We start from the raw sequence: 57,671 nt of genomic DNA, 5'->3' as shown, positions 1-57,671 counted from the left end.
TACCAGTCCATGAGGTCGGGACCGGAGGTGTTCTTCTTGAGGATGTGCTCGTAACGGTTTTCGGCCAGGAGCATGTGCAGGCGTTCCAGGTGCTGTTCCTGAAGCCAGGCGCCCAGACCCGCGAGCGGGATGTTCTCGGCTTCCACCTCGGCCACGTCGAACTTGGTCTGCTGGTAGGTGTCGGGCACGACGGAAGCCGATACGATGCCGGCGATGCACACGAGACCACGGATGATCTTGGAATTGGATACGCCCTGCCCGCAGAATCCGACCTTCTTGCCGAACTTCTGCCCGGTGAAGATGGTGGTCAGGATGGCCCAGACTACGGCCGGGTCTTCCTCGTCGTAGATGTGGCGCAGCCGCGCGTTGTCGCGGTCCGTGCCGAGGACCAGCTGGGTCATGTCGTTGGAGCCGATGGAAAAGCCGTCGAATTCCTTGATGAATTCCTTGGCCAGCACGGCATTGCTCGGGATCTCGGACATGAGGATGATCTTCAGGCCGTTGTCGCCGGAGTGAATGTTGTGCACCTGACCCAGATAACGCTTCATGGAGCGTGCTTCTTCAAGGGTGCGCACGAAGGGCAGCATCAGATGCAAATTGGCGCCGCCGAATGCGCCACGCGCCAGCTTGAAGGCCTCCAGCTCCCAGTCATGGATGTTGCGGGACACGCCGCGATATCCGAGCATGGGATTGTCTTCATGGCCCTCGAAGAGCAACCCGCCGAGCAGATTGCGATATTCGTTGGTCTTGTAGTCAGTGGTGCGGTAGACGATGGTCTTGCCGTGGAAGGCCATGGAGAAGAGGGCCAGACCCTGGGCCAGGCTCTGGATGTAGAGCTCCTTGCCGCTGCGATAGCCGCGAGACTTGAGGATCTCCTGGATTTTCTCGGGCAGGGTGCGGACGTTGTCCATCTCCTGCTGCAGGCCGACTTTCTTGGCCACGTCTTCGCGCATGGCCGAGATTTTTTCCAGGGTGCTGACGATGACCGGATCGCGTTCGATGCGAGCCACGTCCTTGGCGATGGAGTCCTGAATTTCCAGGCGCCGGCGCTGGGAATGGGGATCGGCGCCAAGCAGTTCCAGCTCATCGGCATAGCCCATGATGACCGAGACATGATCCCTTAGATTGTGCGACGTCTTGAGCACTTCGAAACGCTGGGTCGCGAACTCCAGGTGCTCGTCAAGCTTCTTGTCCAACTCGCGCAGCTGGCGATGGATGGCCAGCACCTCATCGGTGCCCTTGGCCCCTTCCCTCTCGGTCAATTCTTCCATCTTGCGGGCCAGCCCCGTGACGATGCCCACGTAACTGCGCAACTTGATGTCCAGCGAGATGATGCCCGCGGCCATCTGCTCGAAGACGATCTTGGTCAGGTCGTTCTCGAGAAATTCGACCTTGGTGCCGACCACGGACTCCAGGGTGCCCAGGTCGTAGGCTTCAAGGGCCAGGGGATGCACGCCGATGTTGCCGAGCATGAACTCAGCACGCAGCAGGCCCACTTCGAAATCGGGCACATCGCGCAGCCGGGACAGGAACAGGGACTGCCCCACGTCGGCCAGAATGAGACCGACCTTGGTCTTGGTGGCCGGCAGCTTGCTCACGTCTATCTCGCCGCCCACGTCGACAAGCGGCAGCAGACCACGGTAAACCTTGCCCCGGGAGCCGTCCACGGTCACTTCGTGGTTGTCCAGGGTGCGCAGTTTCTCAAGACGCTTGATGCCAATGACCGCCGGGATGCCAAGCTCGCGCGAGGTGATGGCGGCATGGCTGGTGTCGCCGCCCGCGTCGGCCATGATGGCCGCCGCGATGCGCATGCCGGGCACCATGTCCGGGTCGGTGCGTTCGGCGGCCAGGATGTTGCCCTTGTTGATCTTGTTCAGTTCCAGGGCGGAACGCAGGTAGCGTACCAAGCCCTGGCCGGCGCCACGGGAAGCTCCGTTGCCTTCGAGGAGCACTTCAGCTTCCTTGGCGGCATCGGGATCGACTTCCTTGCGACGCATGAAAATGGTGTGGGGATGGTGCTCAAGGTCTTCGTTCCAGCGGGTCTCGGGACGGGCCTGCACGAACCAGAGGCGATCCCACTGATCGATGCAGAACTCCGAATCCATGATCATGCCGCCGTAACCCTTACTGATGCAGCGCACTCCCTTGGCCACGGACTCGGCCTGAGCCAGGGACAGGGACCAACGGTAGGCCATGTCCTCGGCCACGGCCTCGACCTTGGTGCCGCGTCCGGATTCCTTGTAGATGATGCGCTTGTCCTTGCAGCCCATGTAGCGGATGACGATTTCCTGACCGTCCTCACGCTGGAAAACGTAAAACTTGTCGGGCGTGACCAGACCGCTGACCACCGCTTCGCCAAGACCGTAGCTGGCGTCGATGGAAACGAGATCCTGACGCGTTGTGCCCCGGCATCCGGTGGAGGTGTCGGCGGAAAAGGCAGTTCCGGAAATGACGGGGTTGATCATGCGCATGATGCACACGGACAGGGAAGTGTTCTCGATGGCCCACTCCTGCTTGGCCTTGACGCCGATGGAGTCGTCGCCGGTCTGCTCGGCCTTGGCCACGGCATCGAGGATGGCTTCGCGCCGGTAGGTCATGGAGCGCAGGTTGTAGGCGGAAGCGCAGTCCCAGTGGTAGGCCTGCACGACATAGTTCTCGCCGACAATGTTCAGGTAGGTGTCCTGCAATCCGGCAAAGGCCTTCTTGCGGCTGTCCTCGCCGGCTGCCGAAGAGCGCACGGCGACAGGCTCGTTCTCAAGGCCCGCCTCCTTGCAGATCTCAAGGTAGGCTCCGCGCACGGCGTCAGCCACGTCCTTGGGCAGGTCCACGGACAGGATTGCGGCCTGCACGAGCACGGATCTCTTGCGCAGCTGATCGATACCCTCGGGTGAAACGGCGAAGCCTTCCACCACGTTGTTGATGAAGGTGCGCAGCCGGATCAGGGTGCCCTCCTGCTTCTTGGCGGCCTCCTTCACGTCCAGGGCGATCTTGCGAACGAACTTCTGCAGAAATTCCGAATCCTTGTTGATCTCGGCATCGGTCCAGTCCATGGAATCGTAGGCCTTGTCCACCGAGGTGCGGACCAGGGCGGCGTTGACCTTTGTCTCATCGAGAAGTTTATGGAAGGCGATGGAGGAGACGGCCCGAAATTGCGGAGCCCGGATGCCTTCTATAGTGCTGATGATTGCGGTGTTGTAATTCTTGCCGCCGACCAGAAGCTCGGCATCTTCGCCAATCGTCGCGATATCCTTGCCGGTCAGGATGAGCTGCTTTTGAATCTGCTCTATCACTGCGGGAGGCGTGGCGACCTCCGTGGACGTATCGGCTTTCTTCTTGGAACTCTTCTTGTCGCTCTCAGCCATCTTCTCCTCCTCTTTCGTGCGCAAATCGAAAACAAGTGTGATCGCCCGGAAAAAAACTGGGCTTGGGGTACATGCCGACGCGTCTGTACGTCAACAAACCTGAACCTTCATGACACGAAAATAATATATGCAAAAGTTCTTGACATAAAAGAACAGGCCCCGTGGCCTGTCTAAACCTTCTGACCGCAAGACGGACAGAACTTGAAGTCATCCCGGGTCACCGGAGCCGAACAGGTCGGACATTTCCGGGGAGCAGGCACAAGCTCTACCAGAAGCTCCCCTTCCTTGACCGGTACCATTTTCTTGTCTTCCTGGTAATCGGCAAATTTGAGCACGCGCCCGACCATGCCGTCCACCGGAGCAAGAATGGATTTTTCCTGCTTCATGATTGATATATTGAAGAGTTCCTCTCCTTTCTTGACCATGTCGCCGGGCTTGACGTGCACGACCCACAAGTCACCGCTGGACGGCGAACCCACATGATACGGATTGCGGGAATCGGCCATTTCCAGACCGGAGTCATCCTTGCCCGAGGCCTCGGCCACCTTGACCTGCATGGAGAAGGATTCGGAGTCCAGGGAATAGGAAACAAGGCTCATGCCATGGTCGTCCGGACGCGAGATATGCTGCAGGGTCAGGACATGATGCTTGCCCTGGCTGTCCTTGAACATGACTTCGTCCCCGGCCTTGAGGCCTTCAAACCAGACATGCAGGGGCAGACGGTTGCAGTCTCCGTATTTGCCCACGAATTTTATGGTGTTCAGGGCGTCGCCCGGATGGTTCAGGTACATGACCAGCTCCTCGTCCGTGGGAATCCGCCCGATGTGCTCGGCCAGGCTCTGCTGCTCCTTGGGCACGTCGATGTCCAGCAGAGTCGTCAGCGGAGAGGACTCGGTGCGCCGGGAAATGGCGTCACGGTATTCGGGACCGAAGGCGGACTCATAGACCCAGTCCGGCGGAAAGCCCAGGGGCAGGCGTCCGAACTTGCCCAGAAGCAAATCACGGAACGCGTCGTTGGCATCCTGATAGATCTTCAGGCGCTCGGCGCGGGCTTCATCCGTCAGCATTTCCTCGGGCACGGTCACCACCTGATCGAGCACGGCCAGAAGCCTGCGCACTCCACGGCGTCCGCCGCGCTTGTATGCGCCGGTCACGGCCAGAAACGCGGTGTTCCAGGTGATCTGCGAACCGGGCGTGACATCATGGTAGCGCACGATCTTGCGGATTCCGGCCAGGAACTTGAGCATGAACGGCAGCAGATGGATGTAGCCCTGCTTCATGGCCCCTTCCTGGGACGAGGACGTCGCGCCGCCGGGCATGCCGTGCTCGATGACGTCGTAGTCGATGCCCTGGAAGTGCGGAGCCGTGTAGCGGTCGTAGTAGGGCATGATCTGCTTGAGCACGAAACCCGTGGTGCGGATCATGTCCTTGTTGAGATTTGTCTTCAGCCCCAGTTCCTCGATGTAGGCCGCCGTGGAGAGAACCTCGCCCTGACCGTACCAGCGCACGGCCGCGCCGATGGCCGCGTCCACGATATGCGCGCCGGCCTTGGCCGCCGCCGCCATCGCGGGCACGAAGAGGCCGTCGGTGTAGTGGCGATGCGAATGGATGACCAATTCGGGATAGCTCTTGCGGATGGCCGAAACCAGCTCGGTCATGAATATTGGGGGACAGACACCGGCCATGTCCTTGAGGCCCAGGATGATCAGCCGTTCGGCCTTCTTCTTGGAACAGCCCGCCACCTGGGCGGTCATGTCGATGATCTCCTGCACCACGCCCAGATAATGGGGCACGTCAAAACCCTTGGCAAAGGACAGGGAGATGGCCGGTTCCCAGATGTTTTTCCTGGAATTCAGGGCCACCTCGGCGAAGGGGCGCATATTTTCGATATGATTGAGAAAATCGAAACAGCGAATGACATCGTAGTGCTCGCAGATCATCTCACCGGTGCGACGCATGATGTTGCGCGGCTGCGGTTTGTAACCGAGCACGTTGGTGGAACGGATGAGGATCTGCTTCAGGGTCTTGGGCGCGAACTCGTTCCATTCACGGGCTTCGCTGAAGGGGTAGGTCATGTTGGCGAGCATGGCGACATGAAAATGCGCCCCGCCGCCGTTCTCCAGCGAAAAGAAACCGCAGTTGTCGAGATAGGGGCCGATGATGCGATCTTCGGCCAGTCGGAAACGGTTGCCCGAGTTGGACTGGGTGATGTCGCGGGTGGTCGTGTCCGAGAAATGGACGTGATCGGAATCACGGATGTAGGCAAGGGTCGCGTCCCTGTCACCACGCGGATAGGGATATTCGTAATATTCCGGCTCGATGCCCGGCAGCGAAGGCTTGAAGGCGTCCATGCGCTTGCCGTCCTTGGTCCGGTATTCCCCGAGCTTGACGTGCGGGTTGTACCCGTGCGCGGAAATCTCGGCCACCAGGCGTGAAAGGCGCACGGCCTCGGACTCCTTGTCCATGTAGATCATGAGCTCCGGAGCGCTGGCCACGAACTTGGTGTCGTACTCTCCGGCGCGGAAGCGCGGATGCGCGATGATCTGGCGATGAAAGTGGATGGTGGTCTTGATTCCGCCGATGATGTACTCGTCCAGGGCCCTCTCCATGATCCCAAGCACCTTGCCCCACTGCGGGCCGTAGGCGATGAGCAGGGAAGCAGCCGAGTCGTACTGGGAGGGAAACTCGTACCCGCCGCAGACGCATGAATCCACGCGCACGCCGGGACCGCCCGGAGACATGTACCGGGTGATGCGTCCGGCGTTGGGCGAGAAATCGTTCTGTGGATCCTCGCAGTTGACGCGGACCTGGATGGCGTGGCTCTTGGGCGTGCAGTTCTCCTGGTTCAGGCGCAGCTCAGCGCCGAAAGCCACGGCGATCTGCTCTTCCACCAGATCGATGCCATAGCGGCACTCGGTGATGCCGTGCTCGACCTGCAGGCGGGTGTTGACCTCGATGAGATAGGCGCGGCCCTCGGAATCGACCAGAAACTCCACGGTGCACAGGGAATGGTATCCCACCGCGCGTACCAGCTGGCGCGAGTAATCCTTGAGCTTTTCACGCAGCTCCTCGGTCATGCCCGGCCAGGGAGAGGGAGTGATCTCGACCAGCTTCTGGTGGTTGCGCTGCACGGTGCAGTCGCGTTCGTCGAAGGCGAAGACATTGCCGTACTTGTCGGCGATGACCTGAATCTCGATATGTCTGATGGAGGTCAGCAGGCGCTCCACGTACAGGCGCGGATTGCCGAAAGAGGCCTGGGCCAGGGTCGAAGCCTTGATGAAGGCGTCGGCCAATTGATCCTGGCTGAAAACTTCGTAAATCCCTCGTCCGCCGCCGCCGCCCTCGGCCTTGAGCATGACCGGCAACCCTATTTCGGCGGCCACCGTCTTGGCTTCTTCAACGGAAACGGCGCCCTCGGAACCCGGCACCACGGGGATGCCCAGCTTCTGGGCCAGGGTGCGGACCTGAACCTTGTTGCCCAGCAGACGCATGGCCTCCGAGGTGGGTCCGATGAAAATGATTCCGGCATCGGCGCATTTGGAAGGAAAGGAGTCGTCCTCGGAGGCAAAGCCCCATCCGGGATGGATGGCCGCGACGCCCCGGGCCTTGGCCAGGGCGATTATCTTGTCGATGTCGAGGTACGCACGCGAGTTCTCCCCGAGATGAAGGAGTGCGTGGGCGCCGGAGGTAAAGGGGGCTGTCTTGTCCACATCCGTGGCCGTGATCATGGGCACGCCCTGAAAAACTTCCTTGATGGAACGAACGATTCTTCTGGCGGGAATGCCGCGATTGGCGACAAGAATCTTTTTGCCCCGGATCTCCCGGGCCACTTCTTCAAAACTGCGGGGAGTCTGCGAACACATATATTTCTCCGTATGCGTTATATTTGACCTTCCGACCAGCCCTCGGGACGCAGCGAACCGGAATGCAAGACCCGCCTTTCGCCGTCGGCGAGAAGGACGATGCCGCCATCCGGGCTTACCCCCGCATACGTTCCGCAAACCGATGATCGATTGTCAGAAACGCGCACCAAGGCCCCAAGATAGGCTAGAACAGGCTCGATTAACTGGGAAAACTCCAGAGGGGTCGAATCAGAAAGTTCAGTACTGTAACGGAGCCGACCAAAATTCACAAGCCGTAACCACAGGCCAAAAATGGACACTCCCCGCAAAAGCCCGCCCAGATTTGCCGCAACGCAGGCATGATCCCGGCGCAGGTCGGCGTCCTCAGGGCATGACGCGATGTTGAGCCCTATCCCGGCCAGGAGCACATCGCCCCTCTCCTCGATCAGGATTCCGCCGATCTTGCGCCCATGCAACAGAATATCGTTCGGCCACTTGAGCGTCACCGGCACCCCAAGCTCGCCCAGTCCCCGACACATGACCCAGCCGACCAGCACGGAGAGCATGTTCTGCCAGGAACTCGGGGGCATGGGCAGCCGCCAGGCCGCGAACAGGTTGCCGGGCTGGGAAATCCAGGTCCTGCGCATTTGCCCTCGGCCAGCCCACTGACGGGTGGCCAGGACCGAATCCCATGGGTCAAGGCAGCCCTGCCCGGCCAGGTATCCGGCCACGTCAAGGGCCGAGGAGCATGGTCCGCAAAGATAAACGCGCTCGTCCGGCCGGTCGGCGCAAGGCTCGCCCGGACCGAGAATGGCGGACGCGTCGGCGTGGTCGGCGGAAAATGCGTCCGTGACGCCCTCGATATCAGGAGTCCAGAGGATGGGCATGAGCTTTTACCGGCAAAACGTGGATCAGGATTTGCTCTTCTGCTTCTTTTGCATCAGCAGGCGCTTGAGATCGGACTTGTCTCCCGCGCGATAAACCTGCGCGGGCTGGGACCGGACCGGAGCGGGACGAGGCGCCACAGTGCGCGGAGCCTCTTCGGGGGGAGAAACCTGCTCGACAGCGACGGCGATGGGCGCGGGTTCCGGTTCGACCGGCCGCACGGGAGGCGCGGGAGTGGGCGGAACGGCCGCAGCCGGACGTGGCGGGACAGCGGATGGCGCGGCAGTGGCGGGCACGGCGCGTGGAGCCGGACGCGGCGGAGACGCCGGAGCGGCCACGGGCGTGGGACGCGGAACCGGGAGGGGCGGCCGGACGACGGAGGCCGACGCCGTTGTCCCGGCAAATCCCGGAGCGGGCGTCTGGGCGTAGCTGAAGCCCGTGGGCGTCAGCGGCGAAGAACCGGCGACAGGCTGATAGAAAATGGAGCGCATGTAGCGCTTCGGCTCGAACATGCCCGTCACTCCGGTCAGGGACTCGGTGGACCCGATCACCAGGGAACCGTCGGGCTCAAGGACGGAGGCAATTTTCTCGAAAACCATCTTCTTGTCGGCTGGAGTGAAATATATCGCAACGTTGCGGCAAAAAACTATGTCGAACTTGCCAAGCCCCGCAAACGGCTTCATCAGATTGAACTTCTTGAAGACAGCCATGGCCCGGATCTCGTCCTTGATCTTCCACCCGTCGCCCATGAGCGTGAAGTACTTGTTCAACGTCTGCTGCGGCAGGCCGCGCTCTATCTCGAACTTGTTGTATTTTCCGTAGCTCGCCTTGGTCACGGCGTCATCGGAGATGTCGGTACCGAGGATGGAAATCTGGAAATTGCTCAGGTTGCCAAGGGCCTCGCGCAGGGCGATGGCGATGCTGTAGACTTCCTGTCCGGTGGAGCAGGCGGCGCTCCAGATGCGGATGGGAATGTTGCGTCCTGAAGCCGATTTCGAGCGGGTGTCGATGAGATCCGGCAGGATCTTGTGCTTGAAGACTTCAAAGGGGGAAGCGTCGCGGAAAAAAAGGGTCTCGTTGGTGGTGATGGCGTTGACGATCTCTTTTTCCATGTTGCCGCCGCGATCGGCCTTGGCCTTGGCGTGCAGGTCCAGATAGGAAGCGCAGCCATACTGCTGCATCATGGATTTGAGCCGCGTCTCGACCAGATAGGTCTTGGTCGAGTCCAGGGCCACCCCGCAAATGGAGTAGATGTATTTGGAGAGGACGCTGAATTCGTCCGCGGTGATGCTCGTCATAGTGCCGCCACTGTTGGAATTGGCATGGCTAACGCACCGTGCGGATGATCTCGGAGGCGATCATCGGCAAAGGTGAGACAACATCCACGACACCCGCCTCGACCGCGATCTTGGGCATGCCGTAAACCACGCAGGACTCCTCGTCCTGGCCTATGGTCACGGCCCCGAAGCTCTTGAGCACCTTCAGGCCCAGGGTCCCGTCGCCGCCCATGCCGGTCATGATCACGCCGGTGGACAAGGCTCCATATTCCCGCGCCACGGAGCGGAACATGTAGTCCGCAGCCGGTTTGCAGTTGTTTTCAGGCGGATCGTCGGTGATCTGGATGATCTTTGCTCCGCCCGTGCCCGAGGCCACGCGCATGTGCTTGCCGCCGGGGGCGATGTAGATCACGTCGGGGCGCACGACCTCGTTGTTCTCGGCTTCACGAACCTCGTACTGGCACTTGGCGTCCAGGCTCTCGGCCAGGGACTTGGTAAAGACGGGCGGCATGTGCTGGACCACGAAGATGGGTACCCCGAGCTTTGGGAGCTGCGGCAGCATTTTGGTCAGGGCATTGGGCCCGCCTGTGGAGATGCCGATGGCCACGACCTTGGACTTGCCCGTGCGCCGGGACGAAGCCAGTATTGACGGAGCCGCGGGAGCCGGCGCGGGAGCGCCGACGGGCCTGTGCCTCTGTTTGAGCAGGGACCGAAGCTCCAGCCGCTTCGCGAAGGCCTTCACCCTCGGCTGAATGGCGCTCCGAAGGAGCTGCACATTTTCCTGCATGCCCTCGGCGTCCGGCTTGGCGATAAAATCGAAAGCCCCGAGTTCCAGCGCGCGCATGGTGATGTCGCTGCCGCGCTTGGTCAGTGTGGAAAGCATGATCACGCCCACATCGGGAAAACTCTTCTGGATCTCCTGCAGGGTCTCGAGTCCGTTCATGATCGGCATTTCCACATCCAGCGTGATCAGGTCCGGTTTCAGGGACGCAATGCGCGTCAAGGCGATCTTCCCGTTATTGGCGGTGCCGACCACTTCGATCCCCGATATCTCGGCGAGAATGTCGCCCACCACCTTGCGATACATTATTGTATCGTCCACAACCAGAACACGCAGATTCATCCAGACTCCTAGATATAAATTGACTTAATCGTCGGCCAGCACTTCACCGACATCGAGCACGGCGATGAGATCCCGGGAGGACTTGAGCACGCCCTGGAAATACTTGCCCTTGAGCCCCTTGATGTTGGAGGGGGTCGGTTCCATGTCTTCCCATTTGGATGTGACCACGTCGGTGATGCGGTCGACCAGCAGGCCGATGTTCTCATCGCGGGAATTGACGATGATGATGCGGCTGGTTTCCGTGGTTTTCGAAGGCGCCAGGCCCAGCTTGCGGCCCAGGTCGATAATGGTCACGATCCTGCCGCGCAGGTTCATGATGCCAAGCACATAGGACGGCGCCTGCGGCACCTTGGTCATTTCCATCTGCCGGTTCATTTCCTGAATGAGATTGATGTCAATCCCGCACAGGGCCGAACCTACGTAAAAGCAGGACAGCTGCAGGGCACCCGTCTTTTCTTTGGCCTGCTGTTTCATGCAATTCTCCTTGAAAGAGCTCTAGGCATCACTCATGCACCGCACACGCTTTTTTAAGATTGAAGCCGTCTCGTGGATTGCGGGATTCCCCCGCATCCACGGCCGTCAGGAGGCGTAACGCTTCAACCACTCGTAAATGGACTGCAGGAGGCGCTCCTTGTCCAGCTTTACCTGATAATCGTCAATACCCACGGCCTTGCCGCGCGCCACGTCTTCATCTCCGGCCAGGGAAGTCAGGGCCACGATAGGCATCATGGAGAAACGCCTGTCCTGGCGGATGCGCCGGGAAAGTTCGAATCCATCCATATTGGGCATCTCGATGTCCGTGACCACGAGGTCGAATTTTTCCGGATCCGCGTCGAGCATGTTCCAGGCCACCACGCCATCCTCGGCCACATCGACCATGTATCCGTCATCCTCGATGAACTTCCTGACCTGGTTGCGGAAGAAATCCGAGTCCTCGACCAGGAGCAGATGCGGAACCCCGACCTCGCCCGCATCATCGGCGATCTCGATGCTGCCGCGCACCGCGAACCAATCGGGCTGTACCGTCTGGATGAGTTCGTAAATGTCCACGATGAGGGTGGTTTTGTCGCCGATGACCGCCGATCCGCTGATGCCGGGCTGCTTCAGGGTGAAGCTGTCGAGAGCGACCTGCGCCTCGATGGCGTCCACCGGCGGCTTGGCCAGAAGGCCTATCTCGTGACCGGCCATGAGGAAGACGATGACGATGAGTTCACCGGAGATGTCAAGCAAGCCCACATTGGTCGCCTGATCGAGGGAGAAGACCGGCAGGGTTCCACCACGGTACTTGATGACCCGCCGTCCGCCGACCTCTTCGATCTCGGCGGCATCGATGAGTTCCACCCGGGCCACGAGGTCAAGAGGCACGGCGCAGTATTCCTGCGGCGTGTTGCGGAAGACAAAGAGGGAGAGTTTTTCCTGGCCGGTGGCCGCCTCGGCTTCCTTGGGAGTCTGCACGGCTTCCCGGGCCACGCTCAGGCTGAGGTCGCCCAGGCGTCCCAGGCCCGCCACATCGAGGATGAGCGCGACATGCCCGTCGCCCATGATGGTCGCGCCCGCATACCCTTGGCATTCTTTAAAATGCCGGCCCAGCGGCTTGACCACGATCTCGACCGAGTCGTGGAGCTGATCGACGACCAAGCCGTACCGGAACTGTCCGGCCGAAACCACGACAAGGTTGACATCGGCCGAGGCGCACCCGGATTCGCGGATGTCGCCGAGACTCTTCTCGCCGCGCAGGATCTCGCCCACCATCTTGGAGGCTTCGCAAGAGTCGGCGTTGAGGCCCAGCACATTGGAAAGATACAGCAGCGGTATGAGCTCGCCGCGCAGCAGGAGCACTTCGGCGTCGCCAACCAGCTCCACGCGCTCCGTGATCTGATCGACGGGAATGCGCAGCAGTTCGTCGACGTTGACCTGCGGAATGGCGTAACGTTCCTGGCCCACGGATACGAGCAGGCTGGGGATGATGGCCAGAGTCAGCGGCAGCTTGATGCGGATGGTCGTGCCTTTGCCCCGCTCGGTTTCGATATCGACCTGTCCGCCGAGCTGATCCAGGTTGGACTTGACCACATCCATGCCCACGCCGCGTCCGGAAACATCCGTGACCTGCTCGGCCGTGGACAGGCCGGGCAGGAAAATCAGGTTGGCCTTTTCCTTGTCGGACATGGACTTGGCCTGATCCGGCGAGATGAGGCCGCGACTCAGGGCCTTGGCCACGATCTTTTCGGTGTCGAGTCCGCCGCCGTCATCGACGATCTCGATGATGACCTGTCCGGCCTCGTGATAGGCCTTGAGCACGATGGTACCCATGGCCTGTTTTCCGGCCTTCACGCGCACATCGGGCATCTCGATGCCGTGATCCGCTGAATTGCGGACCAGGTGGGTCAACGGATCGCCCAGGCCTTCAATGATGGTCTTGTCCAGCTCGACGTCGTTGCCTTCGAGCTGCAGGTCGATCTCCTTGCCCAGATTGCGGGCCAGATCGCGGACCACGCGCGGAAACTTGTTGAAAATGTTGCCGACCGTCTGCATGCGGGTCAGCATGATGGTTTCCTGCAGCTCGGACGTGACCAGATCGATGCGCTGCCCGGCCACCTCGATCTGGTGGATGGCGCCAGAGGAAATGGCCTGCATGAGCTGGTTGCGGCTCAAAACCAGTTCTCCCGCCAGGTTCATCAGGTCTTCGAGCAGGCTGACATGCACGCGCAGGGAATCGGGCTGAGCGATGGCGGATTTGGGAGCCTTGGGGTCGGGCCTTCGGCCCGCATCCTCGTCGGCCGTCACCTGGGGCTCGGGCCGTGGAGCAGGTGCGGCTGGCGCGGTGGGAGCAGGGGCCACGGGTGCGGCCGGAGCCGCGGGCTTGGGCGCTGGCGCGGCCAGGGCCGAGGCCAGGGTTTCCCCGCTGAAGAGCTCCGAAATCAGGGAATCAGTCCGGTCCTCGTTGGGAGTCTGCGGGGTCTGGTCCAGAAGCTCCTGGGCGAAATCGGCCACCGGGGCCGCCTGATCGGAAGGCAGGTCGATGCTCAGGGTCGTGATGAATTCGCTTCCCAGGTCCAGAAGCGCGGGCATGATGTCGTCCTCGATGATGGAACCAAAAAGAACGAAGAAAGGAATGCGATTGGAAAAATCGTCGTCCTCCAATGTGCCCACCGCCTCGAAATCGACCTTCAGATCGAGAATCACGCCCGTGGAATCCATGCCCTTCAAAATATCGAAGATGGTCTTGTTCTTGCGCTGCACGTCATGGATCAGATCGAACTCAAGGAGGTAAAGGTTCTTCCCCCCCTTCTTGTTCTGAAGCAGATCGAACTCCGCGACCTCGAAGACGACTCGTCCCCGATTATCCCGGACCTCGACCAGACGATCCACGGAAGCCTTCTCCTCGCCCTCCAGATTGGCCGAAGCCGCCGCCGTCAGGGCCGCGACATGATCGTCGATATACGCGTCATTGCTCTCGGCCACATTGGAGATCAGGTCACGCAACTTGTCGAAGGCCAAAAGGACGATGTTGACCACTTCGGGCTCCGGGACAAGCTCGCGATTGCGGACCATGTCCAGGATGTTTTCGATCTTGTGTCCCAGGTCCTTGATCTTGGTCAGACCCAGAAATCCGGCACCCCCCTTGATGGAATGCGCCGCGCGAAAAACCTTGTTGACCAGCTCGACATCGATATCCGCACCCGCCTGTTCAATGGCCAGCAAATCGTTCTCGATATCCCCGAGGTGCTCGGCTGCTTCTTCCACGTACATTTGGAGAGTTTCGTCATCCATCATCATTGTGCGAACTCCATATGGATTTCAATTTATGAGGCCTTCTCCCGCGCCCGCGGGCACCGGTCCCAAGCGCCCGGGCTTGCGCCCGCGCTCCGGATCTAAAAAAAACGACCGGGAACGATCTGCCCTCCCCTGGCTCCCGCCATTGGCAACAAAGGGCATTTCTCACCTGCAACGATGGCGGGCATTTGCCGCCTGACCGCGTTATGAGTCCAGGTTCAGATGCTGGTCAAGACGCATCGACTTGAAAAGTTTGATTATATTTCCTGAAGCGTTGACAATGATCAACTTCCCGCCTTTTTTCTTCATGGAATTGTGCGTGGCAATGATCACTCCGATACCTATGGAGTCCATCATCCCCGCCCCGGTCAGATCGATACGCACCTCCGCCGGGGAGTCCGCCAGCAACGAAGCCAGCTCCTGCTTGAACTCCGGAACCATGGAGGACACAAGATCCTGACCCGGGGTGATGGTGGCAATATTCCCTTCGCGGACGATAGCAGACATAGGCGGCTCCTTAGGAGAAAAATCATGGCTGGGAGGACCTTCTTACACACGGGTCCATACGATATCAATCTACATCACTGGTAATAATTTGCAACAATTACTGATCATTGCTCCCAAAATTTCGCATACGCGCGCTACCCGCCCTACATAATCCCGTACACAGCCAACATAAAAGACGTTTTTCGCGTATGCCGAGAATATGCGCTTTGCCCTTGTCAACATTCTGATTTTCTGGAAAATATAAGTTTGCTTGTCGTTAACCGGCTAAAAAGCGTGGATACGCATAAACCATTACCCAAGAAAAATTTCCTGATGACATCCACCCAGCACGCGCCGAACACCGAACCACCCGTCACTACCAGTATCCTGCTGGTCGAAGGCAACGCCATTGTCGCCTTCGACATGCAGCAACGGCTGCAAAAGCTCGGGTACCAGGTCCAGGGCATCATCACCTCCGGCGAGGAAGCCATCGCCGCAGTTGCACGGCAAGCGCCGTCACTGATCCTCATGGACATCTTTCTCGATGGGCGCATCGACGGCATCGAAGCGGCCAAGGCCATCCTTGAAAACACGCAGATCCCCATCATCTTCCTGACCGCCCATGACGACGAAGAAACCCTTGGGCGCGCCAAGATCACCGAGACCTTCGGCTACATCATAAAACCCGCCGAATCCCGGGACCTGCACGTAGCCATCGAAATCGCCCTCTACAAGCATTCCGCCGCGCAGGCGCTCCAGAAGAGCGAACAGCAGTACAGGCTGCTTTTCGATTCCATGCTGAACGGCTTCGCCCTGCACGAGGTCGTGACCGACGCTTCGGGAAAACCCAGGGATCTGCTCTTCCTCGACGTCAACCCGGCCTTTGCCAGCTTCTTCGGCCTGCCCGCAAAAGACATCGTCGGACGCAGCCTGCGTCAGCTTTCGGAAAAGGTCGAACCTTACTGGATCGACATCCTCGCCAAGACCGCCATGACCCGCGAGTCGATCCGCTTCGACAGCTTCGCGGGATTCGTGGGCAAACATTTCTCCGTGGTCGCCTTCAGCCCCCAGCCCAGGCAGGTGGCCGCCATATTCGAGGACACCACCAAGCGCAAGGACGCCGAAAAGCATCTGCAGCACCGAACCTTCCACGACGCCCTGACCAACCTGCCCAACCGCGCCCTCTGCCTGGACCGCATCCAGCAGGCCATGGAGCGCAGCCAGGTACGCGACGACTACCTCTTTGCCGTCGTGCAGGTCGATATCGACCGCTTCAAGGACGTCAACGACAGCCTCGGGCATCTTGTCGGCGACCAGCTGTTGCAGTCCATAGGCCACATCCTGCTTGATACCGTGTCCGCGGTGGACACGGTGGCACGCCTTGGCGACGACGAGTTCGTGGTGCTGCTGGAGGAATTGCCATCCAGGAAAGCGGGCACGGCCACCATCAAAAAAATCAAATCCGCCCTGAACCGCACCCTGGACATCGAGCATCATCCCATCCACATCAGTGCGTGTTTCGGCGCTCTCTTCGGGCCCAACGAATACACCTCACCCGAATACTTTCTGCAGGGAGCCAACATCGCCCTGCGCCACGCCCAGGAACAGGGCCTGGACCAGCTGCGCTTTTACGCGCCGGAAATGCAGGACAAGGCCCTCAAAAAACTGGACACGGAAACACGGCTGCGCAACGCCATCAGCGAAAACGAGTTCTTCCTGGCCCTGCAACCAATTTTCTCCATCGGCCAGAACCCGACCCTGAGCGGCTTCGAAGCCCTCTTGCGCTGGAAGCCCAAGGACAAGGACTGGGTTCCCCCCAGCGAATTCATCCCCATTGCCGAACAGACCGGGCTCATCCTGCCCATCGGACAATGGGTGCTGGAGCAATCCTGCAAGGTATTGCGATCCTGGGCCGAAAAATACCCGGAAAATGCCTTCAGCGTGTCCGTCAACCTGTCCGCGCGCCAGTTCTCCGATCCCGATCTGGTGCAAAACCTGTTCAACTGCATCCGCCACAACCGCATCAACCCATTGCAGCTCAAGCTCGAGATCACGGAAAGCGACGTCATGACCAACCCCGAGGCGACGATCCAGAAGCTTCGCATCATGAAGGAGCTCGGCATGGCCATTCTGGTCGATGATTTCGGCACGGGCTACTCGTCCATGAGCTACCTGCAACGCTTTCCCATCGACACGCTCAAAATCGACCGCAGTTTCGTGACTCATCTGGACAAGCACGCCAACCGCGTCATCGTGCGCACCATCGTCAACCTGGCCCACAGCCTTGGCCTGTCCGTGGTGGCCGAGGGCATCGAGACCGAAGCCCAATACCTGACGCTCAGGGAGATGGGCTGCGAATACGCGCAGGGCTACCATTTCTCCAAACCCATCCTGCTCGACCAGATCGACGAGTTCATCCGCGAACACATCTGAAAAAAGAGAGAGCGCTCCCGTCATGAAACGGCAACGCCCCTCTTTATCGTCAACTGATCCCGGAAATGAAGCCTAGCCCTTTGTAATAATGCTCTTGGCGGGGATGAGGCCCGTCGCCGCGGCCGAAACGATGTTTCCAGCCACTCCGGGTCCGTCTCCGGCCACGTAGAGTCCCCCGATAGCGGTCTGCAGATTTTCGTCGCATTCCACCTGCGTGGCGAAGAACTTGATCTCCGGCGCATACAGGAGCGTTTCGTCGTTGGCCACGCCCGGCACGACCTGGTTGAGCTTTTCGAGGCCCTCGACCAGGTTGGCCAGAATGCGCTCGGGCAGGGCCATGGCGATGTCGCCGCAGACCACCTTCTTCAAGGTTGGCTCGATGTAGCTGTTGCGGATGCGGTTCCAGGTGGAGCGGCGGCCGCGCTTCAAATCGCCGAAACGCTGCAGGATGGGCTTTCCGCCCCCGATCAGGGTCGCCAGGCGGCCGATGGATTCGCCATAGGCTTGGTTATCCGTGACGGGCTCGTTCAGGACCACCTTGGACAGGAAGGCGAAGTTGGTGTTCTCGCTTTTCTTGTCCATGTAGGCATGGCCGTTGACGCAGACGAAATCCTGGTAGTTTTCCTGGGCGATGAACCCGCCGTAGTTGGTGCAGAAGGTACGGGTCAGGTCGTCGTACTTGGAGGTGCGGATGAAGAAGGTCGGATCGTAGATGATGGAGCACAGGTCCTGCATGATCTCGTTGTGCACTTCCACGCGCACCCCGACCTCGATGCCGCGCTGGGTCACGGCCAGACCGTGGCGCTGCACGAGCTGGCCGACCCATTCGGCCCCCACCCTGCCCGGAGCCAGAATGACGTTATCCGCCAGATACTCGCCCTTGGCCGTGGTCACGCCGCGCACCCTGCCGCCCTCGACCAGGATGTCGACCACCTCCTCCTTGGTGCGCACGGTCACGCCCTTGGACTTGATGTACTCGACCATGCCGGTGATGTGACCGGGCAGGTTGTCGCTGCCGAGGTGCTTCTGCTTGATGACCAGCAGGTCGATGCCGAACTTGCGGGCCTCCTTGCGGATGGAGCGGGCTTCGTCGATGTTGGTCGGATAGACCTTTCCGTCCATGCCGAAGCGGTTGAAGATGGCCTCGGTCTCGTCGATGAGTTCTGTAGCCTTGCCCAGGCTCATGAACTGGGTCAGGTCGGTCTTGCCCAGCTTGGGTATGAAGTTGAGCTTGCCGTCGGAAAAGAGCCCCGCACCACCCATGCCCGCCAGGATGTTGCAGGGCTTGCAGTGGATGCAGTCCTGCGCCTCGGTCATGGGGCAGTTGCGGATCAGCGAGTCGCGACCCTTCTCGATCACAAGCACATCGAGGCTTGCGTGCTCGGCCAGATGATAGGCCGCGAACAGACCGGCCGGACCGCCGCCGACAATGATCACGTCATGGACTTTCTTCTGCATCTCTATTTTCCTTCGACCTTCTTCTTGCGCGCGACCATGCTGTGCCGTTTCTGGGCCGAAAGCTCGATCTTGCGCAGGCGGATGTTCAGGGGAGTGATCTCGACCATCTCGTCGTCGCGGATAAAATTGAGCGCCATCTCAAGGGTCATGGGCAACACGGGGGTGAGGATGATGGCCTCATCCTTGCCCGAGGCGCGCATATTGGTCAGCTTTTTTTCCTTGCAGGGGTTGATGTCGATGTCGTTATCGCGGTTGTGCTCGCCGACGATCATGCCCTCGTAGACCGCATCACCGGGACGCACGAACATCCGGCCGCGCGGCTCCAGATTGAAAAGCGCGTACGGCACGGCCTGACCCTGACGGTCGCAGACCAGCGAACCGGAAAAACGGGTCGGGAAATCGCCCCGGTACTCGCCGTATCCGTCGAACAGGGAATTCATGATGCCCGTGCCCTTGGTGTCGGTCAGAAATTCGTCCCGGTAGCCGATGAGAGCGCGGGACGGGACGGAAAATTCCATGCGCACGCGGCCGCTGCCGTTGTTGACCAGATTGAGCAGCTTGCCCCGGCGGATGGACAGTTTTTCCGTGACCACGCCCATGAAGGCCTCGTCGCAGTCCACGTAAACGTGTTCCATGGGCTCAAGGAGCTTGCCGCCTTCTTTCTTGTAGATGACCTCGGGACGACCGACGCCCAGCTCGAAGCCTTCGCGGCGCATGGTCTCGATGATGATGGCCAGCTGGAATTCACCGCGACCCTTGACGATCATGGAGTCCCTGTCCTCGCTCTCCTCGACCTGGATGGCCACGTTGGTCAGGGCCTCTTTTTCGAGACGGTCCTTGATCTTGCGCGACTGCACGATCTTGCCCTCGCGTCCGGCAAAAGGCGAGGTGTTGATGGTGAAGCGCATGGACACGGTGGGCTCGTCCACGTCGATGCGCTTCAGGCGCACCGGGCTTTCCTTCAGGCAGATGGTGTCGCCGATGCTGACCTTGTTCAGGCCGGCCATGACCACGATGTCGCCCATCTCGATGGCGGCCTGATCCTTGAGTTGCATTCCTTCGTAGGCCTGAATCTTGGCCGGCCGGAAGGCGAGCTGGTCGTTTTCGCCCATACACAGAAGATCGGCCTTGTCCTGCAGCAGACCGGCCTTGATTTTGCCGATGACCAGGCGACCCAGGTAATCCGAATACCCCAGATCCGAGACAAGCATCTGAAAGGGTGCGGCAGGATCGAAACGAGGGCCGGGGATGTGCTCCAGGATGAGGTCGAAGAGGCAGGAAAGATCCTTGCCAGGCTCATCAAGCACCGGAGAGGCCACACCGTCGCGGCCGATGGCGTAAAGCACCGGAAATTCGAGCTGGTCCTCGTCGGCGCCAAGATCGATGAACAGGTCGTAGACCTCGTCCAGCACTTCCTGCGGCCGGGCATCGGCGCGGTCGATCTTGTTGACCACGACCAGAATGGGCAGGCTCGCGTCCAGGGCTTTCTTGAGCACGAACCGGGTCTGGGGCAGCGGGCCCTCGGAGGAGTCCACCAGCAGCACCGCGCCGTCGACCATGGACAGGGCGCGCTCCACTTCCCCGCCAAAATCGGCGTGGCCGGGGGTGTCGACGATATTGATCTTCACGCCTTTCCAGCGCACGGAGCAATTCTTGGCGGCGATGGTGATACCGCGTTCGCGCTCCAGATCCATGGAATCCATGACGCGGTCGTCCATGGCCTGGTTGTCCCGGAAAACTCCGGACTGTCGGAACATGACGTCCACCAGGGTGGTCTTGCCATGGTCAACGTGTGCGATGATCGCGATATTTCTGATATTGTCATTTTTCTGCATGGTGGGCATTTTTTCCTCGTGGAGCATAAAAAACGGCTTCCTTGACTGAAGCCGATGTGGAGTTGGTCGTACGGCGCACAACACACGGCGCACGACACTATTTTTCCATTACGCGCACCTTTCGTGCGACGTCAAGAAGGAAAGAAACGAAAAAAGCGGATCTTTCTAAGGGCGCAAATCCGGACAGGCGGCCGTTTGAGGGCTGGCGGCAGGAAAAGAGGGCCTGAAAACCTACTTGAACATCCCGCAGCGCATGTTGCGGATGGCGTCCTTGAACTGGATCTCGGCAGTGCAGGGCTTCATCAGTTTCTGAACATAACCCAGACCAAAGGTGGGATGATCAATGACATCGCCGATCTGAAACGTACGCTCCATGCTGTAGGACAGGGGTTTGGCGCAGGGGGTGACCAGCTTTTCCCACTGTTCGAGCAGAGCCTGGGCCTGCTTGCTGGAAGCCAGGGCAGCCTTCTTGGGACGAGGGGTGGCGGGTTTCTTGACCTTGGGCTCGGCAGTTGGCGACACATAGGCGTGACGTGCGTTACAAACCTTGCACTCGACCTTGGCGATCTTCTCGCCGGACATGACGACCACGTGATGATCGGTCACGGTCTTGCATTTCTTGCATAGGGACTCGACGGAACTGCCTGCTTGTATTTGATTTTCTGTCATGTTCGATCCTTTGAAGTAACGTTGCGGGAAAAAAAAGCCACAAGGGAAAATCCTTGTGGCATGTTCTCTATTGAAGCACTCTACCCCGTTACCGTGCGCGAGGCAATGGTCGAATTTGCCATTTTGTCATACAGGACTTTTTACGGCCTTCGCACCGTTGACAGCGCCCGCCTCGCCGCGCATGGTGCCCACTTCTCAGGGCGGGGTGCAATTCCCCACCGGCGGTATCCCGCTTCACGGCGGGGAGCCCGCGAGCGCTCCCGGAGGTCCGGGAGGTCAGCAGATCCGGTGCGAAGCCGGAGCCGACGGTGACAGTCCGGATGAAAGAGAAGACGGCGTACCGTTCACGGGCGTGAACGGTTCTTTTCAGCCGCGCCCTGATTCACGTTCAATTCCAAGGAGAACCACCGTGAATCAGTTTTCAGAAAGTTTTGAAAACACCCCTCCCCGCGTCCGGGTCGAACGCGCCCTTGCGGCCTTGCAACAAGGCCTCGGGGTGCTGGTCACCGACAACGAAAACCGCGAAAACGAAGGTGACCTGATCTTCGCCGCCCAGTCCCTGACCACGGCTCAGATGGCCATGCTCATCCGCGAATGCAGCGGCATCGTCTGCCTGTGCCTGCCCGAGGACAAAGTCCGCGCCCTGGACCTGGCGCCCATGGTCAGCAACAATTCCAGCCGTTACCAGACTGCCTTCACCGTCTCCATCGAAGCCGCCCAGGGGGTGACCACGGGAGTGTCCGCCGCCGATCGCGTGCGCACGGTGCAGGCCGCCATCGCCGACGATGCCCGCCCCGGGGATCTGCATCGTCCCGGCCACATCTTCCCGCTTCGCGCCTGTCCGGGCGGGGTTCTGGAACGCGAAGGCCACACCGAAGCCACCGTGGACCTCATGCGCCTGGCCGGACTCAAGCCCTGCGGCGTACTGTGCGAAGTCACCAACGAAGACGGCACCATGGCCCGCATGCCCGAAATCCAGGAGTTCGGAAGACGCCACGAGCTCCCCGTGGTGACCATCGACGACATCAAGGAATACATCCAGGCCTCGGCACAGGCCGCAAGCTAACGACCCTTTCGGCACGGCGCTTCCGGCGATCCTGCGCGCCGTGCCTTTTCAGCCTTCATTTTCAGGACTGGACTTTTTCCGCCCGCCTTTGTAGCCGCACCCCATGACCCCCGCCATAAACGCCGCCAAAAAAGCAGGAATCACATTCGTCGTACGGGAATACGACCATGACCCGTCATGCACGGCCTACGGCCTGGAAGCGGCCGAAAAACTCGGCGTCGATCCCTGCCAGGTCTTCAAGACCCTGGTCGCGGATCTGGGCGGGGAGCTGGTGGTGGCCGTCATTCCGGTGGAGAGCATGCTCGGGCTCAAGCAATTGGCCAAGGCCGCCGGGGCCAAGAAGGCGGCCATGGCCGACAGGGTCCTCGTGGAGCGCGCCACCGGCTACGTGCTTGGCGGGGTCAGCCCTCTGGGACAGAAAAAGCGGCTGCGTACCTTCATCGACATCTCGGCACAGGCCCACCCCGCCATGCTGGTCAGTGGAGGTCGGCGCGGCCTTGATATCGAACTCGCTCCCGAAGACCTGGCCCGTATGACCGCCGCCCGCTTTGCGCCTCTTGCGCAATAAGGGCCGCCCCTGCTCGCTATCCCGGCCCGGCCAGGCTTGAGGTTCGGCCACGGGGTCCGCTTTCAATGCGGCAGGCACGTGTATGGCGACAGCTGTCATACACGCGCAAACCTTGACTTATTTTCCGATCCAAGGCTTATACTTCACGAGGCAAGGACTACGTAACGCAAGAACAGGTCGAGGCGTCATGGCACACATTCACGGCAAAGCGGTTCAAAGCGGCAATACCCGGGCCTCTGCCCGCCACAAGGACATTCTGCTGCGTCTCATCCTGCCCCTGCTTCTCGTTCTGATGCCGGCTGGGGCAGGCCTGTATGCATTCGGGCAAAACCAGCCGTGGATCACCGCCATCTTCGCCGTCTTCTTCATCGCGGCCACTCTGCGCTTCGAAGAGCTCGGCCTCGCCTTCTCGCATCATTTCTCGCATTCGCAGACAAACTCCCAGGCCTCACGGATCGTGAGCAAGGCGTTGCGGCAGCTCCCAAGCGAATACCATGTCTTTCATGATCTGCATTTCGAAGGCAACCAGCTCGATCACGCCGTGATAGGCCCAAACGGGCTCTTCCTGATCAGAACCAGAAGCCATCTCGGAAATGTCACGGCCTCGGGCGAATCCCTGCGCCTGAACGGATGGCCGTTCATGCTGGACATGCTGACCCAGTGCTGGAACCTGACCCAAAAGCTGACCCGGCACATGGATCTGCAGTACGCAGGCGGCGTGCACCCCTGCCCGGTACTGTGTTTCAGCCGGGCCAGCGTCGGCATTGCGGGTCCGGTGCGCGGCGCGCTGGTTGTCGAGGCCGGGAATCTGGTCCAGGCCATCCTGGCTCACGATGACGCCCTGCCTGCGGACAGGATGTACGTTCTGATCGATAAATTCACCGGGCTGGTGAACGCCGACACCGGATCTGAACCAGGCGACGAGGACGAGCCCCAAGCCGACCAGGCACCCCTGGCCTCACTCAAATCAAACCGTCCCGTCTGCGCCGCATGCCGCCACCAGCCAAGCCCTGAAGAATTTGGACTCTTTCCCGCAGAGTGCCCGAAATGCGGTCGCCTCTACGCCGTCACGCCCGAGGAGTCGGAGACGCCCTCCCCGGCCAAGCCTTTGAAGGTTCTCTGGAAGCCGAGCCTCCTGCAGCTCGGGATGACCTTTTTGCTCTTCGCCGGATGCACGGGTTACGTCGCGCACAGACAGGGTCTGTTCGGCCTGGAGCAATTGTTCATTCAGTCGCGGCAAACCGCCACTGCCGAGCCCGAGGCGTCCGAAGCACTTTTGCCCGCCGTGGAAAACGGGTCCTCCCCCGCCGTCGTGGCGGAGCAAACCGCTGGCGCGGACAATGAGACCAGCACCCCGCCGCAAGCGGACATCATGACGCCCGATCCGCGACCAGGCACCGGCATGACGCAAAACGAGCCGGCATCGCCGGTCTATTCGCAATCCGGCGACAACATCGCGCCATCCCTGCCCGAGCAGGCACTTGGAGTGAACGCAAGCTGCGCGACCGTGGCCCAGGCGCTCCCGAACGCCACTTCGGAAGACGCGCAGGCGCTCCCAAGCGCCGCCTCGGCAGAGGCGCAGGCACTTCCGAAGGCCACTTCGAAGAATACGGATGCGCCTTCCATCGACACTGTCCAAGGCTCTCCAGCGCCCGCCGCGACGCTTCCGAAGCCAAAAGCCGAGACGGCCCAGGCCCCTCCCCGGAACCCTGACGAATCGTTCGACAAGGGCAGACTGGTCGTCACCTCGTCCCGGCCTCTTGTTTTGTGGTTCAAGAACCAGCAGACCTGCAAGGACTTCGGCCCCTTCGAGATCAAGGCCAAAAGCGTCAAGGACATCGTCCTGCCCAAGGGCTTCTACAGCGTGGTCTATCTGGAAAACGGCAAACGCAGGCACACGACCATGAGCTTCCTGAGCGACCAGGGACAACTCGATTTCTAGCCCGGCGCAAATGCGCACGGCCTTCGACATCTGTCAGGGCAAACGTCCACAACATCCGGCGTGAAACTGAGAAACCCGCGTCACGGAAAACTCTGGGTTTTCCGTGACGCGGGTTTGTCTTTGCAGTGATGCAATGAATGCTAGATGATTTTCTGCCTGATCTTCGTGACCACGATCTCGGCCACGATGACCACGGCAAAGATGCACAGCAGGATGAGCGCGACCTGATTCCAGCGAAAAAGGGCGATGGCCGTGTCCAGCGCCATGCCTATCCCGCCCGCGCCGACCAGTCCGATAACCGCCGACTCGCGCACGTTGATATCCCACCGAAACAGGGTGATCCCCCAGAAGGCCGGTGAAACCTGGGGCCAGTAAGCCTTAAGGAAGATGCTCGGCCAGGGGGCCCCCGCCGCCTTCAATGCTTCCACCGGCCCCTTGTTGCATTCCTCCAGGGCCTCGCCCAGGAGCTTGCCGCAAAAACCGATGGAGCGAAATCCGATGGCGATGGTCCCGGCTAGGGCGCCGGGGCCGAAAACGGCCACGAACAGGATCGCCCAGACAAGGGTGTTCACCGAACGCGAAGAGACAAGGATCAGCCGTGCCAGCCAGTTCAGGGCCGGGATCGGGGTGATGTTGCTGGCGGCCAGCAGCGCCACCGGCAGCGACATGACCAGCGCCAGAATGGTGCCCATGCCCGCGATGTGCATGCTCTCGACCAGGGCCTCGTGCACGCCTTCGCGGTAGTGGGCAATGTCCGGCGGCCACATGCGTGCGAACATGTCCGCCATCTGGGTCGGGGCATCGTACAGGAATTCCGGAACGATCTGCACCGTGCGCATCGAAACGACCAGGGCGGTGACCGCGGCCAGATAGATCGCAAACCGGGCCAGTCTTTGAGCGGGAGTGAAACGCTCCCAGGTGCGACTAGTCATTGAACACCGCCTTGACTATGGATGCGAGGTATTCCCCGAGCATGACGAGGATGATGATCGAGATGAGGATCGCGGCCAGGAAGTCGTAGTCGAAGCGCTGAAACGCCGCGAACAGCGTCCCGCCGATGCCGCCCGCGCCGACGATTCCGACCATGGTCGAATTGCGGATGTTCGCGTCGAACTGATATGTGGCGAACCCGATGAAGCGATTCAGCACCTGCGGCAGCACGGCATACAGGATGACGCTCATGAACGGGGCTCCGGCGGCCCGACAGGCCTCCACCGGCTTGAGGGAAATCTCCTCGATGGCTTCGGCGAAGAGCTTGCCGATGAAGCCGATGGACGCGAAGATCAGGGTCAGGATGCCCGCCAGCGGGCCGAATCCCACCGCCTTTACGAACAGGATGGCAAAGATGACCGGATGAAAGGAGCGGCAGATGGCAATGAGAATGCGGGACGGCCAGGTCGCCCAGGTCGGCATCAGGTTGCGCGAGGCGGCCAGGCCGATGGGCAGGGAGAAGGCCACGCCGAACGCCGAGGCGATCACCGCGATTTCAAGCGTCTCCAGAAGGTTGCCCAGCAACAGCTTCCAGCGCTCGAAATTGGGCGGAATCATGCTCCCCAGGAATTTCGCGCCATTCTCAAGGCCGATCACGAAACGGTCCCAGGTGATGTCCAGGGACCAGAACGCGAGCACGCAATAGCCGATCACGGCGAGCCACCCAAGGCGCGCAAGCCAGTTGGGCTTGAAGGCTCTTCTGGTGTTGACCGCGCTCATGACAACCAGTCCTCGCCGCCGTAGATCTGCTTGAGATGATCGTCCGTCAGCTCCGAGGGCGGGCCGTCGAACACGATGCTTCCCAGCGACATGCCGATGACCCGGTCTGCGAAGCGCTTGGCCAGGTTCACGTCATGGATGTTGATCAGCACCGGAATGTCGTGCGCCTTGGAGAAATCGTTCAGAAGCCCCATGATCTCGACGGATGTCTTGGGATCAAGGGATGACGTGGGCTCGTCGGCCATGATCACGTCGGGGTTCTGCATCACGGCCCGGGCGATGCCCACGCGCTGACGCTGCCCGCCGGACAGGGCGTCGGCCCGCTCGGTGGCGAATTCGCTCAGGCCGACCATGTCGATCAGCTCGAAAGCCCGATCGATGTCGTGCTGCTCGAACCTGCGCAGCCAGGCCCGCCAGACCGGCACGAATCCGAGTCTGCCGCAGAGCACGTTCTCGATGACCGAGAGGCGCTCCACAAGGTTGAATTCCTGAAAGACCATGCCCACGTGGTGCCGGGCCAGGCGCAGTTCCTTGCCCGAAAGCCGCGTGATTTCGTGTCCGGCCACGGTGATGGTGCCGCTGGTCGGGTCGATGAGGCGGTTGATGCAGCGCAGCAGCGTGCTCTTGCCTGTCCCGGAGGGGCCGATGATGGCCACCGTGGAACAGCCCCGTACCTCGAAGGAGATGTTTTTGAGAACCGGCTTGCCCGGAACGTAAGCCTTGACCAGATCTTTTACGATCAGGGAACGGGAGGCATTCCCCCCGTTCCCGTTATTGCTTGATGACGTCACGATAATGCCTTGTATGTGATTACTGCTTCTTGGCTTTCTTTTCCGCGTCCGCCTTTTCCTTGGCGATCATGGCCTTGAGGCCTTCCTCGTTGTAACTCGCGCCGGTGGCCTCTGCGATATCGCGAATGACCGCCCAATCCTTCTGGTAGGTGATGGGGAAGAAACGATCCGCGCCGTCAAAGGCCTTCTTCATCTCGTCGGTGTAGCGATAGGTGTAGAACGCTTCCTTGATCTTCTCGACCAGATCCGGGCAGAGTTGGCTGGAGTAGCCGAAGGATGACGTGGGGAAACGGGGGCTGGTGTAGATGATGCGCACGGCGCCTTCATCCACGCGACCGGCGCGCAGCATGCGCTCGTACACGTCAGAGGCCACCGGGGCGGCATCGTAGTCGCCGTGGACGACGCCCAGGACGGACTGGTCGTGCTTGCCGGAGTAAACGACGGTGTAGTCTTCGTCAGGCACGATTCCCTGGGCCGGGAAAAGCGCGCGGGGTGCCAGGTTGCCGGAGTTGGACGAGGGGGAAGTGTGCGCGACCTTCTTGCCCTTGAGATCGGCCATGGTCTGAATGGGGCTGTCCTTCTTGACGATCACGATCAGGTTGTAGCCCTGAAACGCCTCGGCATCACCCTTGACGGCGATGGGCACGTAACCGGCCAGGTTCACGGCGAAGCCGGTGGGCCCGGTGGAATAGCCAGCGATATGCAGGCGGCCGGAGCGCATGGCCTCTACCTGGGCCGAGTTGGAATGCACGGTGTAGTAGATGACGTCCTTGCCCGTGATCTTCTTGATGTGGGCCTGAAAATCGGCAAACAGATCCTGATATACGGCGGGATCTTCAACCGGGGTATAGGTGAAAACCAGGGTGGAAGGATCTTTGCATTCGCCGGGGAGCGCGTTGTCGGCGACCAGATCCTTGTCGTTGTCGCAATACATTTTGTCCAGAATTCCGCGGTAGGTACATTCATCCGCGAATCCGGGAACGGCGACGGCCAGGATCATCACCGCGGCCAGAAAGCCCAAGAAACCCTTCTTCATGATCATCTCCTTGTTACAGTGTTGGTTCAGACGACGCGGCTGATGCACCAGCAAATCAAGGCAAGGCCGCTAAAAAACCGATGCCGTAAAGAGGCGGCAGGCAAGCCGGTCTCTTCATTTTCTACGTTCGCAATAGAAACAGGCCGTTCGTTTTCGAAAAGAAAATTGCGAAAATATCACGCACCAATTCAACAACACACCCTGTTCACATTCGGGACAGTGCCGCGAAAGGCTCGATACGAAAGCACAAGAGACGCCTGAAAAGGCACGGCTCAAGCGTTGGTTCACGCGCCCTTGCCCCCTGTTCCGTCGCCGAAAACTTTAACCGAATTGTGACGTTAGCGCAATGTGAACTCGCAGCCATGTAGCAGGTTCCTGGCAAAAAACGAAAAAAAGAGGCTCCCGGATTCGCACCCGAAAGCCCCTAGGAGGATGGTCTTACAAAACCTTCTATTTACGCAGCATACCCGCCAAAAGGCGCAGGTGAGTGCGCTCCTCGTCGATGCAGGCCTGCACGTGCTTTCTGTCCCCTTCGGGCACGAATTCGCGCATTTCGAGGAAGAACATGATCGTGTCCTTCTCGAATCCCATGGCCGTTTCGATGGCCTCCTCGGGAGTACCCATGAAGGTCTTGAGATGATTCACGTCGCCCAGGCGGAAAAGGGTGTGCGAATCGAGCAGATATTTGAGGTAGTCCACATACTCGTCTTCCTCAGCCCAGGCCGGGAGCTCCACTTCCCCCACCCGCTCATAGAGCCTGGCGAAGATCTCGCGGTGCTTGGTCTCCTCCTTTGCAAGAAAGGAGAACAGATCCTTGAGTTTGGGCTCGGTGGTGGTCTCGACCAGACGATTGTAGAAGACTTCGCCGCGGGTTTCGACTTCCTGGGCGGCCAGGAGAATGTCCGTTGCCTTGAATATTCCAGCCATAAAACCTCCTACCTGGCAGTCCAAAAACGGCGACCTGCTTCGTCACTGCAGAAAATCTAGACCCTCACGTATGTCTCTATACGCTTCGGGCCTGGATTTTCTTTGTTCCTCGCATCTCACCATTTTTGAACAGCCTGGACATTTGTATTTCTACCAGTTGCTACAGTTCCGAGGGCAGCTCTTTGAGCTGGGCATAGGTGAAGACGGGTCCGTCCATGCACACGTACTTCGTGCCGATGTTGCAACGCCCGCAGATGCCCACTCCGCACTTCATGCGTTTTTCCAGGGTGGTGAGGATGTTCTCATCCTCGAAGCCCAGTTTTTTGAGAGCCTGCAAGGTGAACTTGATCATGATGGGCGGGCCGCAGGTGATGGCCACCGTGTTCTTGGGCGAGGGGTTGATTTCAAGCAGCACGTTGGGGATGAGGCCCACCTTGTGCTCCCAGCCCTCGGACGGGTTGTCGATGGTCAGCACGGTGTTCACATCCTTGCGTTCCGTCCACTCCGGCAGTTCCGCCTTGTAGGTCAGGTCGGCGGGGCTGCGCGCACCGTACAACAGGGTTATGTCACCGTAGTCCTTACGGTTGTCGAGCATGTATGTGAACAGGGTCCGCAAGGGAGCCATGCCGATGCCGCCGCCCACGAAGACGATGTTCTTGCCCTTCAGGTCCTCCACCGGGAAGGAGTTGCCAAGAGGAGCGCGCACGCCGATCTGGTCGCCGGGCTGCAACTGGTGCAGACGGGTCGTGACCTCGCCCACGCGCATGACGCTGAACTGCAGGTAGTCCTTGCGGGTCGGGGAGGAGTTGATGACAAAAGTCGACTCGCCAACGCCGAAGACCGAGAGCTGCCCCACCTGGCCGGGCCGGAAGGTGAACTCCTTCATGCGCTCTTCGTTGTTGATGACGATGCGGAAGGTCTTGATGTTGTGCGTCTCCTGGATCACTTCGACAATGGTGGCCATGTCCGGGAGATAGGGATTGGCATTCATTCGGAGTACTCCTGTGCTGCTTTCACGATCTGCCGGATATCGACTCCGGCGGGGCACTGCTTGATGCACCGGCCGCACCCGCAACAGGCGATGACGCCCTTGTGCAGGTCCGGATAGTAGCTGAACTTGTGCCCGACGCGGTTCTTCAGACGATGCGCCTTGGTCGGACGCGGGTTGTGGCCGCTGCCTTCCAGGGTGAAGGTGTGGGACATGCAGTTGTCCCAGGAGCGGATGCGCCGGCTCTCAAGGCCCAGGTCGTCGTCGGTGATGTTGAAGCAGTAGCAGGTCGGACACATGTAGGTGCAGGCTCCGCAGGAGATGCACTTGGCCGACTGGGCCTGCCAGAAGTCCATGTCGTCGAAGCGGGCCAGAAGCTGGGCCGGGGCCGAAGCGTAATCGTGGGCCTCGCCCATCAGCTCCCTGGCCCTCACGTTCTTGGCGTCGGCTTCCTTGCCCTTGTCGCCCGCGTCCGCGAAGAGGGAAGACTTCATGACTTCCTCGCCGGCAGGCGTGACCGAACGCGCCACATACCCTTCCCCGACCAGGGTCAGGAGCACGTCGGAACCTTCCGCATCGGCAGGACCGCTGCCCACGCTGTGACAGAAACAGGTCGTCTCGGGACGGTCGCAGGCCAGCGAAATGAAGACCGTGTTGTCCCGACGCGTAATATAGTAGGGATCCTTGGTCTTGTCCGTTTCGTAGACCGGATTGAAGATGAGCTTGCCGCGTGCCCCGCACGGACGGCAGCCGATGACCACGTTCTTGCCCTCGGGCAGGGTCTCGGTGATTTCCGGCTTCTTCTCCGGGATCTCGCGCTTGACCGTCAGCAGGGTTTCCGTCTGCGGAAAGGTCGCGGCCTTGGGGGAGACGGCCGCCATGCGCGAGTGCATGTCAAGGACCATCCCCGGCAGAAAACGGCGGAAGGTCACGGTGCCGCAACTGGCCACGGGCGCGAGCACGCGGCAGGTGGCGGTCAGCTCCTCGGCCAAACGGATGAGGTTCTCTTTTGTTATGAATCGTTCCATTACCAGCCTCGCTCGTTGATGCGCTCTTCCTCGACCTTGAAGGTCAAGAGAGGCGGGGTCTGTTCCAGAGCCGTGCCTGCCTGCAGTTCAAACACGTCCTTGACCTGCTTGTTCATCCAGCGCCGCAGCAGCATAAGCGGAATGTCCACGGGACAGGCCCGCTCGCATTCGCCGCATTCCGTGCAGCGTCCGGCCAGATGCGAGACATGCACCATCTGGAACATCATGTTCTCGGCCGGGGAATTGTCCTGACTGATCCAGAGGGGATCGCGGCTGGTCGCGATGCAATAGTCGCGGCAGACGCACATGGGACAGGCGTTGCGACAGGCGTAGCAGCGGATGCAGCGGCTCATGGTCTCCTGCCAGAAGGCGAGCTTTTCGGCGTCGCTCTTGGCTTCGAACTCATCCTGGCAGGCCAGGCTCGCGGCCGGGGCCGGAGTGTGCGCGGCGCCGATCAGCACATCGGATATGATGGCGTCGGGCGTGGCGCAGACCAGGCATTTGTCGGCCAACACGTCAGAGAGTTTGAGGGTCGCGGACTGACCGGCCACGGAGATCTTGAGATCCTGCGCGCCAACCTCCACCGACTCCACGAATCCCGGATCGGCGGGCAGGGCCGCGCGGATCTTGCGCTGGCTGACCACGCCGTCGCAGCAGAGGCCGAAAACGACGACATTCTCGCGGTTGATCAGGTTTTCATTCAAGAGCTGGATCACGCTCTTGCTGTCGCAGCCCTTGACCACCACACCGATCTTCTTGCCCTTGAACCCGGGCAGGTAGGTGGCCAGGTTGTGCACGGCCAAGGGGCCTATGATGAGCCGATCCAGATCCGCCTCGGTGCGGATGAAGAGCGGCGTGGCATGGAGCGGATCATAGCCCTGCTCCCAGCCGATGACGCACTCAAGCTCGCCCAGGTGGCTCTTGATGGCATTTTTGAGATCATCCAATTGGGACATATGTCCTCCTGTTATTGCAAATCTATCCGTGACACGGGCAAGTCTGCCCCTGACCAGCCTGGACGGCCAGCGTGTTCCAGTCCGCTTCGGACGCCGGGTTGAAGGTCGGCGCGGGGCCGAGCTCATGGATGCGGCGCGTGAACTCCGTGACCACATGCTGCCAACGCTGACCTTCCGAGGCCGAAACCCAGGTGTATTCGAAACGGCGCGCATCGATGCCGGTTATGGGCAGGAAGCGCTTGAGCATTTCGAGCCTGCGCCGGGCATAGAAGTTGCCTTCGGCGTAGTGGCAATCCCGGGGATGACAGCCGGACACGAGCACTCCGTCCGCGCCGTTCATGAGAGAACGGACGATGAAGAGCGGATCGATGCGGCCGGAACAGGGCACGCGGATGACGCGCAGATCCGTGGGCTGAGTGAATCGGGATACACCCGCCGTGTCCGCGCCGCCGTAGGAGCACCAGTTACAAAGAAAGCCGACTATTCGTAATTCGCGAACATCTTGGGCGGGCATAAGGCGTTCACCTCCGCGAGGATCTGGTTATCTGTGAAATGTTCAAGCTGGATGGCGCCCTGGGGACAGGTCACCGTGCAGATGCCGCAACCCTGACAGACCGTGTCGATGACCTCGGCCTTCGGATTGCCGAAGCGATCCTCGATGGCCTTGATGGCTCCGAACGGACAGGTCTGGATGCATTTGCCGCAGCCGACGCAGCGGGCCGGGTTGACCCTGGAAACTGCCGGGTCGGATTCCAGCTCCTTCTTGGACAGAAGGCCCAGAACCTTGGCCGCGGCGGCACTGCCCTGACCGACGGAGGCCGGAATGTCCTTAGGGCCCTGACAGGCGCCGGCCAGGAACACGCCGGCGGTGTTGGTCTCGACGGGCTTCAATTTGGGATGGCTCTCGACGAAGAATCCGTACTGATCCGGAGCCACGCGCAGTTTTTCGCCCAGCTGCACCGCGCCCTTGGCCGATTCGGCGCCAACGGCCAGAACGACCAGATCGGCGGGAACCTCGACCTGCGTGCCGGCCAGGGTGTCCGCACCGCGCACGATGAGCTTGTCGCCCTTGGGATAGATCATGGCCACGCGGCCGCGCACGTACTGGGCCCCGTATTCTTCCGTGGCCCGGCGGGTGAACTCGTCATAGCCCTTTCCGGGTGAGCGGATGTCCATGTAGAAGATGTAGGACTGGGAATCAGGGATGTGATCCTTGGTCAGGATGGCCTGTTTGGCGGTGTACATGCAGCAGAAGCCCGAACAGTACGGACGGTCCACGGACTTGTCGCGCGAGCCGACGCACTGGATGAAGACCACGTTTTTGGGCTCCTTGCCGTCGGAGGGCCGCTTGACGTGCCCGCCGGTGGGACCGGAGGCCGAGAGCAGACGCTCGTACTGCATGGATGTGATCACGTCCGGGTAGCGGCCTTCGCCGTACTGCGGGTACTTGTGCCAATCGAAAAGGTCATAGCCCGTGGCCACGACGATGGCGCCCACGTCCACGTTGATCAGCTCGTCCTTCTGTTCGAAGTCGATGCACTTGACCGGACAGACCTTGGCGCACAGGCCACACTTGCCCTTGGTCAACATGATGCACGATTCCGCGTTGATGGCCGCCTTCTTGGGGATGGCCTGCGGAAAGGGGATGTTGATGGAGGGCGCGTTGCACAGATTTTCGTTGAACTTGTCGGGAAACTTGCGGCTGGGGCATTTTTCCACGCACAGGCCGCAGCCCGTGCAATCCTTCCAGTTCACGTAGGTCGCCTTCTTGCGGATGGTGATCTGGAAGTTGCCCACATACCCGCCCACGGCTTCGATCTCGGAACAGGCGTAGAGGGTAATGTTGGGATGCTGGGCGATGTCGACCATCTTGGGGCCCAGAACGCAGGACGAGCAGTCCACCGTGGGGAAGGTCTTGTCCAGCTTGGCCATCTTGCCGCCGATGGTCTGCTCGCGCTCGACCATGATGACTTCCTGGCCGCCGTCCGCGCAGTCCAGCGCCGCCTGGATGCCCGCCACGCCGCCGCCGATGACCAGCACGCGCTTGACCGTCTCGAAGCGTTTGGGGATCAGCGGCTTGTCGCGACGCAGTTTTTCCACGGCCATGCGCACCAGCTCGGCGGCCTTGCCCGTGTTCAGGTCCTTTGATTTGCCGATCCAGGAGACATGCTCGCGGATGTTGGCCATTTCAAACATGTAACGGTTCAGTCCGGCGCGTTCCACGGTCCGGCGGAAAGTGGGCTCGTGCATGCGCGGGGTGCAGGAGGCCACGACCACGCCGTCGAGATTCTTGTCCTTGATGGCCTGGATGATGGCGTCCTGCCCGGGCTCGGAACAGGCATACATCGTGTCCGTGGCGAAAACCACGTCCGGGTAGGTCAGGGCCGTGGCCGCAACGGACGGACAGTCCACGGTTCCGGCAATATTGCTGCCGCAATGGCAGATAAAAACACCAATTCGCATTGCGTCCTCCCTACCTGGCCTGCGCCGGTTGTTTGATCTTGCCCAGGGCGAGTCTCGGATCGACACAGAGCTTTTCAAAGCCAAGCACGGCGCGGTCCAGTCCCAGAGCATAGCCAAGGAGTTGGGTATAATAGAAAACCGGGATCTTGAATTTCTCGTGCAGGGCGTGATTGATCTGCCCCTGCCGCAGGTCCAGATTCATCTGGCACAGCGGACAGGCGGTCACGAAGGCGTCGGCGCCGACATCACGTCCGGCATCCAGCAGCTTGCCCGACAGCCGAGTCACGATGTCGTTGCGCGGAATGCCGTAGGACGCCCCGCAACACTCGACCTTGAGCGCGAAAGGCACGACCTCGGCGCCAAGCGCGGTCATCAGGTTGTCCATGGCCATGGGATTTTCGTGATGGTCGAAACGCATCAGCTCCGGGGGCCTGTTCATGATGCATCCATAGTAGCAGGCGATCTTGATTCCGGTCAGGGGCTTGACCACCTTGGATTTGATCAGCTCAAGATCCACGTGCTCGGTCAGCACCTGCAACACGGACTGCGCGTCCACGTTGCCGTTGCAGGGCACGTCGAGGAGCGCATTGGCCTTGGTCCGAAATCCGGGATCTTCCATCTTGTGGGCTGCGGTGCGCAGGTTGGTCAGGCAGCTGGGACAGGGCGTGGTCACCTTGTCCATGCCCATGACCTCGACCTGGGCCAGGTTGCGGGCGGACAGGGCCGCGGACAGGACATGATTGACGGTGTGCGCGGGAGTGGAACCGCAACAGCTCCAATCCGGAATGTCCACCAGCTCCACGTCCAGGGCCTTGCAGACCGCGCGGGTGGAGCTGTCGTATTCCAGGGATGTACCCTGACCGGAACAGCCCGGATAATACGCGATTTTAAACATTGTCGCCTCCTTTGCGGAACCGCTCGAAAATGCGAGCCACCTGTTCGCGTCCCTGGATCTGGTGCGGTTTGAAGGGCAGCTTGCCGCGCATGAGAGCCTGCGGAGCCAGATCGACGTCGGTGAATACGCGGCCGGAGCGCGTCATGTACGCGGCCATGAGACCCAGCTCATAGGCGCGTCCATGGCGCTCGACCGAGGCCAGAAACGAGTCGGCGAAAATCTTCACGGAGCGCTCCGTGGCGTACCCGGCTTCCCGGGCCATGTGCCGACAGACATCCATGACCAGCGCGACATCGATCTTGTTCGGACAGCGCGTGGTACAGGATTGACAGGAGCCACACAGCCACAATGAACGGCTTTTCAGGACTGCTTCCTTTTGTCCGGTCTGAATCAGACGCATGATCTGACTGACCGAATAATCGTAGGCGAACGTGTACGGACACCCGGCCGTACAGTTGCCGCACTGGTAGCATGTTCTGATTTTCTGATGGCTGCGGGCTTCGACCTCGGCGACAAACTCAAGGTCGGCAGTGGCAAGATCAAAGATTTGCATGGACATACCCAACTTGCGGTAAAGAACGGCGAACCGTCCGGTTGACATGAATCCCGCCCCGAAAAAAATCTACGCGCACAATGAACCTTTTTGACACACCGTCCGAACAGACGGGTGATCCAAATTGATACAACGTATCCACTGAAAGTGTGTGTTTCCGGGACATGGGTTTTCTAATAAGCAGATTTAATGCCATAGTCCTCAGGCCAGCGAATTGTCCAGCCCTGGCCAAGCCTCCAGGATTGGCCGGACAAGCCAACCAGCACCCTCCAACTCGACAACGTGGCACTATTTATGGGTGAAAGTTCGATTTGAAGCCTACAGGCGACGGCGTCGGGAAGAGTGAATATCCCCAGAAGCGCCACGGCACGCCCCCCGCTTCCTGGCCCTGCCCGACGGACGGAGTCCAAACGCGCTGCCCTGGTTCGACATTCTGCAGCAACAGCCAATAACTATTTGCATATCCTCGGCTTGAAATTATTCCGCCGATTATCATCGATATTGCGCAACACAGGCAGGCAAGAAGCGACATCGGGTATGGTGAAATGGGCGCCCGCCTCGGTCAGCACGTCCGAAATTCTGCTATGCATCATCCACTTCTGCGCTTCCGTGAGCCCGGCCACCTCGTCTTCCGCCAAGCCTGCCAGACTGCCGGACAGGGTGACCCCTATGACCCACATTCCGGCCTGAACCCCTTCAAGGACATCGTTGACCGTATCCCCGACCTTCACTGCCCGCGAAGGGTCGGTGACGTTCAATTTCCTCATCACCTCACGGCACATGTCGGGTGCGGGCCGGCCCTGCGCGACATCGGTCGCGCAGACCAGGACATCAGGGGCATAGCCGAACTGCCTGGCGCGGTCCGCCAGGGTCTCGCCCACCGAGCGGGGGTATCCGGTGCAGGAGCCGATACGCAGCCTGAGTCGGCGCATATCCTCAACTGTCTCCACCACGCCCGGGATGGGTGTGCTGTAGCGACTCACCGAATCGCTCATGACGCACTCCACACGCCGGTAAATGCGATCGATGTCCGCTTGCGTCGGAGAAGCGCCATAAACGTCGCGCCAGGCCGCGGCCACGCGGGGCAAGGCGCACAGGGCGGCCACGTGGTCCCGCTTGCCCATGCCCATGGGGGCACGGGCTTCCGCAGCGGTGATTTCCACTCCAAGAGCCGCAAAACACTCCACGAACGCCTGAACCGGGCCCTGGCAACCGAAATCGACAGTGGTCCCGGCCCAGTCAAAAACGACGCATTGCAGGCTGCTGAACGGACATTCCATCATAGCGTGATTCATTTCTCCTCCTAGAAGCCCTGCCGGGCCGCCCGGCATAGAGGGCGAACCCGGGGCAGGGCATATAGATCAGGGCTTCCACTCCGGCTTGCCGAAGCTCTTCAGGAACGCGTTGATGGCGTCCTTGCCACCAACGAAGTCGGCCATTTCCGGCCAGACCTGTCCGACTGCGGCCTGCTTCCAGTCTTCCTCGTTCTCGAGCTGGGAGACGACCACGCCGAGACCGACAAGCTCTTCCTTTGCCTTGGAGGACTGCTCGATCTGGTACTGCAGCACGGCCTCCTGAGCGGCCTTGCCCGCATCGAGCATGAGCTGCTGCTGTTCAGGCGTCATCTTCTGGAACACGCGCTCACTCATGATCAGCGGCTGCAGCTGGTAGGTGTAGTGGATCTCGGTGATGTACTTCTGGTTGGCCTCGTTGAACTTCATGGCGCGGAAGCCGATATAGCCGTAGCACTGGCCGTCAACGACGCCCTGCTGCAGCGCCGTGAACGTCTCGGACCAGGAGATCGGCACCGGGCTGGCGCCCCAGGACTTGTAGGAAGCCAGGAGCACCGCGCTCTGGGGCACACGGAACTTCAAGCCCTTGATGTCGTCCATCTTGGTGATGGGGCGCTTGGAGTTGGAGATGTACCGGAAGTCGGTGTAGGTCCAGGTCAGGGGACGAAAACCGCCCTTCAGTGCGTAATCGGTCAGAATTTTTGCCGATTCGCCGTTGGTCGCGGCAACGACCTCGTCCAAATTGTTGAACATATAGGGCAGGGTCAGCATGCCCAGTTCCTTGACGAAGGGCACGGTGTTCGCGATGCCGACGCATGTCAGGTCCAGAGTCCCGCGCCGCGCGTTGTGGATGGTCTCGGTTTCGTCGCCCAGAGCCCCGGAATAGAACGTCTGCACCTCAATGGCGCCGCCGGACTTCTCTTCTACGTACTTCTTGAACGTCTCCCCGACGACGCCCATTTCGGATTCCTTGGGATCGCCAAGGGCCATCTTCAGCACCACGCCCGGCGCGGCCCAGACGGAGGTTGAGCAGAGGAAACACAATGTTGCCAGAATCAAGCCAATGTTCCTTTTCATTCCAATCTCCCATTTTCTACGTTGAGCTTCATGACCATTTTACAGGAACGATTCCCGAAATGTCAGTGAGCCATTTATTGTTTTCATTGCAGATTCACATCGATCAGGCTTGGCAGGTACAAGACAAGATCGGGGAAGATGATGAGTACGGCGATAATGAGAATATGCAGCATGACGAACGGCAACGCCTTTACGGCGATCTGTTCGAGAGATCTGTTCGATATTCCCGATGCGATGAACATGTTCTCTCCCAGCGGAGGCGTCGAGAAGCCCGCCGAGACGCAGCAGATCATGATGACACCGAAGTGGATGGGATCGACGCCGTAGGCCACCATTACCGGCAGGAGAACGGGTGTGACCAACAGGATGATGGCCAGCGTCTCCATGAACATGCCTAGGAATATGAGCAGGGCGACGACGAAGAACCACACCAGGTAAACCTGGTTGGTGAAGGCCAGAATCCAGTCGGCGATCATGATCGGGATGCGGTATTCCGTCAGCAGCCTGCCGAAGGCGTAGGCGGTGAAGACGATGACCAGAACGCGCCCGGTGAGCCACGAAGTGGTTTTCAAGGCGCTCATGAAGGCATGGACGTTCAGCTCCCTGTGGATGAAGACGCCGACGAAGAGAGTGTAGAAGATGGCGACCACGGCCGCTTCCGTCGGGGTGAAGAGACCAGCGTAGATGCCGCCCAGGATGATGAGCGGCGCAAGCATGGACCAGAAGCCTTCGCGAAGCGACTTGAGCAGGCTTTTGGACGACCAGTTTTGCAGGCCTGTGGAGTCGAGGTTACGGCAGAAGTACAGGTGGCCGGCGCTGAATGCGAGGGCGATCATCATTCCGGGGATGAACCCGCCCATGAACATCTTGGCGATGCTCTGCTGGCCCGCCACGCCGTAGATGACCATCGGGATGCTCGGCGGGATGATAATGCCGATGCCGCCCGCCGTGGCTGCGGTGGCTGCGGCGTAGGCTTTGTCGTAGCCGCGCTTGGCCATGGCCGGGATCATGAGCATGCCGACTGCGGCGGTCGTGGCCGGGCCGGACCCAGAGATGGCCCCGAAGAACACGCAGGCCAGGGCGGTGGACACGGCCAGGCCGCCGGGAATGGGGCCGACGATGTTTTCCGCGATATGCACGAGCCGACGCGAAACGCCGGCCGCCTCCATGAGGGATCCCGCAAGGACGAAGCACGGCAGGGCCATGAGCGGAAACGAGGTCAGGGACGAAGCGGCCATTTCGATCATGGCGCCGAGATCGGTACCGACCAGAGCGAAGGAGGCCATGGCCGCGATGCCCAGAGCCACCATGATGGGGCTGCCAAGAATGAGAATGAAGAAGAAGACGCCGAAAAGAACCATGGCAACTTCGCCGGGGGTGATGCCTATCATTGTTTGCCTCCTTCTTCCTCTTCGATCACGAGACTCTTCTGGCTTTCCCTGACCGCCTCGGCGTCCGGATCCTCGATCTCCTTCTTCAGCACGTACTTGATGACGTTGACCTGGATGATACGGATGGCCATGAGCAGGAAGCTGAGGGGAAATACGAGGTAGACCTTGCTCAGGTCCCAATCCAGCGCGGGGGTGTGATACGGAAATTCCACCAGATCCATGACGGCCCTGTAGCCATGCCAGGCCATGATGAAGCAGAAGCAGAGCCAGATCAGGTCGCTTACGAAAAGGGACACGTCCTTGACCCATCTGGGGAATTTGGCGAACTGCATGGTGACGCGGTTCAGGGCCGAAAGGCGCGTAGCGTAGCAGGCACCGAAAAGAATGAACCAAAGGAAGGCGTAGCGGGCGATCTCCTCTGTCCACGACAGGGACATGTTGATAGCCCGTAGGATGATTTGCATAAAGAGCGTCACTACAAAAAACACAAGGAGAACTTGGCATATGTAGCTTTCGAAGTGATCCATCAGAGAAAAGAAAAATTTTTTAACCATTTTCCCTCCACAATAATTCGCAAAGAATATTTTATTGATAAAAATATATTCGCTAACTTCCTGAATACATTATATCTAAATAACTTTGAGAATTTAGGATGGAAAATGCAATATATATAATATATATTTTCTTATGTTATATGTGAAATGAAAATAATCATATTTTTTTTGAATTTTAGAACATGACGAAAATTCAGAAATATATCGAGAATTTTGAAATATCGGCAAAATATACATTACGCTACTCCTTGAAAAAAATAGCCCGCATCTTTTCGCAAAGAAAAGATGCGGGCTATTTTTCTAGCTGTTAGGGGGCATGACATCGGTGGTGGCTGAACTGTTTCATGATGTCAACTCCATGCATTCCCAATATTACAGCACGTTTTCGACAGGAGTGTACGGCAGGTCGAAGGCATCGGCTACGCCCTTGAACGTGATCTTCTCCCCTACCATGTTCAGGCCGTTCTTCAGACCCGGATTTTCCTTGCACGCGTTCTGCCAGCCCTTGTTCGCGATCTGCACTGCGTACGGCAGGGTGGCGTTGGTGAGAGCCATGGTCGAGGTGATGGGCACGGCGCCGGGCATGTTGGCCACGCAGTAGTGGATGATGCCGTCCACTTCGTAGATCGGATCCGTATGGGTGGTGGGCTTGGATGTCTCGAAGCAGCCGCCCTGATCGATGGCCACGTCCACGAGCACGCAGCCGGGCTTCATATCCTTGAACATCTCGCGGGTGATGAGCTTGGGGGCCTTGGCGCCGACAACCAGCACCGCACCGATGATGGCGTCGGCCTCCTTGGCCAGCTCGCGGACCTTGGCCGGAGAGCTCATGAGCGGGGTGACGTTCTTGGGCATGATCTCGGAGAGGTAGCGCAGGCGGTCCAGGTTCATATCCAGGATGTGGACGCGAGAGCCGAGGCCGGCGGCCATCATGGCCGCGTTGGTGCCGACGATGCCGCCGCCGAGGACCAGGACGTTGGCCGGGGACACGCCGGTCACGCCGCCCAGCAGGATGCCGCGCCCGCCGTGGACGCGCTCGTTGTACTTGGCGGCTTCCTGGGCGGCCATGCGGCCGGCGACCTCACTCATGGGGGTCAAAAGCGGCAGGCCGACGCCACCCGGCCCGGTTACGGTCTCGTAGGCGATGGACACGGCGCCGGTCTTCATGAACTCGCGGGTCAGCTTTTCATCGGCGGCGAAGTGGAAATAGGTGAAGACGATCTGCCCGGGGCGGACCATGCCGTATTCGGAGGGCTGAGGTTCCTTGACGTGCATGACCATGTCGGACTTGGCATAGACATCAGCTGGGGACGACGCGATTGTCGCGCCTGCGGCACGATAGTCGTCGTCAGAAAAACCGCTGCCAGCGCCTGCGTTGGTTTCAACCAGCACGCTGTGGCCGTGCTGCTTCATGACTTCCACGCCCGCCGGGGTCATGCAGACACGGTTTTCCTGAGATTTGATTTCCTTGAGAATACCGACGATCATTTTGTGTTTCCTCACTGCATAATTGATGATTCGAGAGTTATCGGTCCAATCCAGCGCAGCATTGCGCCGGGAGTTATGCAAAAACCTTCGTTATGGCCTTGCGCAGCGTCGACACGATGATGTCAATGTCCGCCTTGGTGACAACATACGCCGGAGCCAGGTTGATGGTGTTGTTCAGGCCTGGGAGGCTGCGGTTGGTACGGCCCACCAGAACGCCGTCGGCGGCCATCTCTCCGGCGACCTGGGCAACCATTCCTTCCGGGGCGGGCTGTCTGGACTTTTTGTCCACCACCATTTCCACGCCGCAGAACAGGCCCCGACCGCGCACGTCGCCGACATTGGGCAGGTCGAGCAGGTCGCGCAACCCCTCGATCAGGTACTGTCCCATGTTCGTCACGTTTTCGAGAAGCTTCTCCTCCTCGATGATGTTCAGGTTCTCGATGGCCGCCGTGCAGGCTCCGGCACAACCGCCGAAGGTGCTGATGTCGCGGAAATAGGACATGGGGTCGGCCGGGTCGTGCAGGAAGGAGCGGAAGACCTCTTCGGTCGTAACCGTCACGGAGATGGGCATGTAGGCGCTGGCGACACCCTTGGCCATGGTCACGATGTCGGGCTTCACCTCGTAGTTCTGATAACCGAACATCTTGCCGGTGCGGCCGACGCCGCAGACCACTTCGTCCATGATCATCAGCACGTCGTACTTGCGGCAGATTTCCTGCAAGATCGGATAGTACTCCTGAACGGGAGGAATGACGCCGCCGCCCGCGGTGATCGGCTCGAGGATAACGCCGCCGACAGTCTCGGGCCCTTCCTCTTTGATGACCGTCTCAAGCGCCCTGGCGCATTCAATGTTGCAGCCGGGGTAGGTCTTGTTGAAGGCGCAGCGGTAGCAGCAAGCGTGGGGAAATTCGACGAAACCCGGAACGAAGGGCCCGAACCATTCCTTGCGTTCCGGCTGCCCCGTGGCGCTGAGCGCGGCAATGGTCGTCCCATGATAGTCGCGATTGCGGAAAATGATCTTCTTTTTCTCGGGATTGCCCTTGATGTGTGCCAGGGAGCGGATCATCTTGAAGGCCTTTTCGTTGGCCTCGGAACCGCTGTTGGACAGATAGACCCGTGAAAGGCCGGGCATGTAACCAATCAATTTCGCCGCGTATTCTATATGCGGGATATTGCCCGCGGTGCCGGCGTAGTAAGGCATCTTCTTCAACTGCTCGCACACGGCGTTGGCGATGCGCTCACGGCCGTAGCCGACATTTACGCACCATACGCCGCCGGAAGTCGCATCCAGGTATTCCCTCCCATTGATATCCTTGATCCGCAGCCCGCTCGCCTCGGACACAATCATCGGGCCCTTCGCCGCGATCGCCTGATGCTGCAGGAGATGGTGCCACACATGCGCCTTGTCGGCCTCGACATAACCAGCGGCGTCAAAATTCTTGCTCTGACTCATTATCATTACCTCTGAGTTTGTATTGCGTTGTGCTCCAAGAACCGACCCGTCATTCTCGGGGAGCCCGCCCCCCGCCGTCCTGATCGGAATCGTCGTCCACCAAAACCCCGGTTCGCCACTTTGTCTAGACCTAGATAACGAGTTTGTTCTTTTTGTGTCAAGAATATTTCGAAACGGCTTCAGAATTTTTTTTACCCTCGCAATGAGAAAAGAAATTTTAATAAAAATTTTAAAGCCATTAAATTTCATGATGTTAAGAATAGAATATCTATTCTTTACAGAAATATAAATTTCAAAACCCCCTTTAAATGACTAGACATATATACTTGGCATAATTTGAAATGCCTATACTTTTATACCAAGCGTCGGCTCTTCGCATGAAGCTTTAAAAAAAATTAAGTCTAGACATATTTTCCCGATTTCGATATTTCTTGACCCGTAATGAGCAAACAAGCCTGGGTCGCCACATCCACGCAATGAAATGAGCACGTTATGAACAAAAACGGGCTCAAATGTTCGGAGAATACGTCACATTCAATCCAAACAAGGCCAGGAAAGGAGAAATGTAATGAAAATGACCACGGAAGAAGCATTCGTCAAAGTCCTTCAGATGCACGGCATCGAACATGCGTTCGGCATCATCGGCTCCGCCTTCATGCCGATCTCCGACCTTTTCCCCAAGGCCGGCATCACGTTCTGGGACGTCGCCCATGAGGGCAACGCCGGCATGATGGCCGACGGCTTCACCCGCGCCTCGGGCAAAATGTCCATGATCGTCGCCCAGAACGGCCCCGGCATCACCAACTTCGTGACCCCGGTGAAGACCGCTTATTGGAACCACACCCCCCTTCTGCTCATCACCCCGCAGGCCGCCAACAAGACCATCGGCCAGGGCGGTTTTCAGGAAATCCCGCAGATGGCCCTTTTCCAGGACATGGTCTGCTATCAGGAAGAAGTGCGCGACCCCTCCCGCGTGGCCGAAGTCCTCAACCGCGTCATCATGAAGGCCTTCCGTGGCAGCGCGCCCGCTCAGATCAACATCCCCCGCGACATGTTCACCCAGGTCGTCGACATCGAACTGCCCCAGGTCGTCAGCTTTGAGCGCCCCGCCGGCGGCGATGACGCCATCGCCAGAGCCGCCGCGCTGCTGTCCGAGGCCAAGTTCCCGGTCATCGTCAACGGCGCCGGCGTGGTCATCGGCGGAGCCATCGAGGCGTCCAAGGCCCTGGCTGAACGCCTGAGCGCCCCGGTCTGCTGCGGCTACCAGCACAATGACGCCTTCCCCGGCTCGCACCCGCTGTCCGCCGGCCCGCTGGGCTACAACGGCTCCAAGGCCGCCATGGAACTCATCTCCAAGGCCGACGTGGTCCTGGCCCTGGGCAACCGCTTGAACCCCTTCTCCACCCTGCCCGGCTACGGCATCGACTACTGGCCCAAGAACGCCAAGATCATTCAGGTCGACATCAACGCCGACCGCATCGGCCTGACCAAGCCGGTTTCCGTCGGCATCCAGGGCGACGCCGCCACCGTGGCGAAGCGCATCCTGGCCGCCCTGGCCCCGACCGCTGGCGACGCCGGCCGCAAGGACCGTGAAGCGCGGATCAAGAAGACCAAGGAAAATTGGGCCGCCGAACTGGCCACCATGGACCACGAGGCCGACGATCCGGGAACCACCTGGAACGAGCGCGCCAGACTGCGCGACCCGCACCTCATGTCCGTACGCATGGCCTGGCGCGCCATCATGAAGGCACTGCCCAAGGACGCCATCATTTCCTCCGACATCGGCAACAACTGCGCCATCGGCAATGCCTACCCGACCTTCGAGGCCGGCCGTAAGTACCTGGCCCCCGGCCTGTTCGGCCCCTGCGGCTACGGCTTCCCGGCCATCCTCGGCGCCAAGATCGCCTGCCCGGACGTCCCGGTTGTCGGCTTCGCCGGTGACGGCGCCTACGGCATCTCCATGAACGAGATGACCACCTGCGGCCGCGAATGGTGGCCGGCCATCACCCAGATCGTGTTCCGCAACTTCCAGTGGGGCGCCGAAAAGCGTAACTCCACCCTCTGGTTCGACGACAACTTTGTCGGCACGGAGCAGGACACAGACGTTAGCTACGCCAAGATCGCCGAAGCCTGCGGCATGAAGGGCGTGCAGGTGAAGACCCCTGAGGAACTGACCAAGGCCCTGACCGAAGCCCTCAAGGACCAGATGGAAAACAAGAAGACGACCTTCATCGAAGTCATCCTCAACCAGGAACTCGGCGAACCGTTCCGCCGCGACGCCATGAAGAAGCCGGTCAAGGTCGCCGGCATCGACAAGAACGACATGAAGCCCCAGAAGTAAGTTCGAGAGACGCATATGCAGTCACGCATGTCTCATGCGTGACCGCGAATTCCTGACAACCCTCGCCAAACCACGGCGAGGGTTTTTCTGTTCATGTGCGGCGCTGTCGATGGTATGAGGGCAGCCGGAGCAAACTGCTGGATTTGAGACAAGAAGGAGGACCTCCATGTTCAAACACCTATTCGGGCCTGTTCCATCGCGAAGGCTGGGCATGTCGCTGGGAGTGGACCTGATCCCACTGAAAACGTGTTCTCTTGACTGCGTGTATTGCGAGATAGGAAAAACGACAGATCTGACTGTAAAAAGGCGGGAATATGTCGACATTAAAGACATTATTGCAGAACTCACCGCATATTTCGAACAAAATCCTGATCCGGATTACATAACATTTGCAGGCTCTGGCGAGCCAACATTAAACGTCAATATTAAAAAAATAATTAATTTCACAAAATCAATTAAACCGAATATTCCTATAGCTGTTCTGACAAACGGAACGCTTTTTGACGACAAGAACGTGCGCGATTCGATATTGCAAGCCGATCTTGTACTTCCATCTCTTGACGCAGCAACGGATAAAACGTTCAAAAAAATCAACAGACCGCATAAAGAAATTAAAATAGAAAACTATATAAAGGGTCTTATCGATTTCAGGCAGGAGTTCAGATCACGAATTCATCTGGAAGTTTTCATTCTTCCCGGGTATAACGATCACGAGGAAGAACTGCTGCAAATCAGAAAAGCCATTCGCAGGATATGCCCGGATGAAGTTCATCTGAACACGCTTGACAGGCCCGGCATTCTCCCCAATTTGCAAAGAGCATCAAGCGAAGATCTGGAGCGGATTCGCGCCTTCTGGGGACTGAACAATGTCGAAATTATTGCTTCCGCAAAACAGAGAGAAAATATAACATCGTACAGGAATGATATCGATTCCGCAATTCTGGAAACGCTTGCTCGCAGGCCATGCACCCTGGATGATCTCATGATGATACTCGGCCTGCACGCCAGTGAAATAAACAAGTACCTTGGAACGCTTGAAGAAAGCGAAAAAATCGAAACGGTTCGTCTTGCGAGGGGAGTGTTCTACCAGACGAAGAAGTGATTTGAAAATTTGCGCTATTTCTGAGGAAATGCACATCGCCATTGTCACCCCTCGTCACTGCCTTCATCACAAGCGCACCATATATTTCATTTCAGGGAATACGACGGCGGCTTCACGAAAAGCATCGTCGAAAATCCTTCAACAGCAACCTCAAACCATTGACAGATGCAGTATTGGTGCGCATTTTTCCATTGTCATTTCAGACACGAAATACATCCCCCTTCAACGCGAACCATTTTACACACGCATTACATCAGGACAGAAACGATGTCAGAAGCGAAGTATTTGAAAATCTACAACTGGCTTTCAGATCAAATCAAAAGCAAAGTTTTCCAGCCAGGCGACAAAATTCCGAACGAAACGGAAATCGCAGAAATGTTCAATGTCCACAGAATGACTGTTCGTCATGCTATAGACAAACTTGTCAGCAATCACATGCTCATCAGGACACGTGGAAAAGGAACATTTTTGCTCTCTGAAAAAGAACCGATATTGACGAGATCCCTCGCCGGAATTTCTTCGTACCATGACGATATCGTAAAAGCAGGACTTGAGCCAAAATACAAGACATTGGAAGCCATGATTAAAGACCCTGATCCCAATGTTATAGAGAAACTTGGCCTGGAAACAGGAGAGCAAGTCATATACCTCAAAAGGCTTATGCTCGCTAATGAAATACCACTTGTTCTCGAGTATTGTTATCTCCCTGAAAAATTATTTTCAGATATCCTTGATAAAAATCTCAACAGTATTTTATACAAAGTCATTCAGGAAGAATATGGCATGAAACTCATGCACTCCAGCCAGGAAATTGGGGCGATACTTCCTGATGATAAAGAAAGAAAATTTCTGAAAATCGGAAACAACTGTGCGTGCATCTGGGCTGAAGGAATTGTGTACAACGACTCTGGGCGTGCTGTGGAATACACACGGTCCGTATACAGGGGAGACAAGTACAAATTCAGATGTGACATCGGTAATTATATCATTCAAAAATAACCTGCTGTATCCGCAAGACGTGACCCACTTGGCGCAACCCTACCGCTTTGGCTCAGCAAGATTCCTCTGCAATCCGTTGCCTGACCTTTTGCCCATATCCTGAATCCTGAATACAAGAACGCCCCGGCCGGCAATCCGGTCGGGGCGATGAGTGAGCCGGAGAGACGCAAGCCTTACAGCAGGTGCGCCGTCTCGAAAATGCCCTCGGCCAGTGTCGGATGAGCATGTATGGTCCGGGCCAGGTCTTTGGCAGTGGCGCCGAGCAGCATGGCCAGGGTCGGCTCCGCGATGATGTCCGAGACGTGGGCGCCTGCCAGGTGCGCGCCAAGAAGCTTGCCCGAGTCGGCGTCCACCACCAGCTTGAAGAGCCCCGCCAGCTCGCCCATGGCCTGGGCCTTGCCCAGTTCACGGAAGTTGCTCTGCGGGCAGGTCACGTTGAAGCCCTGCTCCCGCGCCTGGGCCTCGGTCAGACCCACCGTGGCCACCTCGGGAGAGGTGAAGACCGCCGCCGGCACCTTGGAGTAATCCATGTCCTCGAACGCACCCAGACAGTTCCTCACCGCCACGAGCCCTTCCATGGCCGCCACGTGGGCCAGCATGACCCGCGCCGGGCCAAGCACGTCGCCTACGGCGTAGATGCCAGGCACAGAAGTCTCCAGGCGAGCGTCGGCCTTGATCCAACCGCGCTGATCCGTCTCCACGCCAGCCTCGGCCAGGCCCAGGCCAGACGTGTTGGGCACGCGCCCCACGGCCACCAGGACCACGTCGGCTTCCAGCACGCTCTCCTTCTGCGCCGACGCCGGAAGGTCCTTCACGAAAGGCGAGGGCCCGAGCGTCACCTGCACGCCCGTCTCCGTCACTTCCGCTTTGGTGGCCGTGCGCGCCAGCTCGCAGGCGATGCCGCGCTTCTTCATCTCACGCTGGATGAGCTTGCTCAGGTCCGCGTCGATGGACGGCACGGGGAGGATGCGGTCCAGCCCCTCCACCACCGTCACCTTTGAACCGAAGGCCTGGAAGATGAAGGCCAGTTCGCAGCCAATGACGCCGCCGCCGACCACCAGCATCCGTTTCGGGACGGTCTGCAGTTCCAGGGCGTCGTCGCTGGTGATGATGCGCTCGTGGTCAACGGGCAGGGTCGGAATGTTCAGGGTACTCGACCCTGTGGCGATGATGACCCTGTCGCCTTCCACCTCCTGCACCGCGCCCTCCGCGCCGTGCACGCGCACCAGGCTCGCGCTTAATACCTCGCCCCGGCCGCGCAGCAGCGTGACCTTGAGCTTAGCGCAGGTCTTTTCCAGGCCGCCGCGCAGAATCCCGGACACCTTGTCCTTGCGCGCGATGATGGCGGGCATGTCCGGCACGGCCTCACCGGCCCCGCTGATGCCGAACTCGGCCAGGCGATGCGCCGTCTCCAGCGCTTCGGCCGTAGCTTTCAACGTCTTGGTCGGGATGCAGCCCCAATTCAGGCAGGTCCCGCCCATGTGGGCGGATTCCACCAGAGTCACCTCGGCCCCGGCCTTGGCCGCGGAAAACGCCGCAGTGTACCCGCCGGGGCCGCCGCCAATGATGGTGATGCGTTGCGCCATGGCAACCTCCTTTGTCAGGACGCCCCAAAACGGCGATCTGCTGCGTCAGCGAAAAAATCCAGACCGCTTATGTATGAGCAATACACTGCGCGCCCTGGATTTTTTCGCTTCCTTGCATCTCACCATTTTTGAACGGCCTGCGATTTTTGAATTTTTCAACAGTCAGCTATGTATAAAGATGCGCCCGAGTCGTGCGGGCCGTGCTCATTCAGCTTGGTCCCGCGCCAGCCTGAACGCAGGCCGGCGCAAAGACCGGGAGGGAGATCGAGCGGAAAGGTTAGGCCGAGATGATCTTCTGGTATTCGGCCGCGGTGATGATCGCTTCGGACAGGTCGTCCGCCTTGATGCGCACCAGCCACCCGGCGCCGTAGGGGTCGGAGTTGACCAGTTCGGGAGTGTCGGACAGCGCCTCGTTGACCTCCTCCACCGTGCCCGAGAGCGGGATGATGGCCGGGGAGACGACCTTGGCCGACTCGATCTCGGCGCAGGACACGCCCTGATCGAAATGCGAACCTACCTCGGGCAGGTCGATGAAGATGACCTCGCCAAGCTGGTCCTGGGCAAAGTCGGTGATGCCGATGACAAACGAGCCGTCGCCGGCCTCTTTGGCCCAGAGGTGCTCGGCGTGGTAGCGGCGGTCGTCAGGAAAGTTCAATGCCATGATGTGTCCTCCATGGGTTCTCGTGCGTATCAGTGTGCCTCGGGCTTGCGAATCTCGGCCTTGACCAGGGACGAACGCACCTTGGAGCGGTACGGCAGCAGGGCCTGGTTCTCCAGTGCTTCGAGCCCGTCGGCTTGCTGCGCCTCGATGAAAACTGGCAGCATGCGGTCGCTGCAGGCGTCGAGGACCATCTTCGCGGCCTCCCCGGCCTCGGCGGGGGTGACGCGGGTCATGCCGTCGCCATTGGCGTAGGCCGAGGCCAGAACGCGGATGAGGCCGTCGGCGTGGGCCCGGGTCAGGGCGATGCTCTGTTTCAGGTCGTCCTGGATCAGCTCGCCTCCGGCGATGGCCGGATACAGGGAGGCCGGGCCGATGATGTCCAGCACCATGCGGGTGACGAAGCCTTCGTCCAAAACACGCTTCAGCAGGTCGGCGCGGCGGCCGTCGGCATGCAGCTCAACAGTCAGGCCGCCCTTGGCCAGCAGACGCACCAGAGTGACAAAGTTGTCTTCCTGGCCTTCGGGACAGGCCGACACGTTCAGACCGGAAATCCAGCCGTGCAGCAGCTCGCTACGCGTCACGCAGGCTTCCAGCACGCGGCCCGACAGCAGGTAGGCCAGAATTTCGCCCGTACCCTGCTTGATGACCTGCCCGTCATCGAAAATTGGAAATTCCACGCCCTCGGGGTTGCGGTAGATGGAGGAACGGTTGGCGCGGTAGTATTTATTGAAAATGTCCTTGTCTTCCTTGAAATCGAAGGTCGTGTACTCCTGCCCGCGTTCATCCAGGAACGCCTTGACGATCTTGCAGCGCAGGCAGTCAGGGGCGGTGTAGAGGGTGATGCTCATGATTTTCATTCTCCGGAAAATGCGGGAGCAGCCGAACTGCCCCCGCAGGGATTGTTACTCGTCGTCTTCGATGGAGGCCACGCACAGGGCGTTGCTGCCGCCGTAGGGCACGCAGCCGTCCACGCTCACTTCCTTGGCGCGGTCGCCGAACGCGGCGGCCCCGGGAACGCGGAACGTCTTCACATCAAGGGGTGCAATGGGCGTCTCCACCGGCTTCTCCACCTGCGGTACCCACTCGTAAGGCACACGGTAGGCGCGGTAGGTCATGTTCATGGGGATGAACTTGCCCTTGTAGGGAGAAATGAATTCCCACACTATCTCATAGTCGGGGGTGACCTCGAACACGCGGCCGTTGGAACCTTCGGTGATCAGCGTGTTGCCGTTGGGCAGGCGCTGCATGCCGCTGATGAACGGGCTGTAGAAGCGGTTGCTGTCCATGGGGAACAGGAACCCGGCTTCGCTCGGGGTGTACTGCCAGACGATCTTCATGGCCACGGGATCGATCTCCAGCACGCGGGAATAGTCGCGCAGGGCGGCCTTCACTCCCGTGGGAGCGCCCGGGTTGGGCACGTCGTAGCCGCCCCACCCGCCGTTGTCGAAAATGAGGATGTTGCCTGCGCCGGGCAGACCGGCCGGGATCATGTGGCAGTGGTGCTGGCCGATGATCCAGCCAATGGCCTTGAGTTCCGGGGTCGAGTCGTAGTCCGGGCCCAGCTTCCAGACGACCTTGCCGGTCTTCTTGTCGATGATGAAGGTGATGTTGGCCTCGCGGCCGTCAACGATGATGTTGTCCGGATGGAAGCGCTCGTCGCCCGCATCGTACCACTTGTTGGGGCCAAGGACCGACATGGAGTTGATATGCATCCAGTCGCCCATGCCCTCGGGCTGGGTCGGACGGTAGTTGGGATTGCGGGCCAGGGTGTTCTTGGGCCCTTCGCGGAAGCCGAACTCCGCGAAATGCTCATGGCAGTTCCACTCCCAGACGATCTCGCCTTCCCAGTTCACTTCCAGGATGAGGTCGTCCAGGAGCAGCTTGTCGGAAATGGCCGAATTGCGAGCGTTGCGGTGCGCCAGGACCAGGGTATTACCCGAATCGGTCTTGGGCTCCATGCCGGGGGCGTAGTAACCCACGGGGTTGCCCTCGCGCTGAAAGTCGTGGTGATAGCGCGCCATCCAGCGGCCCTCAAAACCGGGATCCTCGATAAACTCATTCTGGTCGAAGGACCACACGACATTGCCGTCCCAGTCGATCTGCACCACGTCGATGCCGTCCTGCACGCTGAACTTACCGTCGCGGCGGCCGCGGCTGGACATCAGGTAGCCGCCGGGAAAGATCTTGTTGGGCATGCCCAGCACGCCCTTCCAAACATTGTGTTCACGGCCGTTCATGTCCATCAGAACGGCGCCCACTTCCTGGGCCTGAAAAATGGTAAGCCCGTTCCAGCACTTTTCGGGGTTGTAAACCGTCACGCCGGTGGGATAAATGGTTGGATGACCCATCTGATGCACTCCTTTTTTCTGGTGATAAAGGACAGGCCAGCGCCGCCCGGCCATGTCCACGTCTTTTGCCTTGTCTGCGGAACGTCTTTCCATGAAAAACATGGGCAGCGCTGTTGCGTTCCTTACAAATCCGTAAAAAAACTTTTTTGCATTCCTTCGAAATATTCCAGCATCCTAGCGAAACACCTTTTTTTTCGAATATCTAGAACAGCTTGATCAGCTTGAATTCCGCCCGCCAGTCCTCGGTCAGGGTCTGCTTCTCGTATTCACGGTATGCCGCGCCGAGGACAACCCCGCCCAAGGTCACGCCGTACTCGGGGAACTTCAGATTGAATTTGGGACCGGCAAAAAAGGTCTTCACGTCGTTTTCCTGATTCACGCCGTCGGCCTCGTCGGCCTGCGTCCATTCGTAGTAGCCTTCCAGCCCCAGATCGAGCCGGTTGTTCAGGGCGTAAGCGTAATGGCCATTGACACGCAGTCGGTCGCCCTTGGTCACTTCCTTCCTGCCTTCGGTGTAGATGAGGTAGCTCAGGTCGGTTTCCAAGCGGTGAGAACCGATCATCCATGTGGCGCCGGCACCGACCAGACCGCCCCAGGCGCCGGTACCGATATTGTTTTGACCGACCTCGCCCGTCGGCACGAACATACCGAGGTCCAAAGCCAGACTCAGGGGAGCGCCGTCCTTCTGCGACATGAACTGCTTACGGAGAATGGCCGTCGTATCCCCCAGGCCTCCGGACCAGGCGTCGTTCTTCCCGTCGGTTTCGATAGTGTTCATCAGGAACGGAGTGGCCGTGCGGATATCCCAACCCTTGGCGATTCCGTAGCGCGTCTTGAACACGATGTTATGGCTCGACACTTCCTTGTCCGCACCGTCCTCCTCGGAAGTATGCAGATACCACTCGTCCTTGTGGGCATAACGGTAGTTCGCCACGGCGCAGAACTTGCCCACGGGAAAACCCATGCCGCCCGGACCGTGATTGACGCCGACGGCGCCGGCTGGCGCGGAGACCGAGGCATTTTGTGAGCAGTGACCCGAAGCGGCAGGCAGGACGAGGCAGCAGCCCAGCAGCAGGCTCGACAGAATTTTCAGACGCATGTGATTCTCCCTTCGATGTTCAGGTTGAGATAATCGCACCCGCACAATATGACGCGAGCGCAAACAGTTTGTGAAACCAGGAACAACCTATGGGGAATCCGCGGGGAAACTCTGTTGCATTTGTTACATTCCTAGAAAAAAAACGACGCAAAATACGACCATGGGCAGAAGGACGTCCATACGACATTCACGGCGCAACGGCTTTCATCACACGACAAAATGCGTGAAAAACGTTGAAGCGGATCGATATTTCAGCAAGCTCTCAAAATGATGGAAGAGGGAGGGGAAGGAAAACTGAGCAAGGGGGGGCGGCCGGCCTTCGCCCTACTCGTTTTGGTAGACCAGTTCTTCGAAACGGGGTCGGTCGAGGATATAGACCTCGTCGCGTGAGTACGGCCCCAGAATGCCAGCCTTTTCCAACTCACGCAGGGATTTGTTGAGGGTCACGCGGTGAACGCCGAGAAGATTGGCCAGTTCCTGTTGATTGAGGCCGGGTCGGACAACGAGAGGGCCACTCTCGCTGACCTCCTCCATCTGACGCAGGTGCAGGTACTTGCAGATGCGCGACGGCAGGTCGTCCAGACTGAGGCTCACGGCCTGATTGATCAGCACGCGGACCTTGAAGGCCAGCGATCGGAACAGCGCGATCATCAGGTCTGGGTGCCGGGGCAGGATTTCCTCAAGGACACACCTGCGCGCAAACGCATAGACCGTGGAATCCGTTCCGGCGACAATGGCGCTCCTGGACGGGAGCTCGTCGAAAAAGGGCGTTTCGCCGAAAAGAGAGTCCGGGCCGATGCTCCAAATGATCTTTTCGCGGCCATCCAGGGTCGATCTGGTCAGCCATATCTCTCCCACATCAAGAAAAAAGATAAAACTATCGTCGGTCAACCGCGAAAAAATCTGCGCCCCTTTCAGAAATTTCATCCTGCGGCCCTGCGAAATAACCTTGCGCCAGCATCCAGCCTCGGAAGGAATTCGGGAAAACTCCAGTTCTTTCATTTCCGTACCCGATCTAATGGCAGTCATATGCTTCACCTCCATGTCCTGAACCCCGGGCCGTTTGCGCCTTGCCACAAATGAATTCCACGTCTAGCCCCGCCTTCGGCAACATGCGCAACGGCGAAAATTCCAGGGCAGTTTGTTCGTGAAAAAAGTGACGATAATCTTTCCGCGTCATAAAAAAAGTGGCAATTGTTACAGCATGGCGGCCTCGACCACCGTATTCTCCAATAATCAAATTTCATTCCAAGGAGATATCCGATGGTCGCAACCCCACAAATGCCGGAAAAAGAGACCCTGTTCAAATGGGCCTTGAGTCTTGTCATTCCCCTGGCCGTCTATTTTCTGCTGCCCCTGGACGGCGAAACCCTGACTCGTCCCATGGCCCTCTTTCTTGCCGTCACGGCCTGGGCCGTCGTGGTCTGGGCGACGGACATCATCAATGAAGTGGCCGTCGGCATCCTGTTGCCCGTACTGTACATCGTCATCTGCGGTGTTCCTCAGAAGGTCGCGTACGGTCCATGGACCTCTCAGGTGCCCATCATCGTCATCGGCGGCTTCACCCTGGGCAAGATCCTGCAAGACACCGGCCTCGGAAAGCGCATCGGGCTAACCTGCGTACGGGCCATGGGCGGCAGCTTTGTCGGCGCCCTCTGGGGCCTGACCTTGGCGGTCTTCATCGTCGCGCCCCTGGTTCCGGCCATCACAGGCAAGGCGGCCATCTTCTGCGCCATCGCCATCAGCCTGTGCGAAGCCCTTGACTTCCGGCCCAAGAGCCGTGAGGCCACAGCCGTCATCCTGGGCACCTGCCTGGCAGTGGCCTCGTCGAAGCTCTGCTACCTGACGGGAGGGGCGGACCTCGTCCTGGGCATGGGACTGGCGGACAAGGTCATGGATACCAAAACCGCCTGGATGCAGTACGCGTATCACAATTTCATCCCGGGCACCATCTACACGGCCATGTCCGTCGGGCTGGTCATGTTCATGCTGCCCTCCAAGGTCGACCGTAAGACCCTGGGTCCCATTCTGGAAACAAAGCTCAAGGAGCTTGGTCCGGTCACCAAGACACAGAAGACCGCCGCCTTCCTCATGCTCCTGACCCTGATCCTGCTGGCCACGGACACCCTGCACGGCATCAACGCCGGACTCATTTTGATCATGGTCGCCTTTGCCTCCTTCCTGCCCGGTGTCGGACTGATGAACGGCGAACGTTTCAGCAAGATCAACTTCGCCCCACTCTTTTTCATCATGGGCTGTATGGCCATTGGCAGCGCCGGCGGAAACCTCAAGGTCACCCAGTGGATCGCCAGCATCACCTTGCCCTTTTTTCACGAGATGAGCCCGACCTCGGCCGGAACAGCGGCATACATACTTGGCGCCCTGGCCAACTTCCTTCTGACGCCCCTGGCCGCGACGACCACCTTGACCTCCCCCCTGGTCGAACTGGGCGTACAGATGGATATGAATCCCAGGGTTCTGTACTATGCATTCCAATATGGCCTGGACAACTACGTATTCCCGTATGAATACGCCGTGCTCCTCTACTTCTTCAGCTCCGGATTCATGCTCTTCAAAGACATGGTCAAAGTCCTGGCCGTACGCATGGTCTTGACGGCCTTTTTCATCGCCTTTATCGCTATCCCGTACTGGAAATTCGTTCTTTAGCTTCCGACTGTCCTCCGCTGTCCGAGCCATGAAATCATGGCTCGGACAGTTTTCATACATCAATTCTTCACGACGCTTCCCACCCTTAGCCAAGGAGCCCCATGCGCTTCATCCACAACACCAGCACCGACCCGGCCTTCAACCTCGCCGCCGAGGAATGGCTGCTGCGCCACACGGACACGGACATCTTCATGCTCTGGCGCAACGCGCCCGCCGTCATCGTCGGACGCAATCAGAACACCGCCTCGGAGATCGACGAGGATTTCGTGCGCGAGCGCGGCATCACGGTCATCCGTCGCCTTACGGGTGGCGGGGCCGTGTTTCATGATCTGGGCAACGTCAACTTCACCTTCATCCAGCTCGGCAGGCAAACCAAACATCTGGACTTCCATCGCTTCACCGCACCGATCATGGAAGCCCTGCAGGCCATGGGCGTGGACTGCCGGTTTGAGGGCCGCAACGACCTGGTCATCGACGGGCAAAAGTTTTCGGGCAACGCCCAGCTCCTGGAAAAGGACCGGGTCCTGCATCACGGCACCCTGCTCTTCTCCTCCCAGATGGCCGACCTGTCCGGAGCATTGAGGGTCAACCCGGTCAAGTACGTGGACAAGGCGGTCAAGAGCGTCGCCAAGCGAGTCACCAACATTTCAAGCCACCTGCCCGAACCCATGGATGTGGAGACCTTTGTCCGCCGCGTCATGGCCCATGTTTCCGGCAGCGAGTCAGAAACCCTTCCCGGCCTTCACGCGAGCGAGGAAGCGGCCATAAACGGACTTGTCGAATCGAAGTACGGCACGTGGGACTGGAATTTCGGCTCCTCGCCCAACTATGGCTTCACGCGCGGCACGCGCACCGAGGGCGGCGTCGTGGAAATTCACCTCGATGTCCGACACGGCCGCATCGAACAGGCCAGGATTTTCGGGGATTTCTTTGGAGCGCGCGCCGTGGCTGAGCTTGAGGCCCTGCTCGCGGGCTGCCGTCACGAACGCAGCGAGCTGTCCAGACACCTGGCGGATGTCCGGGTCGACGAATTCATCCGCAACGTGGATAACGCGACATTCATGGACTGTCTTTTCTGATATGCATTTCCTTGCACGCCCGGCGCAATACGTTCGGGCTGGTTACACATATCAAGTAAAATTGAGAACCGTTTGCAATAAATCAGGACAGGACCAATTGCTGCCGGCAATGCTTGACGGAACACTCCCGAACCTTCATGTTGCATGAAGTCAAACCAACGCGAAGGGGAACAAATGGACCAAAACAAGCGCCGCTGGGACCGCGAACCGATAACCGTGCCGTGCAAGATCAGCTACGAAGGCGATACGCGCAACTCGGCTCCGGGCAGCATCATCAACCTGAGCCCGGGCGGGGTCATGCTCGCGACGGAACAGGGATTCATCGCCAATGAACGCGTCGCCATCACCCTTGAGGATGAATACGACGCCCTGCTCTTCGAGTTCGCCGAAATCCTGGTCGGCACGGTGCGCTGGAGCCAGTCCACGTCGTCCCTGGGACAAAACGTCTACCACGTGGGAGTCGCCCT

Annotated in this window: 45 protein-coding genes and 1 riboswitch (2 of these 46 running past the window's edge); of the genes, 10 read left to right on the top strand and 35 right to left on the bottom strand. The window is 59.3% G+C overall.

Translation table 11 applies throughout. The annotated features are described in order from the left end of the window. From BMZ24_RS15595 to BMZ24_RS15560, 8 genes are all read right to left on the bottom strand, one after another. On the bottom strand, positions 1–3,362 hold the 5' portion of the coding sequence (locus BMZ24_RS15595) for a PEP/pyruvate-binding domain-containing protein (protein WP_092193686.1). It extends 232 nt beyond the left edge of the window; 3,362 of the gene's 3,594 nt are visible here — the first part of the coding sequence; it begins with the start codon at positions 3,360–3,362; its stop codon lies off the left edge, out of view. 170 nt (positions 3,363–3,532) lie between these two features. Further along, a complete protein-coding gene (locus tag BMZ24_RS15590) occupies positions 3,533–7,225 on the bottom strand; it encodes a pyruvate carboxylase (protein WP_092193685.1) in 3,693 nt (1,230 codons plus the stop codon). Between the two features lie 17 nt (positions 7,226–7,242). Next, positions 7,243–8,091: a biotin--[acetyl-CoA-carboxylase] ligase gene (locus BMZ24_RS15585; RefSeq protein ID WP_092193684.1), complete on the bottom strand. Its 849-nt coding sequence runs from the start codon at positions 8,089–8,091 to the stop codon at positions 7,243–7,245. A gap of 24 nt (positions 8,092–8,115) precedes the next feature. Next, the gene (locus tag BMZ24_RS15580; RefSeq protein WP_208599867.1) at positions 8,116–9,387 is read right to left on the bottom strand and encodes a CheR family methyltransferase; all 1,272 of its coding nucleotides are present in this window, start codon (positions 9,385–9,387) and stop codon (positions 8,116–8,118) included. Between the two features lie 28 nt (positions 9,388–9,415). Continuing rightward, positions 9,416–10,489 (bottom strand): protein-glutamate methylesterase/protein-glutamine glutaminase, encoded by a 1,074-nt coding sequence (locus tag BMZ24_RS15575; protein ID WP_092193683.1) that lies wholly within the window; start codon positions 10,487–10,489, stop codon positions 9,416–9,418. A 24-nt stretch (positions 10,490–10,513) separates the two neighbouring features. Further along, complete coding sequence (locus BMZ24_RS15570) at positions 10,514–10,963, bottom strand: chemotaxis protein CheW (RefSeq protein WP_092193682.1); 450 nt, start codon at positions 10,961–10,963, stop codon at positions 10,514–10,516. 105 nt (positions 10,964–11,068) lie between these two features. Further along, positions 11,069–14,266 (bottom strand): hybrid sensor histidine kinase/response regulator, encoded by a 3,198-nt coding sequence (locus BMZ24_RS15565; protein WP_092193681.1) that lies wholly within the window; start codon positions 14,264–14,266, stop codon positions 11,069–11,071. Between the two features lie 201 nt (positions 14,267–14,467). Beyond that, a complete protein-coding gene (locus tag BMZ24_RS15560) occupies positions 14,468–14,770 on the bottom strand; it encodes an STAS domain-containing protein (protein WP_092193680.1) in 303 nt (100 codons plus the stop codon). Positions 14,771–15,082: 312 nt separating this feature from the next. On the opposite strand from BMZ24_RS15560, the gene BMZ24_RS15555 reads away from it, so the two are divergent. Further along, complete coding sequence (locus BMZ24_RS15555) at positions 15,083–17,182, top strand: putative bifunctional diguanylate cyclase/phosphodiesterase (protein WP_092193679.1); 2,100 nt, start codon at positions 15,083–15,085, stop codon at positions 17,180–17,182. A gap of 72 nt (positions 17,183–17,254) precedes the next feature. Here BMZ24_RS15555 and BMZ24_RS15550 read toward each other — a convergent pair whose 3' ends face one another. From BMZ24_RS15550 to BMZ24_RS15540, 3 genes are all read right to left on the bottom strand, one after another. Beyond that, a complete protein-coding gene (locus tag BMZ24_RS15550) occupies positions 17,255–18,640 on the bottom strand; it encodes an NAD(P)/FAD-dependent oxidoreductase (protein WP_092193678.1) in 1,386 nt (461 codons plus the stop codon). 2 nt (positions 18,641–18,642) lie between these two features. Then, positions 18,643–20,484: a translational GTPase TypA gene (typA, locus tag BMZ24_RS15545; protein ID WP_425266283.1), complete on the bottom strand. Its 1,842-nt coding sequence runs from the start codon at positions 20,482–20,484 to the stop codon at positions 18,643–18,645. A gap of 222 nt (positions 20,485–20,706) precedes the next feature. Then, positions 20,707–21,144 carry a hypothetical protein gene (locus BMZ24_RS15540; RefSeq protein WP_092193677.1) on the bottom strand — a complete coding sequence of 146 codons (438 nt, stop codon included), beginning with the start codon at positions 21,142–21,144 and terminating at the stop codon, positions 20,707–20,709. Positions 21,145–21,331: 187 nt separating this feature from the next. After that, positions 21,332–21,480, top strand: a riboswitch (FMN riboswitch). Between the two features lie 73 nt (positions 21,481–21,553). On the opposite strand from BMZ24_RS15540, the gene ribB reads away from it, so the two are divergent. The 3 genes from ribB (at position 21,554) to BMZ24_RS15525 (ending at position 24,720) form a co-directional block, all read left to right on the top strand. Further along, positions 21,554–22,210, top strand: coding sequence for a 3,4-dihydroxy-2-butanone-4-phosphate synthase (gene ribB, locus BMZ24_RS15535; RefSeq protein ID WP_092193676.1), 657 nt, complete (start codon positions 21,554–21,556; stop codon positions 22,208–22,210). Positions 22,211–22,313: 103 nt separating this feature from the next. Beyond that, positions 22,314–22,778, top strand: a complete 465-nt coding sequence (ybaK, locus tag BMZ24_RS15530) for a Cys-tRNA(Pro) deacylase (protein ID WP_092193675.1) — start codon at positions 22,314–22,316, stop codon at positions 22,776–22,778. 187 nt (positions 22,779–22,965) lie between these two features. Then, positions 22,966–24,720, top strand: a complete 1,755-nt coding sequence (locus BMZ24_RS15525; protein WP_161949187.1) for a nuclease-related domain-containing protein — start codon at positions 22,966–22,968, stop codon at positions 24,718–24,720. A gap of 140 nt (positions 24,721–24,860) precedes the next feature. Here BMZ24_RS15525 and phnE (BMZ24_RS15520) read toward each other — a convergent pair whose 3' ends face one another. The 18 genes from phnE (BMZ24_RS15520) to BMZ24_RS15435 all read right to left on the bottom strand — a co-directional run bounded on the left by phnE (BMZ24_RS15520) (position 24,861) and on the right by BMZ24_RS15435 (position 43,322). Then, positions 24,861–25,652: a phosphonate ABC transporter, permease protein PhnE gene (gene phnE / locus BMZ24_RS15520; RefSeq protein ID WP_092193673.1), complete on the bottom strand. Its 792-nt coding sequence runs from the start codon at positions 25,650–25,652 to the stop codon at positions 24,861–24,863. Continuing rightward, the gene (gene phnE, locus BMZ24_RS15515; RefSeq protein ID WP_092193672.1) at positions 25,645–26,430 is read right to left on the bottom strand and encodes a phosphonate ABC transporter, permease protein PhnE; all 786 of its coding nucleotides are present in this window, start codon (positions 26,428–26,430) and stop codon (positions 25,645–25,647) included. Before phnE (BMZ24_RS15515) ends, phnE (BMZ24_RS15520) begins: the two co-directional genes overlap by 8 nt. Then, positions 26,427–27,221, bottom strand: a complete 795-nt coding sequence (phnC, locus tag BMZ24_RS15510) for a phosphonate ABC transporter ATP-binding protein (RefSeq protein WP_092193671.1) — start codon at positions 27,219–27,221, stop codon at positions 26,427–26,429. The genes phnE (BMZ24_RS15515) and phnC overlap by 4 nt, the downstream gene beginning before the upstream one ends. 19 nt (positions 27,222–27,240) lie before the next feature. After that, the gene (gene phnD / locus BMZ24_RS15505; RefSeq protein WP_092193670.1) at positions 27,241–28,257 is read right to left on the bottom strand and encodes a phosphate/phosphite/phosphonate ABC transporter substrate-binding protein; all 1,017 of its coding nucleotides are present in this window, start codon (positions 28,255–28,257) and stop codon (positions 27,241–27,243) included. A 450-nt stretch (positions 28,258–28,707) separates the two neighbouring features. Further along, positions 28,708–29,184: a ferritin-like domain-containing protein gene (locus tag BMZ24_RS15500; protein ID WP_092193669.1), complete on the bottom strand. Its 477-nt coding sequence runs from the start codon at positions 29,182–29,184 to the stop codon at positions 28,708–28,710. Positions 29,185–29,344: 160 nt separating this feature from the next. Then, entirely contained in the window at positions 29,345–30,175 is an 831-nt protein-coding gene (locus tag BMZ24_RS15495) for an FAD/NAD(P)-binding protein (protein WP_092193668.1), read from the bottom strand. After that, entirely contained in the window at positions 30,172–31,200 is a 1,029-nt protein-coding gene (locus BMZ24_RS15490) for a 4Fe-4S dicluster domain-containing protein (RefSeq protein ID WP_092193667.1), read from the bottom strand. The genes BMZ24_RS15495 and BMZ24_RS15490 overlap by 4 nt, the downstream gene beginning before the upstream one ends. Beyond that, positions 31,200–32,156, bottom strand: coding sequence for a 4Fe-4S dicluster domain-containing protein (locus BMZ24_RS15485; RefSeq protein WP_092193666.1), 957 nt, complete (start codon positions 32,154–32,156; stop codon positions 31,200–31,202). Before BMZ24_RS15485 ends, BMZ24_RS15490 begins: the two co-directional genes overlap by 1 nt. Positions 32,157–32,178: 22 nt before the next feature. Next, a complete protein-coding gene (locus BMZ24_RS15480; protein ID WP_015773069.1) occupies positions 32,179–32,670 on the bottom strand; it encodes a hydrogenase iron-sulfur subunit in 492 nt (163 codons plus the stop codon). Continuing rightward, a complete protein-coding gene (locus BMZ24_RS15475; RefSeq protein WP_092193665.1) occupies positions 32,637–34,619 on the bottom strand; it encodes a CoB--CoM heterodisulfide reductase iron-sulfur subunit A family protein in 1,983 nt (660 codons plus the stop codon). The genes BMZ24_RS15480 and BMZ24_RS15475 overlap by 34 nt, the downstream gene beginning before the upstream one ends. 10 nt (positions 34,620–34,629) lie before the next feature. Further along, the gene (locus tag BMZ24_RS15470; RefSeq protein ID WP_092193664.1) at positions 34,630–35,514 is read right to left on the bottom strand and encodes a CoB--CoM heterodisulfide reductase iron-sulfur subunit B family protein; all 885 of its coding nucleotides are present in this window, start codon (positions 35,512–35,514) and stop codon (positions 34,630–34,632) included. Continuing rightward, positions 35,507–36,067: a 4Fe-4S dicluster domain-containing protein gene (locus tag BMZ24_RS15465; RefSeq protein WP_092193713.1), complete on the bottom strand. Its 561-nt coding sequence runs from the start codon at positions 36,065–36,067 to the stop codon at positions 35,507–35,509. The genes BMZ24_RS15470 and BMZ24_RS15465 overlap by 8 nt, the downstream gene beginning before the upstream one ends. 452 nt (positions 36,068–36,519) lie before the next feature. Then, a complete protein-coding gene (gene phnX, locus BMZ24_RS15460; protein WP_161949186.1) occupies positions 36,520–37,362 on the bottom strand; it encodes a phosphonoacetaldehyde hydrolase in 843 nt (280 codons plus the stop codon). A gap of 66 nt (positions 37,363–37,428) precedes the next feature. Then, a complete protein-coding gene (locus BMZ24_RS15455; RefSeq protein ID WP_092193662.1) occupies positions 37,429–38,436 on the bottom strand; it encodes a TRAP transporter substrate-binding protein in 1,008 nt (335 codons plus the stop codon). Positions 38,437–38,519: 83 nt separating this feature from the next. After that, the gene (locus BMZ24_RS15450; protein WP_208599866.1) at positions 38,520–39,827 is read right to left on the bottom strand and encodes a TRAP transporter large permease; all 1,308 of its coding nucleotides are present in this window, start codon (positions 39,825–39,827) and stop codon (positions 38,520–38,522) included. Beyond that, positions 39,824–40,354 (bottom strand): TRAP transporter small permease, encoded by a 531-nt coding sequence (locus BMZ24_RS15445; RefSeq protein WP_279625555.1) that lies wholly within the window; start codon positions 40,352–40,354, stop codon positions 39,824–39,826. The genes BMZ24_RS15450 and BMZ24_RS15445 overlap by 4 nt, the downstream gene beginning before the upstream one ends. Before the next feature lie 399 nt (positions 40,355–40,753). Continuing rightward, on the bottom strand, positions 40,754–41,869 hold the full coding sequence (gene ald, locus BMZ24_RS15440; RefSeq protein WP_092193660.1) for an alanine dehydrogenase: 1,116 nt from the start codon (positions 41,867–41,869) through the stop codon (positions 40,754–40,756). Between the two features lie 73 nt (positions 41,870–41,942). Then, positions 41,943–43,322, bottom strand: coding sequence for an aminotransferase family protein (locus BMZ24_RS15435; protein ID WP_092193659.1), 1,380 nt, complete (start codon positions 43,320–43,322; stop codon positions 41,943–41,945). A 568-nt stretch (positions 43,323–43,890) separates the two neighbouring features. Here BMZ24_RS15435 and xsc point away from each other — a divergent pair. The 3 genes from xsc to BMZ24_RS15420 all read left to right on the top strand — a co-directional run bounded on the left by xsc (position 43,891) and on the right by BMZ24_RS15420 (position 47,764). Next, positions 43,891–45,663 carry a sulfoacetaldehyde acetyltransferase gene (gene xsc / locus BMZ24_RS15430; RefSeq protein WP_092193658.1) on the top strand — a complete coding sequence of 591 codons (1,773 nt, stop codon included), beginning with the start codon at positions 43,891–43,893 and terminating at the stop codon, positions 45,661–45,663. Between the two features lie 166 nt (positions 45,664–45,829). Continuing rightward, positions 45,830–46,765: a radical SAM protein gene (locus BMZ24_RS15425; protein WP_092193657.1), complete on the top strand. Its 936-nt coding sequence runs from the start codon at positions 45,830–45,832 to the stop codon at positions 46,763–46,765. A gap of 267 nt (positions 46,766–47,032) precedes the next feature. After that, positions 47,033–47,764 carry a GntR family transcriptional regulator gene (locus BMZ24_RS15420; protein WP_092193656.1) on the top strand — a complete coding sequence of 244 codons (732 nt, stop codon included), beginning with the start codon at positions 47,033–47,035 and terminating at the stop codon, positions 47,762–47,764. A gap of 173 nt (positions 47,765–47,937) precedes the next feature. On the opposite strand, the gene lpdA is transcribed toward BMZ24_RS15420, so the two are convergent. The 6 genes from lpdA to BMZ24_RS15390 form a co-directional block, all read right to left on the bottom strand. Further along, positions 47,938–49,350 (bottom strand): dihydrolipoyl dehydrogenase, encoded by a 1,413-nt coding sequence (gene lpdA / locus BMZ24_RS15415; RefSeq protein WP_092193655.1) that lies wholly within the window; start codon positions 49,348–49,350, stop codon positions 47,938–47,940. A 277-nt stretch (positions 49,351–49,627) separates the two neighbouring features. Next, positions 49,628–50,011 (bottom strand): glycine cleavage system protein GcvH, encoded by a 384-nt coding sequence (gene gcvH, locus BMZ24_RS15410; protein WP_092193654.1) that lies wholly within the window; start codon positions 50,009–50,011, stop codon positions 49,628–49,630. A gap of 29 nt (positions 50,012–50,040) precedes the next feature. Then, positions 50,041–50,859 (bottom strand): hypothetical protein, encoded by an 819-nt coding sequence (locus tag BMZ24_RS15405; protein WP_092193711.1) that lies wholly within the window; start codon positions 50,857–50,859, stop codon positions 50,041–50,043. A gap of 54 nt (positions 50,860–50,913) precedes the next feature. Further along, positions 50,914–52,359 carry an aryl-sulfate sulfotransferase gene (locus BMZ24_RS15400; RefSeq protein WP_092193710.1) on the bottom strand — a complete coding sequence of 482 codons (1,446 nt, stop codon included), beginning with the start codon at positions 52,357–52,359 and terminating at the stop codon, positions 50,914–50,916. Positions 52,360–52,561: 202 nt separating this feature from the next. Further along, positions 52,562–53,458: a transporter gene (locus BMZ24_RS15395; RefSeq protein WP_092193653.1), complete on the bottom strand. Its 897-nt coding sequence runs from the start codon at positions 53,456–53,458 to the stop codon at positions 52,562–52,564. Between the two features lie 324 nt (positions 53,459–53,782). Further along, positions 53,783–54,487 carry a Crp/Fnr family transcriptional regulator gene (locus BMZ24_RS15390; protein WP_092193652.1) on the bottom strand — a complete coding sequence of 235 codons (705 nt, stop codon included), beginning with the start codon at positions 54,485–54,487 and terminating at the stop codon, positions 53,783–53,785. A 234-nt stretch (positions 54,488–54,721) separates the two neighbouring features. On the opposite strand from BMZ24_RS15390, the gene BMZ24_RS15385 reads away from it, so the two are divergent. From BMZ24_RS15385 to BMZ24_RS15375, 3 genes are all read left to right on the top strand, one after another. Continuing rightward, positions 54,722–56,125 (top strand): SLC13 family permease, encoded by a 1,404-nt coding sequence (locus tag BMZ24_RS15385; protein ID WP_225940326.1) that lies wholly within the window; start codon positions 54,722–54,724, stop codon positions 56,123–56,125. A 101-nt stretch (positions 56,126–56,226) separates the two neighbouring features. Next, complete coding sequence (lplA, locus tag BMZ24_RS15380; RefSeq protein WP_092193650.1) at positions 56,227–57,204, top strand: lipoate--protein ligase; 978 nt, start codon at positions 56,227–56,229, stop codon at positions 57,202–57,204. 174 nt (positions 57,205–57,378) lie between these two features. Further along, a protein-coding gene (locus BMZ24_RS15375; protein ID WP_161949185.1) for a PilZ domain-containing protein crosses the window boundary here: on the top strand, positions 57,379–57,671 show its 5' portion. It continues 43 nt past the right edge of the window; 293 of the gene's 336 nt are visible here — the first part of the coding sequence; its start codon is at positions 57,379–57,381; its stop codon lies off the right edge, out of view.

This window comes from Desulfomicrobium norvegicum, from assembly GCF_900114595.1.
Classification (GTDB): Bacteria; Desulfobacterota; Desulfovibrionia; order Desulfovibrionales; family Desulfomicrobiaceae; genus Desulfomicrobium; species Desulfomicrobium macestii.
The sequence above is the reverse complement of the archived record's forward strand: the minus strand, read 5'-3'. Positions and strand labels throughout refer to the sequence as shown.

Excerpts from the sequence above, each read along its gene's own strand:
- BMZ24_RS15590 (WP_092193685.1), bottom strand. The coding sequence starts at position 7,225 with ATGTGTTCGCAGACTCCCCGCAGTTTTGAAGAAGTGGCCCGGGAGATC.
- BMZ24_RS15585 (WP_092193684.1), bottom strand. The coding sequence starts at position 8,091 with ATGCCCATCCTCTGGACTCCTGATATCGAGGGCGTCACGGACGCATTT.
- BMZ24_RS15580 (WP_208599867.1), bottom strand. The coding sequence starts at position 9,387 with ATGACGAGCATCACCGCGGACGAATTCAGCGTCCTCTCCAAATACATC.
- BMZ24_RS15575 (WP_092193683.1), bottom strand. The coding sequence starts at position 10,489 with ATGAATCTGCGTGTTCTGGTTGTGGACGATACAATAATGTATCGCAAG.
- BMZ24_RS15570 (WP_092193682.1), bottom strand. The coding sequence starts at position 10,963 with ATGAAACAGCAGGCCAAAGAAAAGACGGGTGCCCTGCAGCTGTCCTGC.
- BMZ24_RS15565 (WP_092193681.1), bottom strand. The coding sequence starts at position 14,266 with ATGATGATGGATGACGAAACTCTCCAAATGTACGTGGAAGAAGCAGCC.
- BMZ24_RS15560 (WP_092193680.1), bottom strand. The coding sequence starts at position 14,770 with ATGTCTGCTATCGTCCGCGAAGGGAATATTGCCACCATCACCCCGGGT.
- BMZ24_RS15555 (WP_092193679.1), top strand. The coding sequence starts at position 15,083 with ATGACATCCACCCAGCACGCGCCGAACACCGAACCACCCGTCACTACC.
- BMZ24_RS15550 (WP_092193678.1), bottom strand. The coding sequence starts at position 18,640 with ATGCAGAAGAAAGTCCATGACGTGATCATTGTCGGCGGCGGTCCGGCC.
- typA (WP_425266283.1), bottom strand. The coding sequence starts at position 20,484 with ATGCCCACCATGCAGAAAAATGACAATATCAGAAATATCGCGATCATC.
- BMZ24_RS15540 (WP_092193677.1), bottom strand. The coding sequence starts at position 21,144 with ATGACAGAAAATCAAATACAAGCAGGCAGTTCCGTCGAGTCCCTATGC.
- ybaK (WP_092193675.1), top strand. The coding sequence starts at position 22,314 with ATGACCCCCGCCATAAACGCCGCCAAAAAAGCAGGAATCACATTCGTC.
- BMZ24_RS15525 (WP_161949187.1), top strand. The coding sequence starts at position 22,966 with ATGGCACACATTCACGGCAAAGCGGTTCAAAGCGGCAATACCCGGGCC.
- phnE (WP_092193673.1), bottom strand. The coding sequence starts at position 25,652 with ATGACTAGTCGCACCTGGGAGCGTTTCACTCCCGCTCAAAGACTGGCC.
- phnE (WP_092193672.1), bottom strand. The coding sequence starts at position 26,430 with ATGAGCGCGGTCAACACCAGAAGAGCCTTCAAGCCCAACTGGCTTGCG.
- phnD (WP_092193670.1), bottom strand. The coding sequence starts at position 28,257 with ATGAAGAAGGGTTTCTTGGGCTTTCTGGCCGCGGTGATGATCCTGGCC.
- BMZ24_RS15500 (WP_092193669.1), bottom strand. The coding sequence starts at position 29,184 with ATGGCTGGAATATTCAAGGCAACGGACATTCTCCTGGCCGCCCAGGAA.
- BMZ24_RS15495 (WP_092193668.1), bottom strand. The coding sequence starts at position 30,175 with ATGAATGCCAATCCCTATCTCCCGGACATGGCCACCATTGTCGAAGTG.
- BMZ24_RS15490 (WP_092193667.1), bottom strand. The coding sequence starts at position 31,200 with ATGGAACGATTCATAACAAAAGAGAACCTCATCCGTTTGGCCGAGGAG.
- BMZ24_RS15485 (WP_092193666.1), bottom strand. The coding sequence starts at position 32,156 with ATGTCCCAATTGGATGATCTCAAAAATGCCATCAAGAGCCACCTGGGC.
- BMZ24_RS15480 (WP_015773069.1), bottom strand. The coding sequence starts at position 32,670 with ATGCCCGCCCAAGATGTTCGCGAATTACGAATAGTCGGCTTTCTTTGT.
- BMZ24_RS15475 (WP_092193665.1), bottom strand. The coding sequence starts at position 34,619 with ATGCGAATTGGTGTTTTTATCTGCCATTGCGGCAGCAATATTGCCGGA.
- BMZ24_RS15470 (WP_092193664.1), bottom strand. The coding sequence starts at position 35,514 with ATGTTTAAAATCGCGTATTATCCGGGCTGTTCCGGTCAGGGTACATCC.
- BMZ24_RS15465 (WP_092193713.1), bottom strand. The coding sequence starts at position 36,067 with ATGCAAATCTTTGATCTTGCCACTGCCGACCTTGAGTTTGTCGCCGAG.
- phnX (WP_161949186.1), bottom strand. The coding sequence starts at position 37,362 with ATGAATCACGCTATGATGGAATGTCCGTTCAGCAGCCTGCAATGCGTC.
- BMZ24_RS15455 (WP_092193662.1), bottom strand. The coding sequence starts at position 38,436 with ATGAAAAGGAACATTGGCTTGATTCTGGCAACATTGTGTTTCCTCTGC.
- BMZ24_RS15450 (WP_208599866.1), bottom strand. The coding sequence starts at position 39,827 with ATGATAGGCATCACCCCCGGCGAAGTTGCCATGGTTCTTTTCGGCGTC.
- BMZ24_RS15445 (WP_279625555.1), bottom strand. The coding sequence starts at position 40,354 with ATGGATCACTTCGAAAGCTACATATGCCAAGTTCTCCTTGTGTTTTTT.
- ald (WP_092193660.1), bottom strand. The coding sequence starts at position 41,869 with ATGATCGTCGGTATTCTCAAGGAAATCAAATCTCAGGAAAACCGTGTC.
- BMZ24_RS15435 (WP_092193659.1), bottom strand. The coding sequence starts at position 43,322 with ATGAGTCAGAGCAAGAATTTTGACGCCGCTGGTTATGTCGAGGCCGAC.
- xsc (WP_092193658.1), top strand. The coding sequence starts at position 43,891 with ATGAAAATGACCACGGAAGAAGCATTCGTCAAAGTCCTTCAGATGCAC.
- BMZ24_RS15425 (WP_092193657.1), top strand. The coding sequence starts at position 45,830 with ATGTTCAAACACCTATTCGGGCCTGTTCCATCGCGAAGGCTGGGCATG.
- BMZ24_RS15420 (WP_092193656.1), top strand. The coding sequence starts at position 47,033 with ATGTCAGAAGCGAAGTATTTGAAAATCTACAACTGGCTTTCAGATCAA.
- lpdA (WP_092193655.1), bottom strand. The coding sequence starts at position 49,350 with ATGGCGCAACGCATCACCATCATTGGCGGCGGCCCCGGCGGGTACACT.
- gcvH (WP_092193654.1), bottom strand. The coding sequence starts at position 50,011 with ATGGCATTGAACTTTCCTGACGACCGCCGCTACCACGCCGAGCACCTC.
- BMZ24_RS15405 (WP_092193711.1), bottom strand. The coding sequence starts at position 50,859 with ATGAGCATCACCCTCTACACCGCCCCTGACTGCCTGCGCTGCAAGATC.
- BMZ24_RS15400 (WP_092193710.1), bottom strand. The coding sequence starts at position 52,359 with ATGGGTCATCCAACCATTTATCCCACCGGCGTGACGGTTTACAACCCC.
- BMZ24_RS15395 (WP_092193653.1), bottom strand. The coding sequence starts at position 53,458 with ATGCGTCTGAAAATTCTGTCGAGCCTGCTGCTGGGCTGCTGCCTCGTC.
- BMZ24_RS15390 (WP_092193652.1), bottom strand. The coding sequence starts at position 54,487 with ATGACTGCCATTAGATCGGGTACGGAAATGAAAGAACTGGAGTTTTCC.
- BMZ24_RS15385 (WP_225940326.1), top strand. The coding sequence starts at position 54,722 with ATGGTCGCAACCCCACAAATGCCGGAAAAAGAGACCCTGTTCAAATGG.
- lplA (WP_092193650.1), top strand. The coding sequence starts at position 56,227 with ATGCGCTTCATCCACAACACCAGCACCGACCCGGCCTTCAACCTCGCC.